This window comes from Pseudomonas sp. 2FG (assembly GCF_005502935.1).
Lineage (GTDB): Bacteria > Pseudomonadota > Gammaproteobacteria > Pseudomonadales > Pseudomonadaceae > Aquipseudomonas.
The window spans coordinates 115,343-160,993 of record NZ_SCMP01000012.1; the positions used below are offsets into that span (position 1 = coordinate 115,343).

Annotated in this window: 39 protein-coding genes and 3 pseudogenes (1 of these 42 running past the window's edge); 32 read left to right on the top strand and 10 right to left on the bottom strand. The window is 62.7% G+C overall.

The genetic code is table 11. The features are described 5' to 3' along the window. The 23 genes and pseudogenes from FFS13_RS13860 to FFS13_RS13970 all read left to right on the top strand — a co-directional run. On the top strand, positions 1-613 hold the 3' portion of the coding sequence (locus FFS13_RS13860; RefSeq protein ID WP_137819666.1) for an AraC family transcriptional regulator. The gene continues 344 nt to the left of window position 1, outside the view; the window shows 613 of its 957 coding nt (coding positions 345-957); its start codon lies beyond the left edge, outside the window; its stop codon occupies positions 611-613. Positions 614-852: 239 nt separating this feature from the next. Beyond that, the gene (benA, locus tag FFS13_RS13865; protein WP_137819667.1) at positions 853-2,214 is read left to right on the top strand and encodes a benzoate 1,2-dioxygenase large subunit; all 1,362 of its coding nucleotides are present in this window, start codon (positions 853-855) and stop codon (positions 2,212-2,214) included. Beyond that, a complete protein-coding gene (gene benB / locus FFS13_RS13870) occupies positions 2,215-2,703 on the top strand; it encodes a benzoate 1,2-dioxygenase small subunit (protein WP_137819668.1) in 489 nt (162 codons plus the stop codon). A 157-nt stretch (positions 2,704-2,860) separates the two neighbouring features. Continuing rightward, on the top strand, positions 2,861-3,871 hold the full coding sequence (benC, locus tag FFS13_RS13875) for a benzoate 1,2-dioxygenase electron transfer component BenC (RefSeq protein ID WP_137819669.1): 1,011 nt from the start codon (positions 2,861-2,863) through the stop codon (positions 3,869-3,871). A 57-nt stretch (positions 3,872-3,928) separates the two neighbouring features. After that, complete coding sequence (locus tag FFS13_RS13880) at positions 3,929-4,705, top strand: 1,6-dihydroxycyclohexa-2,4-diene-1-carboxylate dehydrogenase (RefSeq protein ID WP_137819670.1); 777 nt, start codon at positions 3,929-3,931, stop codon at positions 4,703-4,705. A gap of 74 nt (positions 4,706-4,779) precedes the next feature. After that, complete coding sequence (locus FFS13_RS13885; RefSeq protein ID WP_137819671.1) at positions 4,780-6,120, top strand: aromatic acid/H+ symport family MFS transporter; 1,341 nt, start codon at positions 4,780-4,782, stop codon at positions 6,118-6,120. Between the two features lie 21 nt (positions 6,121-6,141). Then, positions 6,142-7,263 carry a muconate cycloisomerase family protein gene (locus FFS13_RS13890; protein WP_137819672.1) on the top strand — a complete coding sequence of 374 codons (1,122 nt, stop codon included), beginning with the start codon at positions 6,142-6,144 and terminating at the stop codon, positions 7,261-7,263. A gap of 39 nt (positions 7,264-7,302) precedes the next feature. Continuing rightward, positions 7,303-7,593: a muconolactone Delta-isomerase gene (gene catC / locus FFS13_RS13895; protein ID WP_137819673.1), complete on the top strand. Its 291-nt coding sequence runs from the start codon at positions 7,303-7,305 to the stop codon at positions 7,591-7,593. A 35-nt stretch (positions 7,594-7,628) separates the two neighbouring features. Next, positions 7,629-8,561 carry a catechol 1,2-dioxygenase gene (gene catA / locus FFS13_RS13900; protein WP_137819674.1) on the top strand — a complete coding sequence of 311 codons (933 nt, stop codon included), beginning with the start codon at positions 7,629-7,631 and terminating at the stop codon, positions 8,559-8,561. 121 nt (positions 8,562-8,682) lie between these two features. Continuing rightward, positions 8,683-9,909, top strand: coding sequence for a benzoate/H(+) symporter BenE family transporter (locus tag FFS13_RS13905; protein WP_137819675.1), 1,227 nt, complete (start codon positions 8,683-8,685; stop codon positions 9,907-9,909). A gap of 144 nt (positions 9,910-10,053) precedes the next feature. Next, entirely contained in the window at positions 10,054-11,340 is a 1,287-nt protein-coding gene (locus tag FFS13_RS13910; protein ID WP_137819676.1) for an OprD family porin, read from the top strand. 117 nt (positions 11,341-11,457) lie between these two features. Next, complete coding sequence (locus FFS13_RS13915; protein ID WP_137819677.1) at positions 11,458-12,654, top strand: ABC transporter substrate-binding protein; 1,197 nt, start codon at positions 11,458-11,460, stop codon at positions 12,652-12,654. A gap of 79 nt (positions 12,655-12,733) precedes the next feature. Then, complete coding sequence (locus FFS13_RS13920) at positions 12,734-13,594, top strand: branched-chain amino acid ABC transporter permease (RefSeq protein WP_137819678.1); 861 nt, start codon at positions 12,734-12,736, stop codon at positions 13,592-13,594. Between the two features lie 38 nt (positions 13,595-13,632). Then, entirely contained in the window at positions 13,633-14,664 is a 1,032-nt protein-coding gene (locus tag FFS13_RS13925; protein ID WP_137819679.1) for a branched-chain amino acid ABC transporter permease, read from the top strand. Then, positions 14,661-15,419 carry an ABC transporter ATP-binding protein gene (locus FFS13_RS13930; RefSeq protein WP_137819680.1) on the top strand — a complete coding sequence of 253 codons (759 nt, stop codon included), beginning with the start codon at positions 14,661-14,663 and terminating at the stop codon, positions 15,417-15,419. The genes FFS13_RS13925 and FFS13_RS13930 overlap by 4 nt, the downstream gene beginning before the upstream one ends. Further along, positions 15,419-16,150, top strand: a complete 732-nt coding sequence (locus FFS13_RS13935) for an ABC transporter ATP-binding protein (RefSeq protein WP_137819681.1) — start codon at positions 15,419-15,421, stop codon at positions 16,148-16,150. Before FFS13_RS13930 ends, FFS13_RS13935 begins: the two co-directional genes overlap by 1 nt. A gap of 444 nt (positions 16,151-16,594) precedes the next feature. Continuing rightward, positions 16,595-17,452 carry a CoA transferase subunit A gene (locus tag FFS13_RS13940; RefSeq protein ID WP_137819682.1) on the top strand — a complete coding sequence of 286 codons (858 nt, stop codon included), beginning with the start codon at positions 16,595-16,597 and terminating at the stop codon, positions 17,450-17,452. Further along, positions 17,452-18,234 (top strand): CoA-transferase subunit beta, encoded by a 783-nt coding sequence (locus FFS13_RS13945; protein WP_137819683.1) that lies wholly within the window; start codon positions 17,452-17,454, stop codon positions 18,232-18,234. The genes FFS13_RS13940 and FFS13_RS13945 overlap by 1 nt, the downstream gene beginning before the upstream one ends. Then, entirely contained in the window at positions 18,231-19,436 is a 1,206-nt protein-coding gene (pcaF, locus tag FFS13_RS13950; protein ID WP_137819684.1) for a 3-oxoadipyl-CoA thiolase, read from the top strand. The genes FFS13_RS13945 and pcaF overlap by 4 nt, the downstream gene beginning before the upstream one ends. Positions 19,437-19,703: 267 nt before the next feature. Then, on the top strand, positions 19,704-21,065 hold the full coding sequence (locus FFS13_RS13955) for a 3-carboxy-cis,cis-muconate cycloisomerase (RefSeq protein WP_137819685.1): 1,362 nt from the start codon (positions 19,704-19,706) through the stop codon (positions 21,063-21,065). A 9-nt stretch (positions 21,066-21,074) separates the two neighbouring features. Then, positions 21,075-21,863 (top strand): 3-oxoadipate enol-lactonase, encoded by a 789-nt coding sequence (gene pcaD / locus FFS13_RS13960; RefSeq protein ID WP_137819686.1) that lies wholly within the window; start codon positions 21,075-21,077, stop codon positions 21,861-21,863. Between the two features lie 93 nt (positions 21,864-21,956). Beyond that, the gene (gene pcaC, locus FFS13_RS13965) at positions 21,957-22,361 is read left to right on the top strand and encodes a 4-carboxymuconolactone decarboxylase (protein ID WP_137819687.1); all 405 of its coding nucleotides are present in this window, start codon (positions 21,957-21,959) and stop codon (positions 22,359-22,361) included. A gap of 115 nt (positions 22,362-22,476) precedes the next feature. Next, positions 22,477-22,659: pseudogene (locus FFS13_RS13970) on the top strand (LysR family transcriptional regulator); the annotation flags it as partial. A gap of 286 nt (positions 22,660-22,945) precedes the next feature. Here the strand turns inward: FFS13_RS13970 and FFS13_RS13975 are convergent. The 3 genes and pseudogenes from FFS13_RS13975 to FFS13_RS13985 form a co-directional block, all read right to left on the bottom strand. Continuing rightward, a complete protein-coding gene (locus FFS13_RS13975; protein WP_256657900.1) occupies positions 22,946-24,073 on the bottom strand; it encodes a hypothetical protein in 1,128 nt (375 codons plus the stop codon). Between the two features lie 223 nt (positions 24,074-24,296). After that, positions 24,297-24,494: pseudogene (locus FFS13_RS13980) on the bottom strand (transposase); the annotation flags it as partial. Between the two features lie 26 nt (positions 24,495-24,520). Next, the gene (locus tag FFS13_RS13985; protein ID WP_137819688.1) at positions 24,521-26,875 is read right to left on the bottom strand and encodes a tetratricopeptide repeat protein; all 2,355 of its coding nucleotides are present in this window, start codon (positions 26,873-26,875) and stop codon (positions 24,521-24,523) included. Between the two features lie 418 nt (positions 26,876-27,293). Between FFS13_RS13985 and FFS13_RS13990 the strand changes: the two genes are divergently transcribed. From FFS13_RS13990 to FFS13_RS14000, 3 genes are all read left to right on the top strand, one after another. After that, the gene (locus FFS13_RS13990; protein ID WP_137819689.1) at positions 27,294-28,889 is read left to right on the top strand and encodes an arylsulfatase; all 1,596 of its coding nucleotides are present in this window, start codon (positions 27,294-27,296) and stop codon (positions 28,887-28,889) included. 234 nt (positions 28,890-29,123) lie between these two features. Next, positions 29,124-30,401, top strand: coding sequence for an OmpP1/FadL family transporter (locus FFS13_RS13995; protein ID WP_137819690.1), 1,278 nt, complete (start codon positions 29,124-29,126; stop codon positions 30,399-30,401). A gap of 48 nt (positions 30,402-30,449) precedes the next feature. Continuing rightward, positions 30,450-31,124 (top strand): DUF3313 domain-containing protein, encoded by a 675-nt coding sequence (locus FFS13_RS14000; RefSeq protein WP_137819691.1) that lies wholly within the window; start codon positions 30,450-30,452, stop codon positions 31,122-31,124. Between the two features lie 106 nt (positions 31,125-31,230). Here FFS13_RS14000 and FFS13_RS14005 read toward each other — a convergent pair whose 3' ends face one another. The 3 genes from FFS13_RS14005 to FFS13_RS14015 form a co-directional block, all read right to left on the bottom strand. Next, a complete protein-coding gene (locus FFS13_RS14005; RefSeq protein WP_171006488.1) occupies positions 31,231-32,448 on the bottom strand; it encodes a patatin-like phospholipase family protein in 1,218 nt (405 codons plus the stop codon). A gap of 134 nt (positions 32,449-32,582) precedes the next feature. Continuing rightward, on the bottom strand, positions 32,583-33,800 hold the full coding sequence (locus FFS13_RS14010) for a hypothetical protein (protein ID WP_137819692.1): 1,218 nt from the start codon (positions 33,798-33,800) through the stop codon (positions 32,583-32,585). A 173-nt stretch (positions 33,801-33,973) separates the two neighbouring features. Beyond that, positions 33,974-34,279, bottom strand: a complete 306-nt coding sequence (locus tag FFS13_RS14015) for a panthothenate synthetase (RefSeq protein WP_137819693.1) — start codon at positions 34,277-34,279, stop codon at positions 33,974-33,976. Positions 34,280-34,474: 195 nt separating this feature from the next. Here FFS13_RS14015 and FFS13_RS14020 point away from each other — a divergent pair. The 4 genes and pseudogenes from FFS13_RS14020 (at position 34,475) to FFS13_RS14035 (ending at position 39,571) form a co-directional block, all read left to right on the top strand. Then, positions 34,475-35,325 (top strand): annotated as a pseudogene (locus FFS13_RS14020) (pirin family protein). A gap of 227 nt (positions 35,326-35,552) precedes the next feature. Next, on the top strand, positions 35,553-36,179 hold the full coding sequence (gene ycaC, locus FFS13_RS14025; RefSeq protein ID WP_137819694.1) for an isochorismate family cysteine hydrolase YcaC: 627 nt from the start codon (positions 35,553-35,555) through the stop codon (positions 36,177-36,179). A 530-nt stretch (positions 36,180-36,709) separates the two neighbouring features. Continuing rightward, on the top strand, positions 36,710-38,077 hold the full coding sequence (locus FFS13_RS14030; RefSeq protein ID WP_137819695.1) for a glutamine synthetase family protein: 1,368 nt from the start codon (positions 36,710-36,712) through the stop codon (positions 38,075-38,077). A 201-nt stretch (positions 38,078-38,278) separates the two neighbouring features. Further along, positions 38,279-39,571, top strand: a complete 1,293-nt coding sequence (locus FFS13_RS14035; RefSeq protein ID WP_137819696.1) for an FAD-binding oxidoreductase — start codon at positions 38,279-38,281, stop codon at positions 39,569-39,571. Positions 39,572-39,637: 66 nt separating this feature from the next. Here FFS13_RS14035 and phnE read toward each other — a convergent pair whose 3' ends face one another. The 4 genes from phnE to FFS13_RS14055 are packed head-to-tail and all read right to left on the bottom strand — an operon-like array spanning position 39,638 to position 42,874. Beyond that, positions 39,638-40,405 carry a phosphonate ABC transporter, permease protein PhnE gene (gene phnE, locus FFS13_RS14040; protein WP_137819697.1) on the bottom strand — a complete coding sequence of 256 codons (768 nt, stop codon included), beginning with the start codon at positions 40,403-40,405 and terminating at the stop codon, positions 39,638-39,640. Continuing rightward, the gene (locus tag FFS13_RS14045; RefSeq protein WP_137819698.1) at positions 40,402-41,229 is read right to left on the bottom strand and encodes an ABC transporter permease; all 828 of its coding nucleotides are present in this window, start codon (positions 41,227-41,229) and stop codon (positions 40,402-40,404) included. Before FFS13_RS14045 ends, phnE begins: the two co-directional genes overlap by 4 nt. Further along, positions 41,223-42,026, bottom strand: coding sequence for a phosphonate ABC transporter ATP-binding protein (locus FFS13_RS14050; RefSeq protein ID WP_137819699.1), 804 nt, complete (start codon positions 42,024-42,026; stop codon positions 41,223-41,225). Before FFS13_RS14050 ends, FFS13_RS14045 begins: the two co-directional genes overlap by 7 nt. Then, entirely contained in the window at positions 42,023-42,874 is an 852-nt protein-coding gene (locus tag FFS13_RS14055) for a putative selenate ABC transporter substrate-binding protein (RefSeq protein ID WP_137819700.1), read from the bottom strand. The genes FFS13_RS14050 and FFS13_RS14055 overlap by 4 nt, the downstream gene beginning before the upstream one ends. Before the next feature lie 143 nt (positions 42,875-43,017). On the opposite strand from FFS13_RS14055, the gene selD reads away from it, so the two are divergent. Next, entirely contained in the window at positions 43,018-44,052 is a 1,035-nt protein-coding gene (selD, locus tag FFS13_RS14060) for a selenide, water dikinase SelD (protein WP_137819701.1), read from the top strand. After that, positions 44,052-45,155: a tRNA 2-selenouridine(34) synthase MnmH gene (mnmH, locus tag FFS13_RS14065; RefSeq protein WP_137819702.1), complete on the top strand. Its 1,104-nt coding sequence runs from the start codon at positions 44,052-44,054 to the stop codon at positions 45,153-45,155. The genes selD and mnmH overlap by 1 nt, the downstream gene beginning before the upstream one ends. Positions 45,156-45,651: the final 496 nt, after the last annotated feature.

The following is a 45,651-nucleotide window of genomic DNA, read 5'->3' on the forward strand; positions in this document are numbered from 1 at the left end:
CTCGGACGATTGCGAAAAATTCATCCTCAAGCTGCCGGTGTCGCTGCTCGAAACCACCTGCAACGAGCAACGCTGGCTGAAGCCCAGCGAAGGCGTGCGTTTCACCCAGAACCGCTACCGCCTGCAGGAGCTCGAAGGCTTTGTCGGCTTGCTCGGCCTGGTTTGTCAGGAGGCCGAGTCCGACCTGATCCTGCCGAGGATCAGTGAGCACTACTCGCAGATCATCGCCAGCAAGTTGCTGACCCTGCTCAAGACCAACGTCAGCCGCGAGGAGCTGTGTGCGCAGGCGGCTTCGTTCGAGCGGATTGCCCATTACATCGACAGCAATCTCAAGCAGGACATCTGCGTCGAGCAATTGGCCAGCCAGGCGCATATCAGCCTGCGCTCGCTGTATGCCTTGTTCGAGCGGTATGCCGGCAGCACGCCGAAGAGCTACATCCGCGGCAAGAAGCTGGAACAGATCAAGGCCTGCCTGAGCGATCCCAGTTGTAGCGTGCGCAATGTCACCGAGATCGCGCTGGATTACGGCTTCCTGCACCTCGGACGCTTTTCCGAGAGCTACAAGCTCGCCTTCGGCGAGCTGCCTTCGGACACCCTCAAGCGTCGCGGCTGAAAAGCTGCGGCTTAGCACCGCATTGTCGTTTCCCGGTTAAACGCATCTGCGCAACTGCCAGTAAGCCCTGGTGATAGCAGGGGCGAGCTATTCCTCTCTCGGCCTGTCCTGGGCTTCTTGTCTATTCGCTTTCTGCGCCTTGCATAAAACGGATAAAGGTCTGCGCAAAGCGGATATTGCACTCCCTCCCGCGTCCCTAATCTTGGCCTGTCAGTACAAAAACAATGGAGGCCCTGGCCATGTCCCTGGGATTCGACTTTATTAATTCCCTGCTTGAAGAAGATAAGGAGAAGGGCATCTACCGCTGTAAGCGTGAGATGTTCACCGATCCCCGGCTGTTCGAGCTGGAGATGACCCACATCTTCGAGGGTAACTGGTTGTATCTCGCCCATGAGAGCCAGATCCCCGAGAAGAACGACTACTACACCACCACCATGGGGCGTCAGCCGATTTTTATCGCGCGCAACAAGGACGGTGTGCTCAACGCCTTCATCAACGCCTGCAGCCACCGTGGTGCCATGCTTTGCCGTTTCAAGAGCGGCAACAAGGCCACCTACACCTGTCCGTTCCATGGCTGGACCTTCAACAACTCGGGCAAGCTGCTCAAGGTCAAGGATCCAGCTGAAGCCGGCTACCCGGACAGCTTCAACTGCGATGGCTCCCACGACCTGAAGAAGGTCGCGCGCTTCGAGTCCTACCGTGGCTTCCTGTTCGGCAGCCTGAAAGAGGACGTGGCGCCGCTGGAAGACTTCCTCGGCGAGTCGAAGAAGATCATCGACATGATCGTCGACCAGTCCGCCGATGGCCTGGAAGTGCTGCGCGGTGCCTCCACCTATGTCTACGAAGGCAACTGGAAGCTGCAGGCCGAGAATGGTGCCGACGGCTACCACGTCACCGCCGTGCACTGGAACTACGCCGCCACCCAGCAGCAGCGCAAGCTGAAAGAAGCCGGTGACGATATCCGCGCCATGAGCGCCGGCGGCTGGGGCAAGAAGGGCGGTGGTTTTTACTCCTTCGAGAACGGCCACCTGCTGCTGTGGACCCGCTGGGACAACCCGGAAGACCGTCCGCTGTTCGCCCTGCGCGACAAGCTCGCCGGCGAGTTCGGCGAGGCGCGTGCCGACTGGATGATTGGCAACTCGCGCAACCTCTGCCTGTACCCGAACCTGTACCTGATGGATCAGTTCGGCTCGCAGCTGCGCATCGCCCGGCCGCTGTCGGTGGACAAGACCGAAGTCACCATCTATTGCATCGCGCCCAAGGGTGAGAGCGCCGAGGCGCGTACCCGGCGCATTCGTCAGTACGAGGACTTCTTCAACGTCAGCGGCATGGCCACTCCTGACGATCTGGAAGAGTTCCGTGCCTGCCAGCAGGGCTTCGCCGGTCGCGCCATGGAGTGGAACGATATGTCCCGCGGTGCCGAGCACTGGGTGGAAGGTGCTGATGAAGCCGCGCAAGAAATTGATCTCAAACCCAAGCTCAGCGGCGTGCGCACCGAAGACGAAGGCCTGTTCGTGTTGCAGCACCATTACTGGCAGCAGCAGATGATCGAGGCGCTGAAAAAACAGCAGGAACAGCTGATCCATGTGGAGGGCGCGTAAATGAGCATGACTTACGACGCCGTGCGCGACTTCCTCTACCGTGAAGCGCGCTACCTGGACGACAAGCAGTGGGACGAGTGGCTGGAGTTGTATGCCGGCGACGCGACCTTCTGGATGCCGGCCTGGGATGACCGCGACCAGTTGGTGGAAAACCCGCAGACCGAAATCTCGCTGATCTGGTACGGCAACCGCAGCGGTCTGGAAGACCGCGTATTCCGCATCCGTACCGAGCGTTCGAGTGCCACCATCCCGGATACGCGTACTTCGCACAACATCAACAACATCGAGATCCTCGAGCAGGCCGATGGTGTGTGCAAGCTGCGTTTCAACTGGCACACCATGAGCTTTCGCTACAAGGTCGTCGATCACTTCTATGGCACCAGCTTCTACACCCTCGATACCAGCGGCCCGAACCCGCTGATCAAGGCCAAGAAGGTGGTGTTGAAGAACGACTACGTGCGCCAAGTCATCGACGTTTATCACCTCTGAACACGGCCTGAAGCCCCGCGTCGGCTCGGGCCCTATTTGCACCGCCGCCAGCAGCACGCACTCCTTGCGCGTGAGCGCTGCACGGCTGGCTGCAAGGGTCAGAGCGGCGCATGGGCCACCTGCCAGGGTGTAACCACTGCTTAAAGCGAGGTGTGCCATGAGCCACAAGATCGCACTGAATTTCGAAGACGGGGTCACCCGTTTCATTGACGCCAATGTCGGCGAAACCGTCGCCGATGCCGCCTATCGTCAGGGCATCAACATTCCCTTGGATTGCCGTGACGGTGCTTGCGGTACCTGTAAGTGCTTCGCCGAAGCCGGCCAGTACGATCAGGGCCAGGACTACATCGAAGATGCCCTGAGCGAAGACGAAGCCGAGCAGGGCTTCGTGCTGACCTGCCAGATGCGTGCCGAGAGCGATTGCGTGATCCGCGTGCCGGCCTCTTCGGATGTCTGCAAGACCCAGCAGCACAGCTTCGAGGCGGCGATCAGCGCGGTGCGCCAACTGTCCGACAGCACCATTGCCTTGTCGATCAAGGGCGAGTCGCTGAGCAAACTGGCGTTCCTCCCTGGCCAGTACGTCAACCTCAAGGTCCCGGGCAGCGAGCAAACCCGCGCTTACTCGTTCAGCACCCTGCAGAAAGACGGCGAAGTCAGCTTCCTGATTCGCAACGTGCCGGGCGGGCTGATGAGCAGCTTCCTCACCGGGCGGGCCTTGGCCGGCGACAGCATGACCCTGGCCGGGCCTCTGGGCAGCTTCTACCTGCGCGAGATCAAGCGGCCGCTGTTGCTGCTGGCCGGCGGTACTGGCCTGGCACCCTTCACCGCGATGTTGGAAAAGATCGCCGAGCAGGGTAGCGCGCATCCGCTGCACCTGATCTATGGGGTGACCAACGATTTCGACCTGGTCGAGATGGACAAGCTCGAGGCCCTGGCGGCGCGGATTCCCAACTTCACCTTTAGTGCCTGCGTGGCCAGCCCGGACAGCAGCTACCCGCAGAAGGGTTACGTGACCCAGCACATCGCGCCCAGGCACCTCAATGACGGTGATGTCGATGTCTATCTGTGTGGCCCGCCACCCATGGTCGAGGCCGTCAGCCACTACATCCGCGAGCAGGGCATCCAGCCAGCGAACTTCTATTACGAGAAGTTCGCCGCCAGCGCCTAAATGCTCCTTTGGTTCGCTTACTGCGTAAGCGGGCCGGTTTTATTCGGGTAGATGAGTATGAACAAGCGTTTTCAAGACAAGGTTGCAGTGATCACCGGTGCCGCACAGGGCATTGGTCGCCGCGTGGCCGAGCGCATGGCTGCCGAAGGTGCTCGCCTGGTGCTGGTCGACCGCTCCGAGCTGGTGCATGAGCTGGCCGAACAACTGGCTGGTGTTAGCGAGGTGCTGACCCTGACCGCCGACCTTGAGCAGGCTGTCGAGTGTCAGCGGGTGATGGCTGCAGCAGTCGAGCGTTTTGCGCGCCTGGACATCCTGATCAATAACGTCGGCGGCACCCTCTGGGCCAAGCCGTTCGAGCACTACCAGGCGAACGAGATCGAGGCCGAAGTGCGTCGCTCGCTGTTCCCCACCCTGTGGTGCTGCCACGCCGCGCTGCCGCAGATGCTCGAGCAGGGCCGTGGTGCCATCGTCAACGTTTCCTCGATCGCCACCCGCGGCGTCAACCGTGTGCCCTACGGCGCGGCCAAGGGCGGTGTTAACGCCCTGACCGCCTGCCTGGCGTTCGAGACCGCCGAGCGTGGCATTCGCGTCAACGCCACTGCGCCGGGCGGCACCGAAGCGCCGCCGCGGCGTATCCCGCGCAACAGTGCCGAGCCGAGCGCGCAGGAGAAGGTCTGGTACCAGCAGATCGTCGACCAGACCCTCGACAGCAGCCTGATGAAACGCTACGGCAGCATCGACGAGCAGGCCGGCGCGATTCTCTTTCTGGCCTCCGACGACGCGGCCTACATCACCGGTGTCACCTTGCCAGTGGGCGGGGGTGACCTGGGTTGAGTCCGTTCGCTCAGCCGCCTCAGGGATAGCCACGCCAGGACGCATCAGCACTACAACAACAAGAGTCCTATGCCATGCGCAAGACCGACGTACACCACATCATCGACAACGCACGCTTCAACCGCTTCCACTGGATGGTGCTGTTCTGGTGTGCCCTGATCATCATCTTCGACGGCTATGACCTGGTCATCTACGGCGTGGTATTGCCGCTGATCATGAAAGAGTGGGGCCTGACCCCGCTGGAAGCCGGTGCCCTGGGCAGCTATGCGCTGTTCGGCATGATGTTCGGCGCGCTGTTCTTCGGCCCGCTGGCCGACAAGATCGGCCGCAAGAAGGCCATCACCCTCTGCGTGGTGCTGTTCAGCGGCTTCACCGTGCTCAACGGCTTCGCCGACAGCCCCACGGAGTTCGGTATCTGCCGCTTTATCGCCGGCCTCGGCATCGGCGGGGTGATGCCCAACGTGGTGGCGCTGATGAACGAATACGCGCCGAAGAAGATTCGCAGCACCCTGGTGGCCATCATGTTCAGCGGCTACTCGGTGGGCGGCATGCTCTCCGCCGGCCTGGGTATGGTGCTGATTCCGCAGTTCGGCTGGCAGGCGGTGTTCTTCGTCGCCGGTATTCCGTTGTTGCTGCTGCCGCTGGTGGTTTATCTGCTGCCGGAATCGGTCGGTTTCATGCTGCGCAAGGGCCGCACCGAAGAGGCCCGTCAGGTACTCAAGCGGGTCGATCCGGCCTATGACCTGCGCGCCGACGACCAACTGCAAATGGCCGCGGTGAAATCGACCGGCACGCCGGTACTGCAACTGTTCAGTGATGGTCGCGCACTGCGCACCCTGATGCTCTGGCTGGCGTTCTTCTGCTGCCTACTGATGGTTTATGCGTTGAGCTCCTGGTTGCCGAAACTGATGGCCAACGCCGGCTACAGTCTGGGTTCCAGCCTGTCGTTCCTGCTGGTACTGAACTTCGGCGCGATCTTCGGCGCCATCGGCGGCGGGGTGATGGGCGACAAGCTCAACCTGCCGCGGGTGCTCGCGGTGTTCTTCGTCATCGCCGCGGTGTCGATCACTCTGCTCGGGATCAAGAGCCCGACCCCGGTGCTGTACCTGCTAATCGCCATCGCCGGCGCCACCACCATCGGCTCGCAGATCTTACTGTACGCCTGCGCCGCGCAGTTCTACTCGATGAATATCCGCTCCACCGGCCTCGGCTGGGCTTCGGGCATCGGCCGTAACGGCGCCATCGTCGGCCCGTTGCTCGGCGGCGCACTGCTGGGGATCAGTCTGCCACTGCAATACAACTTCATGGCCTTCGCCCTGCCGGGTGCGGTTGCCGCCATCGCCATGTCCGTGTTCGCCATCAGCAGCCAGCGCAGCAGCCGTGCCGCGCAGGCGTCTGTGGCCGCGGCTTCCTGACCACAACCTGCGGAATCTGAAATGAGCCACTCCCTGATCGAAAGCATCGAGGCGATCATCGTCGATCTGCCGACCATCCGCCCGCACAAGCTGGCGATGCACACCATGCAGCAGCAGACCCTGGTGGTGATCCGCCTGCGTTGCTCCGACGGCAGCGAAGGCCTGGGCGAGTCGACCACCATCGGTGGCCTGGCCTACGGCAACGAAAGCCCGGAGAGCATCAAGCAGAACATCGACAGCCACCTGGCGCCGCTGCTGCTCGGTCAGGACGCGGCCAATATCAACGCGGCCATGCTGCGCCTGGACAAGGCGGCCAAGGGCAACACCTTCGCCAAGTCCGGCCTGGAAAGCGCGCTGCTCGATGCCCAGGGCAAGCGCCTCGGCCTGCCGGTCAGCGAGTTGCTCGGCGGCCGCGTGCGCGACAGCCTGGAAGTGGCCTGGACCCTGGCCAGCGGCGACACCGCCAAGGACATCGCCGAAGCCGAGCACATGCTCGACATCCGCCGCCACCGCATCTTCAAGCTGAAGATCGGCGCCAACGAGGTCAACCAGGACCTCAAGCACGTCATCGCGATCAAGCGGGCCCTGGGTGACCAGGCCAGCGTGCGCGTCGACGTCAACCAGTACTGGGATGAGTCACAGGCCCTGCGCGCCTGCCAGGTGCTCGGCGAAAACGGCATCGACCTGATCGAGCAACCGATCTCGCGGATCAACCGCAGCGGTCAGGTGCGCCTGAACCAGCGCAGCCCGGCGCCGATCATGGCCGACGAGTCGATCGAGAGCGTCGAGGACGCCTTCAGCCTGGCCGCCGACGGCGCCGCCAGCATCTTCGCCCTGAAGATCGCCAAGAACGGCGGCCCGCGCGCCGTGCTGCGCACTGCGGCAATCGCCGAGGCCGCCGGCATCGCCCTGTATGGCGGGACCATGCTGGAAGGCGCCATCGGCACACTGGCCTCGGCCCACGCCTTCGTCACCCTCAGGCAACTGACCTGGGGCACCGAACTGTTCGGCCCGCTGCTGCTGACCGAGGAAATTGTCACCGAGGCCCCGGTGTACCGCGACTTTCAGCTGCATGTACCGCGGACCCCAGGCCTCGGCCTGACGCTCGACGAAGAGCGCCTGGCGTTCTTCCGCCGTCCATGAGGTTACAAGCAATGGCCTGCCAGCCGAGGAGATGAACCCATGCTGTTCCACGTAAAGATGACCGTAAAGCTGCCGGTGGATATGGACCCGGCCAAGGCCGCCCGGATCAAGGCAGACGAGAAAGAACTGGCCCAGCGCCTGATGCGCGAGGGCAAGTGGCGCCACCTGTGGCGCATCGCCGGGCAGTACGCCAACTACAGCGTATTCGACCTGGACAGCGTGCAGGAACTGCACGACACCCTGATGCAGCTGCCGCTGTTTCCCTACATGGATATCGAGATCAACGCCCTGTGCCGCCACCCCTCGTCCATCCGTGAAGACGACCGTTGATTTCCAGCCATAACAACAATGCGAGGTAACCCCCAATGACCCTGAACATTTCCCAAACTGCCGAGGTACAGCAATTCTTCGAAGAAGCCAGCGGCTTCCTCAACGACCAGGGCAGCCCGCGGCTCAAGGCTGTGGTACGGCGCATCCTGCAAGACACCGCGAAAATCATCGAAGACCTCGAAGTGACGCCCGACGAGTTCTGGAAGGCCGTGGACTACCTCAACCGCCTGGGTGGCCGCAATGAAGCCGGCTTGCTGGTCGCAGGCCTGGGCCTGGAGCACTACCTCGACCTGTTGCAGGATGCCCAGGACGAGCAGGCCGGCCTGACCGGTGGCACCCCGCGCACCATCGAAGGCCCGCTGTACGTGGCCGGCGCACCGATCGCCCAAGGCGAAACGCGGATGGATGACGGCAGCGAAGCGGGCACGGTGATGTTCCTTCAGGGCGTGGTGCGCGACACCGAAGGCAAGCCAGTTGCCAATGCCGTCGTCGACCTGTGGCATGCCAACACCCAGGGCAACTACTCCTACTTCGACAAGAGCCAGTCCGAGTACAACCTGCGCCGGCGCATCATCACCGATGCCGAAGGCCGCTACCGCGCGCGCAGCATCGTACCGTCCGGCTACGGCTGCGCGCCGGATGGCCCGACCCAGGAAGTGCTCGACCAGCTCGGCCGCCACGGTCAGCGTCCGGCGCATATCCACTTCTTCATCTCCGCCCCGGGCTACCGCCACCTGACCACCCAGATCAACCTGGCCGGTGACAAGTACCTGTGGGACGACTTCGCCTACGCCACCCGCGAAGGTCTGGTCGGCGATATCCGCTTCGTCGAGGACGCCGAAGCCGCGCGTGCCCGTGGCGTGGACGGGCGCTTCGCCGAGGTCGACTTCGACTTCCAACTGCAGAACGCACCGGCTCCGGCCGCCGAGCAGCGCAGCAACCGTCCGCGCGCGTTGCAGCAAGCCTGAGTTACCCAGCTCGACGGGAACCCGAGGGTTCCTGTCGCGCTGCATCGCCTGCGTCAGCCACAACAAGAGCGATCCGGACCCTGCGTCACGGATGGCCAGATGCGTCTTGCGACGAGGTCTTATGAAAGCCTTGGTCAACGATTTTTCCCTGTCCGCCGTGGTGGCCGGGTTCATTGCCACCGTGATTTCCTACGCCGGTCCCCTGGTGATCATCTTCCAGGCGGCCGAAAGCGCCGGCATGTCCCACGCCGTGCTGTCGTCCTGGGTCTGGGCCATCTCCATCGGCAGCGCCGTGCTCGGCATAGTCCTCAGCCTGCGCTATCGCGTGCCCATCGTCATCGCCTGGTCGGCTCCGGGCTCGGCGTTGCTGGTTTCGCTATTGCCGCAGATCAGCCTGGGCGAGGCGGTCGGCGCCTACATCGTGGCCAGCCTGATCATCTTCCTGGTCGGCATCTCCGGCGCCTTCGACCGCATCATCGGCAAACTGCCGGCGGCGATCTCCGCCGGCATGCTGGCCGGCATCCTGTTCGGCTTCGGCACCGGCCTGTTTGTCTCGCTGCAAGCAAAACCCTTCCTGGTGCTGGCGATGTTCGCCACCTACCTGCTGGTCAAGCGCCTGTCGCCGCGTTATGCGGTGATGGCGGTGCTGATTGTTGGCTGCTTGATTGCGCTAGTTAACGGTGAGCTGCGCCAGGAAGTGCTGGTGATCGGCTTGGCCACGCCGGTGTGGATCGGCCCCGAGTTTACCCTGTCGGCCAGCCTGAATATCGCCTTGCCGCTGGTGATGGTGGCGCTCACCGGACAGTTCGTGCCGGGCATGGCGGTGTTGCGCAATGCCGGCTACCAGACGCCAGCCCGCCCGATCATCAGCAGCAGTGCGCTGGGCTCGCTGCTGCTGGCCCCCTTCGGTTGCCATGGTCTCAATTTGGCGGCGATCACCGCGGCCATCTGTACCGGTCGCGAAGCCCACGAAGACCCGTCCAAGCGCTATGTCGCCGGCGTGGTCGGTGGCCTGGCTTACCTGTTGCTGGGCCTGTTTGGCGCCACCCTGGTGTCGCTGTTCGGCGCCTTCCCCAAAGAGTTGATTGCCGCCCTGGCTGGCCTGGCGTTGTTCGCCGCCATCGCCGGTTCGCTGGCCGCTGCCATGGCCGTGCCAGATGACCGTGAGGCGGCACTGATCACCTTTCTGGTGACCGCTTCGGGCATGTCCTTTATGGGGCTGTCGGCGGCCTTTTGGGGGCTGGTGTTCGGCATCGCCGCCCATCTGCTGCTGAGTGCGCGGCGCACACCGGCAATAGCGCAGCCGCCGCTGCAGGCGACGGCCTTGGCCAAGGAGGCGGCGCGCTAAGCGTACCCAGCCCCCCGAGTATTGCCGCCGCGTCTGCTGCGTGCCGGACGAGGCGGTAGTCACACCACCCACTTGTGTTGCCCGGCGTGTGCCCGGCAAGGGTGAAGCAACAGCACTATTTCAATAACAACAAAGAGCTAAACGATGAATCACTATCCGAATGTAAAGCCTGTCCTGCTCTCCGTCGCCGTTGCCCTCAGCTTGCCAGCCCTGGTGCAGGCGGCCGAAAGCGGCTTTATCGAAGACACCAGCGCCACCCTGCAAGCGCGCAATTACTATTTCAGCCGCGACTTTTCCGACATCGTCGGGCCCAACCGGCAGTCCAAGGCGGAGGAGTGGGCCCAGGGCTTTATCCTCAACCTCAAGTCCGGCTACACCCCCGGCACCGTCGGCTTCGGCGTGGATGCCATCGGCCTGCTCGGCCTCAAGCTCGACAGCAGCCGCGACCGGGTCAACACCGGTTTGCTACCGACCCTGGAAAGCGGCGAGGCCGCCGATGACTACAGCCGCCTGGGTGCGGCGCTGAAGGTAAAAGTCTCGAAGACTGAGCTGAAGGTCGGCGAGTTGCAGCCCAACCTGCCGGTGTTGACCTTCTCCGATATCCGCCTGCTGCCGCCCAGCTACCAGGGCGCCAGCATCGTCTCCAATGAGATCGCCGGGCTGACCCTGCAGGGCGGGCAACTGCACTCCACCAGCCTGCGTAACGAGGCGGGCGACGACAAGATGATGGCCATGCTCGGCCACTTGCCGCAACGCGCTGGCAGCAGCGACCGCTTCAACTATGCCGGCGCCGATTACGCCTTCAATACCAACCGCACCTCGGTCGGGACCTGGTATGCGCAGCTGGAGGACCTCTACAACCAGCGCTTTGTCAGCCTCAAGCACAGTGAGCCGCTGGGCAACTGGGTGCTGGGTGCCAACCTCGGCTTTTATGACTCCAACGAGGACGGCAAGCAGCTGATCGGCAAGATCGACAACCAGGCGTTCTTCTCCCTGCTGTCGGCCAAGCATGGCGGCCATACCTTCTATCTTGGCTACCAGGCGATATTCGGCGACCAGGCCTTCCCGCGGGTATTCGCCAACGTCAGCCCGCTGGGCAACGAGGTACCGACCTTCGAGTTCGCCTCGGCCGACGAGCGTTCCTGGCAGGTGCGCTACGACTACGACTTCAGCGCCATGGGCGTACCGGGTCTGATCGCCGGCGTGCGTTACCTCAAGGGCGATAACGTCGATGCACAGGCCACCAATCGCGGTGGTCCGCGCTACGAGGGCAAGGACTTCGAGCGCGATCTGGATATCGGCTACACGGTGCAGAGCGGCCCGCTGAAGAACCTCGGCGTGCGCGTGCGTAACGTCACCGCCCGTTCCAACTACCGCACCGACATCGACGAGAACCGCCTGATCTTCAACTACACCTGGAACCTGCTCTGACCCATAGCTAAGCGTGCAACGACCTACTGGCCGTGACGCCGGTAGGCCGCAGAAAAAACGGCCATTAAAGATGGTTTTCCCTGAATGCTTCGCCGCAGAGCGGAGCTGGAGACAACAATGAACAAGAATAACAAGATGCCTTGCACAACCCGTTTCAGCTTTACCGCCGGCGCCCTGGCGCTGGCGCTCGGTGCGTCCCTGGCCACCGCGGTACAGGCGGCCGAGCCGCTGAAGATCGGCCTGTTGCTGCCCTATACCGGCACCTTCGCCGCCCTCGGCGAAGCCACCACCAATGGCTTGAAACTGGCCATCGAGCAGCACGACAACAGCCTCGGCGGACGCCCGGTCGAGTATGTGGTGGTCGACAGCGAGGCCAATCCGGCCAAGGCCGTGCCGAACATGCAGAAGCTGATCGCCGGCGCCAACGTCGATGTGGTGGTCGGTCCGGTGCATTCTGGGGTCGGCATGGGCGCGGTCAAGGTCGCCCGCGAGACCGGCGTGCCGCTGATCATCCCCAACGCCGGCTTCAACGCGGCCACCGGGGCCCTGTGCGCGCCGAACATCTTCCGGACCTCCTTCACCTCTTGGCAGACCGCCTACCCGATGGGCCAGGTGGCGGCAGACAAGGGTTACAAGAACATCGTCACCCTGGCCTGGCGCTACGGCTTCGGCACCGAGTCGGTGGAGGGCTTCAAGGAGGGTTTCGAGAAGGCCGGTGGCAAGGTCAGCAAGGAAATCTACGTGCCGTTCCCGGACGTGGAGTTCCAGTCGCAGCTGACCGAGATCGCCGCGCTTAAGCCGGACGCGGTGTTCGTCTTCTTCGCCGGCGGCGGCGCGGCCAAGTTCGTGCAGGATTACGCCGCTGCCGGCCTGCAGGGCAAGATCCCGCTGCTCGGCTCGGGCTTCCTCACCGAGGGCACCCTGGCCGCCCAAGGGCAGGCCGCCACCGGCCTGCTGACCACCCTGCATTACGCCGACTTCCTGGGTACGCCGGAGAACCTGCGCTTTCGCGAGGACTACCGGCAGAAGTTCGGCAAGGAGGCCGACGTCTACGCGGTGCAGGGCTACGACACCGGTCTGCTGCTGGCCCAGTCGCTTAAGACGGTAGCCGGCAATACCCGGGACCGTGCGGCCTGGATCGCCGCCATGGCCCAGGCGCGGATCCCCAGTCCGCGTGGCGAGTGGACCTTCTCCAAGGCCCATAACCCGGTGCAGAACATCTACCTGCGCGAAGTCCGCGACGGCGTCAATGTGGTGGTCAGCACGGCCGCCACCGCCCTGGCCGACCCCGCGCCAGGCTGCAAGATGCAGTAAGCACCGCCGCCCCCGCACCCCGGTTGCCGTCTAGCGGCCGGGGTGCGGGCCCGTGCCATTCTTTGCCTTGGTATGCACGATGGAACTTTCCACTCTTCTCATCCAGACCATGAACGGTCTGCAGTACGGGCTGTTGCTGTTTCTTATCGCCAGCGGCCTGACCCTGATCTTCGGCATCATGCACATCATCAACCTGGCCCATGGCGCGCTCTATATGGTCGGCGCCTACCTGGTGTACTGGTTGACCGGCCTGGTCGGCGATCTGTTTCTCGCCATCCTCCTGGCGCTGCCCTTGGCGGCCGCCATCGGCGTGCTCATCGAGCGCTTCCTGATCCAGGCGCTGTACCAGCGCGACCACCTGGACCAGGTGCTGATGACGTTCGGCCTGATCATGGTGATCGATTCGCTGCGCAGCATCATCTGGGGCAACGACGTGCACAGCGTGGCCATCCCGGCACTGCTCAGCGGCTCGATCCAGCTGACCGAAACCCTCGACTACCCGGTGTATCGCCTGTTCATTTCCGCGGTCTGCGCCCTGATCGCGCTGGCCATGTACCTGATCCTGCAACGCACCCGGCTGGGCATGATCATCCGCGGCGGCTCCAGCAACCGCGAAATGGTGCAGGGCTTGGGCATCAATATCCGCGTCATCTACACCCTGGTGTTCGCCGCCGGCGCGGCGCTCACGGCGTTCGCCGGGATGATCGCGGCGCCGGTGTCTTCGGTCTATCCCGGCATGGGCAACCAGATCCTGATCATCGCCTTCGTGGTGGTGGTCATCGGCGGTCTGGGCTCGATCCGCGGAGCTTTTCTCGGTGCCTTGCTGGTGGGCCTGACTGCCACCTGGGGCGCCGTTCTGGTGCCGCAATACGCCGGCATGGCCGTGTATGTGCTGATGGCCGTGGTGCTCTTATTCAAGCCACGTGGCCTGTTCGCCTAGCAGACTGTTGAAAACTGATAATTTTCGGGGACTTTCTTATGCACGCATTACCTCGCCCGATCCAGCTTCTGCTTGTTGTGTTACTGCTGCTGATGGCTGCCTACCCGTTTTTCGGGGCAAGCCTGGCCGGTGAAAAACATGACTTCTTCCTGCAGCAACTGACCAGCATCATGATCCTGGCCATAGTCGCCCTGAGCCTCGACCTGCTGGTCGGTGTCAGCGGCATGGTCAGCCTGGCCCAGGCGGCGTTCTTCGGCCTGGCCGGTTACTTCCTGGTGCTGTTCGCCCCTGAGTACGAAGCTGTGAGTATCTGGATCGCCCTGCCGGTCTGCCTTGGCCTGACCGCCCTGGCTGCGCTGCTGATGGGCGCTCTGATCATTCGTACCTCCGGCATCTTCTTCATCATGGTGACCATCGCCTTTTCGCAGATGCTGTTCTATCTGCTCCACGATGCCGCCTTCGCCGGCGGCTCGGACGGGGCCTACCTGTTTATGAAGCCCGAGGTCGCCATCGGTGGCCTGCAACTGCTCGATCTGGAAAACCGCACCACGCTGTTCTATGTGGTGCTGGCCTCGTTGGGGCTGCTGTTCATCCTGTTGCGTACCTTTATGCGCGCGCCTTTTGGCCGGGTATTGCTGGGCCTCAAGGAGAACGAGCAGCGGGTGCGCGCCATGGGCTACAACCCGCTGTTCTACAAACTGGTGGCGTTCGTCATCGCCGGCACCATCGCCGGTTATGCCGGCATGTTGTCGGCCACCCAGTATGGTTTCGTCAGCCCCAGCCAGCTGGGCTGGCAGATGTCGGCCCATGTGCTGGTGATGGTGATCCTCGGCGGCATGGGCACCCTGTTCGGGCCGATTCTCGGCGCCTTCGCCTTCGAGGGCTTGCATCACTGGTTCGCCAGCCTGACCCCGCATTGGGAGCTGCCGATGGGCATCGTGGTGATCTGCATGGTGCTGTTGCTGCCGCGCGGTATCGCCGGCCTGCTGTTGCAGCTGACGCAGCGCAAACGTGGCAAGGCAACGCAGACGCCAGCGGCCGGCGCGGTCAACAAGGAGGCCGAACAATGAGCGCGATCATTCTGGAAACCCGTGGCCTGACCAAGACCTTCGGGGGCCTGACAGCGGTCAACGACATCAGCCTGCAGGTGGCCGCGCGTGAGATTCACGCCATCATCGGCCCCAATGGCGCGGGCAAGAGCACCATGGTCAACCTGTTGTCCGGTCACCTGCGCCCCAGCAGCGGGCAGGTCATCTTCAATGGCCAGGACATCACCGGGCTGGCGCCCAACCGGGTCTCGCACCTGGGCGTGGGGCGCAGCTTCCAGCGGACCAACATCTTCCCCAGTTTCAGCTGCCTGGAGAACTGCATGCTGGCGGCGCAGTCGCGAATGAAGAACTCGTTCCGCTTCTTCCGCCGCAGCGAGAGCTACCGCGCGGTGTGCGAGCGCGCCGAGAAGGCCCTGGAGCTGTGCGGCCTGAGCCACAGGCGCGAGCGCATCGCCGGTTCCATGAGCTATGGCGAGCAGCGCCAGTTGGAGATCGGCATGGTGCTGGCCACCGAGCCGAGCTTTCTGCTGCTGGACGAGCCGATGGCCGGCATGGGCAAGGAGGAGTCGAGCCGGGTGGTCGAGCTGCTCGCCGAGCTGTCGCGGGAGTACTCCATGGTGCTGGTCGAGCACGACATGGACGCGGTGTTCAGCATCGCCAAGACCCTGACCGTGATGGTCAACGGACAAATGCTGGCAAGCGGCCCGCTGGATCGGGTGCGTAACGATCCGGCGGTACAGGAGGCCTATCTGGGCGACGGCGAGGAGCAATTCTGATGAACACTGCAACCACAGAGCAAACCCCGCTGGTCGAGGTGCGTGGCCTGCACACCTATTACGGCAACAGCCACATCCTGCATGGCGTCGATCTGCACATCGCGCCGGGGGAAACCCTGGCGCTGATGGGGCGCAATGGCATGGGCAAGAGCACCACCATTCGCTCGTTGCTCGGCCTCACTCCGCCGCGCCGTGGCGAGGTGTGGATCAAGGGGGAAAACCTCACCGGCAGCCCGACGCATAAGGTGATCCGCCGTGGCATCGGCTATGTGCCGGAAGGCCGCGGCATGTTCCCCAACCTGAGCGTGCGCGAAAGCCTGGTGATGGCTGCTCGTCCCGGTGTCGACGGCCGCCGCGACTGGACCCTGGAGCGGGTGCTGGAAACCTTCCCGCGTCTGGCCGAACGCTACAGCCACCTCACCGGCAACCTGTCGGGCGGTGAGCAGCAGATGGTGGCCATCGGTCGGGCGCTGATGACCAACCCCGACCTGATGATTCTCGACGAGGCCACCGAAGGCCTGGCGCCGTTGATTCGGCGGGAAATCTGGCAGGTGATCCGCCTGGTCAAGGCCTCCGGTATCGCCACCCTGGTGGTGGACAAGAACGTCAATGTGCTGCTCGACCTCACCGACCGCAGCATGATCATGGTCAAGGGCCGCGTGGTGTATGACGGTCCCAGCCAGGCGTTGAAGGGCCAGCCGGAAATCCTGCAGACACATATCGGTCTGTGAACGGTCGCGACAACGCCAATAACAGAGATGCCGGCTGGCGCCCTCCGTCTGCACGGAGGAGGGCGCCGCAGTCCCGGCCTTGCACTGCGCCGGATCATCGAAGAGCGCATTGATGAACCTGGATCAACCGGCGGTGCACCCCGCGCGCGGCAGCGAAATCTGGCCGCACACCTGCTGCTCGGCAACCTGCTGGCCGATATCGCCCGGCGCAGCAGTCGGGCGAGAAGGTGCTGTCGAGCGCCGACAGCATCCAGGCGAGCAGCCAATCGATCCTCGAACTGGTCGAGGAACTGGGCTGTCTGCTCGAGCAGATTGAATAAGGCTGTGTTCGATTATCGAACGATAAGTCGATAATCGGATTGTTTGCCGGCGCCGCCCGGCCTACTGTTGACTCACCCGCCACCTTCACCCGGTGGCATCGTCAACCGAGCGAGAGCAGCACCGATGGCCGAACTCATTTCCCTTGGCGAAGCCGTACAGCGCTTCGTCAACGACGGCGACACCGTCGCCCTCGAAGGTTTCACCCACTTGATCCCGACCGCGGCATCCCACGAGATCATCCGTCAGGGCAAGCAAGACCTGACTCTGGTGCGCATGACCCCCGATCTGGTCTATGACCTGCTGATCGGCGCCGGTTGCGCCAAGAAGCTGATCTTCTCCTGGGGCGGCAACCCCGGTGTCGGCTCGCTGCACCGCCTGCGCGACGCCGTCGAGAAGGACTGGCCGCATGCGCTGGAGATCGAGGAGCACAGCCACGCCGACCTGGCCAACTCCTACATCGCCGGTGCCTCCGGCCTGCCGTTCGCGGTGCTGCGCGCCTATGCCGGTTCCGACCTGCCGAAGGTCAACCCGCTGATCAAGTCCGTGACCTGCCCGTTCACCGGCGAAGTGCTGGCCGCCGTGCCGGCGGTACGCCCGGACGTCACCGTGATCCACGCGCAGAAGGCCGACCGCAAGGGCAACGTGCTGCTCTGGGGCATCCTCGGCGTGCAGAAGGAAGCGGCCTTGGCGGCCAAGCGCTGCATCGTCACAGTCGAAGAAATCGTCGACGACCTGAATGCGCCGATGAACGCCTGCGTGCTGCCGACCTGGGCGCTGACGGCGGTTTGCCACGTACCGGGCGGTGCTCACCCGTCCTACGCCCACGGCTACTACGAACGCGATAACCGCTTCTACCAGGCCTGGGACCCGATCGCCCGCGACCGCGAAAGCTTCAGCGCCTGGATCGACGAATATATCCGTGGCACTGCCGACTTCAACGAGTTCAAGGCCAAGCTGGCCGCACAGCAGGAGGCCAAGTGATGAGCGCCTACACCACCAATGAAATGATGACCGTGGCCGCCGCCCGCCGCCTGCAGAACGGCGCGGTCTGCTTCGTCGGCATCGGCCTGCCATCCAAGGCCGCCAACCTGGCGCGCCTGACCTCGTCGCCGGACGTGGTGCTGATCTACGAATCCGGCCCGATTGGTGCCAAACCGAGCGTGCTGCCGCTGTCCATCGGTGACGGCGAACTGGCCGAAACCGCCGACACCGTGGTGCCCACCGGCGAAATCTTCCGCTACTGGCTGCAAGGCGGGCGTATCGACATGGGTTTCCTCGGCGCCGCCCAGGTCGACAAGTACGGCAATATCAACACCACCGTGATCGGCGATTACCACCGGCCGAAAGTGCGCCTGCCGGGCGCCGGTGGCGCCCCGGAGATCGCCGGTTCGGCCAAGCAGGTGCTGATCATCCTCAAGCAGTCGCACCGTACCTTCGTCGACAAGCTGGCGTTCATCACCTCGGTCGGCCATGGCGAGGGCGGCGATTCGCGCAAACGCCTCGGCCTGCCGGGCGCCGGGCCGGTGGGGATTATCACCGACCTGTGCATCATGGAGCCGGAGGAGGGTAGCAACGAGTTCATCGTCACTGCGCTGCACCCGGGCGTGAGCCGCGAGCAGGTGATCGAAGCCACCGGCTGGCAGATCCGCTTCGCCGATGTAGTGGCGGTCAGCGAAGCACCCAGCGAGCTCGAACTGGCTGCGCTGCGTGCGCTGGAAGCCCGTACTGCTGCCGCCCACGGACAACTGGGTGGTGAAGAATGAGCCGCGAGGTCTTTATCTGCGACGCCATCCGCACGCCCATCGGCCGCTTCGGCGGTGGCCTGGCGCCGGTACGCGCCGACGATCTGGCCGCCGTGCCGATCAAGGCGCTGATCGAGCGCAACCCGCAGCTCGATCCGGCGGCCATCGAGGAAGTCTTCATGGGCTGCGCCAACCAGGCCGGCGAGGACAACCGCAACGTGGCGCGCATGGCGCTGCTGCTGGCCGGCCTGCCGGAGAGCATTCCGGGCGTGACCCTCAACCGCCTGTGCGCCTCGGGCATGGATGCGGTCGGTACCGCCTTCCGCGCCATCGCCAGTGGCGAGATGGAGCTGGCCATCGCCGGTGGCGTCGAGTCCATGTCCCGCGCGCCCTATGTGCTGGGCAAGGCCGACAGCGCCTTCGGCCGCAACCAGAAGATCGAGGACACCACCATCGGCTGGCGCTTCATCAACCCGTTGATGAAGGCCGAGTACGGCGTCGATGCCATGCCGCAGACCGCCGACAACGTTGCCGACGACTACAACGTCAGCCGCGAGGACCAGGACGCCTTCGCCCTGCGCAGCCAACAACGCGCCGGTCGTGCCCAGGCGCAAGGCTTCTTCGCCGAAGAGATAGTGCCGGTAGTGATCAAGGGCAAGAAGGGCGACACCGTCATCGAGCAGGACGAACACCTGCGCCCGGACACCACGCTAGAAACCCTGACCAAGCTCAAGCCGGTCAATGGTGCGGACAAGACCGTCACCGCCGGCAACGCCTCGGGCGTCAATGACGGCGCAGTCGCGCTGATCCTGGCCTCGGCCGAAGCGCTGAAGAAACACGGCCTGACCCCGCGCGCCAAGGTGCTGGGCATGGCCAGCGCCGGCGTGGCGCCACGGGTGATGGGCATAGGCCCGGTGCCGGCGGTGCGCAAGCTGCTGGAACGCTTGAACCTGACGATCAGCGACTTCGACACCATCGAACTGAACGAAGCCTTCGCCGCCCAGGGCCTGGCCGTGATGCGGGAACTCGGCCTGGCCGACGACAGCGACAAGGTCAACCCCAACGGCGGCGCCATCGCCCTCGGCCACCCGCTGGGCGCCAGTGGCGCGCGGCTGATCCAGACCGCTCTGCATCAGTTGGAGAAGACTGGCGGCCGCAAAGGTCTGGCGACCATGTGCGTGGGCGTCGGTCAGGGCTTGGCGCTGGCCATCGAGCGAGTCTGACCGGCGTTTATATTCGTAGGGTGGGTTAGCCGCGAAGCGACGTAACCCACCGTTGGCGCAGTTGGCGGGTTACGCCATCGGCTAACCCGCCCTACGAGACTAAGGTTTTTTGCATGGCAGGCTCGTCTGCGATCATCAGGGTCTCGGAAACCCGATCGGCAGGCGCGCTTGCTCCTGCAAACCTGTTCCTGCAAAAAGCAGGGCTGGCCGCACGTGCCATGTTGCATCTATAACAGAACCCACCTTCTTGATTTCTGGAGCACTGGCTTGAACAGGCCAAGCAACCAACTCTTCGATGCTTATTTCACCCAGCCTGCCATGCGCGCGATCTTTTCCGACCATGGCCGGGTGCAGGGCATGCTCGATTTCGAAGCTGCTCTGGCTCGCGCCGAAGCGCGTGTGGGGCTGATTCCGCAGAACGCCGTGCCGGCCATCGAAGCCGCCTGCAAGGCCGAACTGTATGACTTCGCGGCGCTGGCCGGGGCGATCACCAGTGCCGGTAACTCCGCCATTCCGCTGGTCAAGGCGCTGGGCCGGCAGGTCGCCGCTCGCAGTGCCGAGGCCGAGCGCTTCGTGCATCTCGGCGCTACCAGTCAGGACGCCATGGACAGTGGCCTGGTGCTCCAGCTGCGGGCGGCCATCGTGCTGTTGGAAAGCGATCTTGCCAGCCTCGCCGATGCCCTGGCCGCACAGGCTCAGCGCCACGCCGACACGCCCCTGGCCGGGCGCACCTGGCTGCAACACGCCACGCCTGTGACCCTCGGCATGAAGATCGCAGGCGTGCTGGGCGCCGTCACCCGTCACCGCCAGCGCCTCATGGAACTCAAGCCGCGCCTGCTGTGTCTGCAGTTCGGCGGTGCGTCCGGCAGCCTTGCTGCGCTCGGCGACCAGGCTTTTCCGGTGGCCGAAGCCCTGGCGCAAGAACTGCAACTGACCCTGCCCGAGCAGCCCTGGCATACCCAGCGCGACCGCCTGGTGGAGTTCGCCAGCCTGCTGGGCATGATCGCCGGCAGCCTGGGCAAGTTGGGTCGCGATCTCAGCCTGCTGATGCAGACCGAGGCCGGCGAAGTGTTCGAACCCGGCGCGCCGGGCAAGGGTGGTTCCTCGACCATGCCGCACAAGCGCAACCCGGTGAGCGCCGCCGTACTGATCGGCGCCGCCACCCGTGCGCCGGGGCTGGTGTCGACCATGTTCAGCGCCATGCCGCAGGAACACGAGCGCAGCCTCGGCCTCTGGCATGCCGAATGGGAAACCCTACCCGCGCTGTGCTGCCTGGTATCCGGTGCCTTGCAGCAGGCGCTGCTGGTGGTGCCAGGGCTGGAGGTGGATGCCGAGCGCATGCGCGCCAACCTCGACCTGACCCAGGGGCTGGTGCTGGCCGAGGCGGTGAGCATCGTGCTGGCCCAGCGTATCGGCCGCGATGCCGCTCACCATCTGCTCGAACAATGCTGCCGCCGGGCGGTGCAGGAGGGCGTCCATTTGCGCCTGGTGCTCGGTGAGGAGCCGCAAGTCAGCGCCGAACTTTCAGCCGCCGAGCTGGATCGTCTGCTCGATCCGGCCCAATACCTTGGCCAGGCCCGTCGCTGGGTCGAACGCGCTCTGGCCGATCATCAAGCTTTCTCGCGTTAGGAGATTCCCGTGCCCGTCGTACAACTCGCCGATGGCGAACTGAACTACCTGCTCGAAGGCCCGGACGATGCGCCGGTGCTGCTGTTGTCCAACTCCCTGGGCACCGACCTCTATATGTGGGATGAACAGATCCCGACTTTTACCCGGCATTTCCGCGTGCTGCGCTACGACACCCGTGGCCATGGAAAATCGCTGGTGACCGAGGGGCCTTACAGCATCGAACAGTTGGGCCGTGATGTGCTGGCCCTACTGGATGCGCTGGATATCCCGCGTGCCAGCTACTGTGGCCTGTCCATGGGCGGGTTGATCGGCCAGTGGCTGGCGATCAATGCCCCCGAGCGCCTGCAGCGTGTGGTGCTGTGCAACACGGCAGCGAAGATCGCCGGCCCCGAGGTGTGGAACCCGCGGATCGAAACCGTGCTGCGCGACGGCCAGGCGGCCATGCTGGCGCTGCGCGATGCCTCCATTGCGCGCTGGTTCACTGCGGAATTCGCCGTGGCCGAACCGGCCAAGGTCAAGGCGGTCACCGACATGCTGGCGGCCACCTCGCCGCAGGGCTATGCGGCGAACTGCGCGGCGGTGCGTGATGCGGATTTCCGTGAACAACTCGCCGCCATCCAGGTGCCGACCCTGATCGTCTGCGGCACCCAGGATGCGGTGACCACGCCGGTGGATGGCCGTTTCATGCTCGAACGCATTCGTGGCGCCGAACTGGTCGAGTTCCACGCGGCGCACCTGTCCAACGTCGAAGCCGGCGCGGCCTTTACCAGGGCGGTGCTGGCGTTCTTGCAGCAGTGATTGCCTCGGTGCGCACGGCGCACCCTACGAAGCGTCGCGCTTCGCCCGTAGGGTGCGCCGTGCGCACCACCTCTTAATTACCCGGAGCTCGAAATGGACGAGAAACAACGCTACGAAGCCGGCATGCAGGTGCGCCGCGCGGTGCTCGGCGATGCTCATGTGGAGCGCAGCCTGGAGCACCTGACGCCGTTCAATAGCGAGTTCCAGGAAATGATCACCCGCCATGCCTGGGGCGATATCTGGACCCGTGCAGGCCTGCCGCGGCACACCCGCAGCCTGATCACCATCGCCATGCTGATCGGCATGAACCGCGAAGGCGAGCTGAAGCTGCACCTCAAGGCGGCCAAGAACAACGGCGTGACCCGCGACGAGATCAAGGAAGTGCTGATGCAGAGCGCGATCTATTGCGGCATCCCGGCGGCCAACGCCACCTTCCACCTGGCCGAGGAGGTCTGGGATGAGCTGGGCGTAGAGTCGATCAGCGCAGACAGAGGCTAGCTTCTGGAGTTCCGGGGCGACGTCAAAGCTCAAGTTCACGGACTCGAGAGAGTCGAGGAAACAGGAGAAATACAACCTCATGAAATTTGGTAATTCGTAGGCATTCTGTCGAGAAATGAGCGGTCCGATACGCATCAGGCTGATCAGCAAGAAAGACAGATCCCCGGTGCTGGTGGTGCTGGCCGATGCCGGGAACATCAGCCGGGCCGCCGAACGGGTTGGCATCACCCAATCTGGGGCCAGCCAGGCCATCGCGCAGTTGGAAGCGCTGCCGGGCGTCCAGGTGTTCGCGCGCGATGCCGCTGATTCCGTCGATTCATCGTGAGTTCGGGTTGGTCTGCTCACCAGCAAGTTCATCTTCTCTTGCTGTTCGTGTCCTTGTGGATCAGCTATGAGCACAGCGGTGCTGCGAGTGGTGGAGATGTGGCGAGGTAGCGGCCCCGATTGCTTCGCAGACGTCGGGCGAGTGGCACATCCCGTTCCTGGTGCAGATAAACATGCCTGCCAGGGGCCGTGTCGGGTCATTCATCCGCGCTCCCATCGTCGGTAGGGGCTTCATAGTCACTTTTTCCGTCCTGAAGCGGTTACTCGCCTGGCAGGGGAACTACTCGCGGTACCGGTTCGAATTCGAGCGGCAGCGCAGCGGTTTTGGCGAGACTTCCTTCGATTTGTCCAGATATGGAATAGACCCCTGCCAGCACCCCGGTGGCGGGGTTGTGCATCAGATCAAGCCACTCTTCGTCAAAGTCGGCGTTCAGGTTTTGTCGAAGCTGCGCTTCCATTTCCGGCCGTGCGTTCTCGCGCGCGATGGCGGTGAAACCCGCCACTCCCAGGGAAATCATCGTGCCGGCCACCCGGGGGAGCACCGCTGAGGCAGCGCTTGCGGCACCGCTGGTGACGAGCTCGGCCGCCAGTTTTTCGCTGGTCCGTTTCGCCACTGACGAGATACCTGTGTCCGATAACCCGGCTCCCGCGCCCCCAGAGGCAATGCGGATCCGATCGACCAGGGCCACATAGGCCGGCAGCCTGTCGAGCGGATCGGTGTGGACAATCTGGTAGAGCGAAGCGCTGTGGGCTGCTGGAGGCGCCAGCGCGATCGCTGGAATGTCTTTGAGTCGCCGGTCGAATTGATCTAGAGGTACAGCGTAGCGCGGCGGGATGCCCTGGAGTTGCTCGCCGAGGCGCTGGACATAGAGTTTCGTCGTCTGCTGCATGACCAGGTCGGGATCGATCTCCTTGGCGACTGGATCCAGCACGCGATCCTGGTATTGCTCCTGCAGATAGCTAGCCAGTCGATTTGCGGTCGGGTCTGTCTCTCCCCCTGTGCTCAGCTTGTACCAGGCCACCTTCATGGTCAGCCATTGCTGGGTCCAGTAGCTGGTAAACCACGGAATAAAGTCTGCATCGGTGCGCTGGTAGACGAGGTCCATCCAGCTCTCCATGGAGCCGCGTGCGTAGTTTTTGGCCTGTCCTGTTGCGGCGAGCGACGCGGCGACTATGTCCCTATCGACCTGCCGCCAGGTACTCTCCGCGATCACAATCGGCGGAGTCAGGTCGGGGGCGCGATCTGGAGTGGCGCACCCCGCCAGCGCCACCATCAAGGCGACGATCAGGGAGCGCAGATTCAACATCGCCGTCCCCTGAAACAGATTCGACAGCGGTAACCCACCCGCCATCGGATAGGTTGCAACCGAGCACTTCACACGGCTCATACGGGTTTAATTGCTCCGCAGACCTCAATGGCCTGCTCTCTTCCTCCTAACAAGCTGCATGTGGTGCTTTTGCAGTTTTGCCAGCCCCCTCTCCAACGGAACGTCCAGCACGTCCGACCACGGTGTTTTGAGTATAGGTGGCGAAAACGGGATCAAGAAAATCCGGCGAGAAGGTAGGGTTTCGGGGTAATCCCCCCATTTTAATGCTCGCCAGACGTAGAGGTCAGGCCACGAGGGCCAACTTCTGTTTGGGGGTGATGCCTCCCAGGGTCATGTTTGGCCGTTCGTGATTGTATGTCCACAGCCAGCGTGCTGCGTACTCTTGCACCTCTGCGATCGACTCGAACAAGTAATGCCCCAGCCAGTCATAGCGTACCGTGCGGTTGTAGCGCTCGACGTAAGCATCCTGCTGTGGATGTCCCGTAGGGCCAGGCGGCTTCCACCGCCTCACGGCGCATAAACGGGGTCATCCGGGTTTTGCTGCTCCAGTTCAGCCTGCAACACCTGAACCTTCTGCATCTGTCCGGCCTCATGCCAGTAGCTGATCAGCGCCAGGCGCGCGTTGCGGTTGGTCGGCTGGCGTTTGAGCAGCGCCTCCAACTCTTTGCGGGCGGCCTCCTGTTGGCCGCTGTCGTGCAGTGCAATGGCTAACACATAGCTGAACTGTGCATTCTCGGGGGCCAGTTGGGCGGCTTTGTGCAGCGCGTTCAGTGCCTTGTCACGCTCGCCTCGGCGAACCAGGGCGAGGCCTTGGGCGTGTTGCAGCAAGGCGGCGTCTGGATGCCGGGCAAGGTTTTCTTCCAGCAGTTGACGCGCCTCGTTCGCACGGCCCTGAGCGTCCAGCAATTGGACCAGGGTAATGACCGCGGGCAAGAAGTCCGGGTTACGCTGCAGAGCCTCACGCAGCGCAGGCTCGACCAACGCAGCACGACCGCTGTTTTGATACAGCATGGCCAGATTGAGGTTGGCCTCTGCACGTTCTTTCAGGCTGTTTTGCACCTCTTCATATTCGCGGATAGCCGGCTGCCAGAGCTTGGCAATCGGCGCACGGGCCGGCTCCGGAAGTTGCGCGAGTTGCCAGGCGGCGGCGATGCGGACTGCGCGGACCGGGTCGCTAAGCCGCGGCGTGAGCAGCCCTATTTGCTGCTGTGCAGGGCTAAGGGCGCCAACCACATCAATCGCGGCCTCACGAACCTGCGGTGCCGCGTTGTTCAGCGCGATCGCCGCCAGCGCAAGGGCGCGCTGGCTGGGATAGTTAGGTAACTCGGCTAGCAAAGTGGCACGCCGAATAGCCGGTAGATCACTGCGCTCCAACTGCTGCTTAAGCACGCGCGCCGCACCGGGCAAGCCATTACGGGCTTGGTGCAAGGCGTCGGCATAGCCGCCATCCTTAACCGCTGTCTCGCCGTACCAGAGCTTGAACTGTTGTGCGACCGTGCTGCTGGAGGTTTCACGATGGCAACCGAGACAGGCATCGGTGCTGCCGAGCTGCAACGCGTGAGCCGGGTTAGGAATGCTGAAACTGTGGTCGTGGCGATAGTCATTGACCATGTACAGCTTGCCCGGCATGTGGCAATCGATGCATTGCGAGCCGGCCTGGCCGGCCTTGTGTTGGTGGTGCTCGGGCGAGTCATAGTTCTTGGCGTGCAAACCAGGGCCATCGATCCCCTCGCGCGAAGGCTTGCCAGAAGGGTTGTGGCATTGCAGGCAAACGCCGTTGCCTGGCGTTTTCAGCTGGTTGCTGTGGGGATTGTGACAGTCGTTGCAAGCCACCCCCTTGGCGAACATCTTGCTCTGGGTGAAGGAGCCGTACTCGAACACTTCTTCCTTGATCTTGCCGTCGACCTCATAGAGTTCAGGGGTGAGAGCGCTGGGCAGGTAGTCGTCCATCAGCCGGTTTTTGTGCTGGAAACCATCGCCCAGCGGCGCGCGGCGCGCATGGCAGCGGGCGCAGGTTTCCACTTGGGTGGTGGCATCGGTCTTAAGCAGTGACAGGTCGAAGCCTTTAGCGGCTTCCTGGTTTTTTGCCGGCTTGGCCGCAGCACTCCATTGCAGGTGTTTGGACGCCGGGCCGTGGCAGCTCTGGCAGCCCACGCCAAGACTCTGCCAGTGGCTGGCGAAGCTGTTGTTCTTGGCCTCGAAGTTACGTTTGAAGTCGGTGGTATGGCATTCAACGCACATGAAGTTGGCGTTCTGGGTCGGTTTGCTCCAGTGCAAGTCGTCTTTGAAGTCGATCTTCTGCCCTGGATAGAGCTCGAACCACTGCCCCTTTTGCGTATCCCAGGCAACGCCCGAAGCCTGTAAACGCCCGCCTGGCATCTCGATCAGGTATTGCTGCAGGGGCTCGATGCCGAAGGTGTAGGCGACTTTGAAGTCGGCCGCTTGGCCATCTGGGCCCGGGGTGTTGATCCAGTACGCGCCATCGTGCTGAGTGAAGCGAGTCGTTTCTGCTTCGCCTTTGAAGGTCACGGCGTTGAAGTTGCCGAGCACGTTAGGGCTGCTGGCCGGGAGCATGGCCATCTGGTGGTGTGAGCCCTGCCAATCCTTGACTTGCTCGCGGTGGCAGGCTTGGCACTGGGCCTCATCGACAAAACTTGCCGGCGTCGCGATGGGCGTTACCGTCTGCTCTGTGGCCACGCTGGCGGAGGGGATCACAGCCTGCGGCGTGCAGCGCTGGAGGAACAACCAAATTGCCAGCGTCAGCAGCAACAGGCCGGCAAGAATCGGGTAGAGGTGACTGAAAGAGCGTTTAGTGGATGTTGTCAGAGGTACGCTTAGAGCGTTTTTCTTATGCTTCGACATGCAGACATCCGATGTTCTGACGAGCGAATTTCACGGTTAGGTGCAGCTTCAGCGAGGTGCGCCGAGCTGTCAAATAGCGCATATAAGGGCGGCCTCATCCGCGCCTTGGCTAGTAGAGCCGTGTCGGTCGAGCGCCTTCGCCTTTCCAGCCTGAGCGAACCCGAGGGCAGAGCATCTATCGCTATGCAGCGCTGCTGGCGCAAGTCGATGTGGACGGCATGTCGCTGATTGCGGGTATCACTCTGCGCCATCGGCAAACCGGGCATAACCACGCCGTCACCCTGCATGCCGGCAAGGCAATCCTTACTGGAAAGTTCTGTATACAGGCCTAGTCTTCGTGGGGGAGTCTGTATTTCTTCGGGTGGACAGGTAGTGAGCGCTCCTCGAGATATTCACGAAAGTGTGGAGGAGCGGAAACATGAAACAGAGAATTCTGGCCACTGTGTTTGCCGCGACAGCCATGCTGTCCGCGGTTGTTGCGCCGGGGCTGGTGCAGGCTGCCGATAAGCCGAACATTGTCGTGATCATGGGGGACGATATTGGCTGGTTCAATATCGGTGCCTACCACCAGGGCATGATGGCCGGCAAGACGCCGAACCTCGACTCCCTCGCCGCCGAGGGCATGCGTTTCACCGACTACTACGCCGAGGCCAGCTGTACCGCCGGCCGCGCCAACTTCATCACCGGCGAGTTGCCGATCCGCACCGGCATGACTACGGTCGGCCAGGCCGGCTCGCCGGTCGGTATTCCCGCGCAGGCTGTGACCATCGCCACCACGTTGAAATCGATGGGCTACGCCACCGGCCAGTTCGGCAAGAACCACCTGGGTGACCTGAACGAATTCCTGCCCACCGTGCATGGCTTCGACGAGTTCTTCGGCTACCTCTATCACCTCGACGCGATGGAAGACCCGGCCCACCCCAACTATCCGCAGGATCTGTTAGACAAGGTCGGCCCGCGCAACATGGTGCACAGCTGGGCGACCGACAAGGATGACCCAACGGTGATGCCGCGCTGGGGCAAGGTCGGCAAGCAGAAGATCGAAGACGCCGGCACGCTCTATCCGGAGCGGATGAAAACCGTGGATGACGAGATTCGCGATAAGGCCTTCAGCTTCATCGACCAGGCGAAGAAGGACGACAAACCGTTCTTCCTCTGGCTCAACCCGACACGCATGCACATCGTCACCCACCTCTCGGACAAGTATGAAGGGCTGCGCAACTCGGAGAACGGCTGGTCCATCCATGAAGCAGGGATGGCGCAGCTCGACGACATCGTTGGCGAGCTGATGAAGAAGCTCAAGGACATGGGTGTTGACGACAACACCATAGTTGTATTCACCACCGATAACGGCACCGAGAACTTCACCTGGCCGGATGGCGGTCAGACCCCGTTCGCCGGTGGCAAGGGCACCGCGCTGGAGGGCGGCTTCCGCGTGCCGGCGATCCTGCGCTGGCCTGGCAAGGTGCCGGCCGGCAAGGTCGAGAACGGCATCATGTCGGGTATGGACTGGTTCCCGACCTTCGTCGCAGCAGCCGGCAACCCGAACATCGCCGCCGAGTTGCTCAAGGGCAAGCAGTTGGGCGCGCAGAACTACAAGGTCCATCTGGATGGTTACGACCAGACCGCGATGATCACCGGCAAGGGCCCGTCGGCTCGTCATGAGATTCTCTACTTCACCGAGGGGACGCTCTCGGCAGTGCGCGTCGATGACTATAAGTACCGCTTCACCGATCAGCCTAGCGGCTGGTTCGGCGGCACGGTCAAGGTCGACGTCCCGATCCTGGTGAACCTGCGTCTCGATCCGTTCGAACGCACCGGCTTGAATGGATCGCTTCAAGCCTTCGACTGGTTCAAGTTCGAGTTCTGGCGCTTCCAGTTCGTGCAGAAGGAAGTCGCCAAGGTCGCCATGACCGCGATCGAGTACCCGCCGATGCAAAAAGGCGCGAGCTTCAACCTCGATGCGGTCAAGGAGCAGATCCAGAAAGCCATTGCAGGCCACGCCGGCAAGTAACTGATGTAACAGGTAAAGGGGCGGCCCAGATGGACCGCCCGCACAAGGGCAATTATCGCGCTTCCCCCGAAGTGGGAGGCCGATCCGCAGTGGATTGGGGCTGGCAAATGCGACAGTGGAGTAGACACATGGAAAATATGGGTTCGTGGGCAAAACTCCGGTGGTGCCGCGAAGTTGCCCACTTCTCTGTTGTCTGACCGGTAGTGATGATCCGCCCCAGCCAAGGAGCACCCTATGCAGTCGAAACTACATGCGCTGCCGATCTCCGCTCTGACCCTGCTGACGCTCTGCTGTAGCCAGCAGAGTCAGGCAGGCGGGATCATGCTCTACGAGTACGCTACCGACAACGTCGGCCTGGCCAATGCCGGCGCCGCAGCGCGGGCGCAGGGGCCGTCGACCATCGCCAGTAACCCGGCGGGCTTGAGCTATCTGGACGGCACTCAGATCAGCGCCGGTGCCCAGGTGCTCTACGGCAACCTGAGCTTCGACCGGGACTCTGCAACCACCGGCACGGGCAGCGGCAGCGGCAAGGTGCTGGAGCCGACGCCGGGCGCCAGCTTCTTCATCAGCCATCAACTGGATGAGCAGTGGAGCGTCGGTTTTGGCTCTTATGGCGACTTCGGCCTGGCGGCTAACTACGACAATGGCTGGTCCGGGCGTTACTTCGTGCAAGACGACAGTCTGCTGGGTTTGTCGCTGGTGCCGAGTCTGGCCTATCGCGTCAACGATGAGTGGTCGCTGGGTGTCGGGCTGAAGGTCATGTACGCCATGCTGCAAGAGCAGACGGCGATCAACCGAGCGCCATTCGGTTTGACCGATCGTGCCGACGGCCAATTCAAATATGAGGACAACACCTGGGGTTATGGCGCCAACCTGGGGGTGATCTATGCGCCGCAGCCCGGTACGCGGATTGGCCTGACCTACACCAGCAAGGTCGATCTGGACTTCGAGGATCGCCTGGACGTCAAAGGAGACGGCCCGTTGCTGGATCGACTGAACGGCCTGAACACCAAGCTCGACATGCAGGTGCCACAAACCGCCACCCTCAGTCTGTATCAGCAACTCGACCGGCAATGGGCGCTGCTGGCCACGCTCAACTGGCAAGACTGGTCGCAGTTCGGTGAGATCTCTGTCGATGTGGACACCTCTAGCACCGATGCGCAGTCGACCACCGTCGATGCGCAGTACAAGGATACCTATCAGTTGGCCCTAGGCGCGCAATACCAGGCCACGCCGCAGCTGCTCTGGAATCTCGGGGTTGCCTATGACAGCACGGCGGTATCTGACGCTAACCGGACCTTTACTGTTCCGATGGGCGCTTCTTGGCGTCTGGCGACCGGGGCCACCTATGCGCTGGATCGAGACACCGACCTGAACCTCAGCTGGGTCATGGTCTGGCTGGGTGACATGCCGATCGATCAGAGCAAATCCTTATCCGGCGATCGCACCTCTGGGCAGTTCGACAATGCCTGGATTCAAGCCCTGACGGGCAATATGACCTGGCGTTTCTAACGCCCGGCAATCGCGTAGAAAGTTCCAACCCAAGGAGTACAAAGTCTCATGAGCATGTCGCGTAAATGGCTGGTTGGCGTTGCATTGGGCAGCCTGCTGCTCGGTGGTTGTGTCTCGAAAGTGACGGAGAAGGAGCAGTATTCGGGTTTTCTGCCCAGTTACGATGGGCTGCAGGAAGTCACGACACCGAGCGGTCAGAAGGCCATGCGCTGGGTGGCCCCGGGCTTCACGCCTGGCGCTTATTCCACTGTGGTGTTCAACCAGTTGGAGCTGTATCCCGCACCTAAGCCGAACGAGCGGGTCAACCTGCAGACTTTGCAGGAGTTGCAGGCGTTCACCAGCACTAGCGCGAAGAGCGTACTGGCGCAGAAGTACCAGGTAGTCCCAACTCTTCAGGCGGCGCCAGCCGGCTCTCGCACCCTGATTCTGCGCGCAGCGATCACCGGCGTCAGTGCCTCCAACGAAGGCATGAAATGGTATGAGGTGGTACCGGTGGCCGCGGTGGTGGGGGCGGCTTCCGCAGCCTCCGGCCATCGCGATCAGACTACCGAGCTGTACATCGAGGCCGACTTTGTCGATGCGGCCTCCGGTTTGCCGGTGGCGAAAGTCATGCGCAAGGTGTTCGGCAAAACTCTGGAAAATGAAAGCCAGGAGATCACCGCCGATGACTTCAAGGCGGCGATCGAGGGCATGACCGGCGATATGCAGGCGCTCCTCAAGTAACTGGGAGATGTGGTCCGTTCAGCCTGCCGGGTTGTGCCGGGGACAGGGATGTCCCCGGCAACCTGTAGTTAGCGGGTCAGACCATCACCCACGCCCAGGGCGCTCGCTATTTCCCAGCGGCCGCAGCGCCCGGCGGAGCGAATCCGGGCGGCACCTTGAGCCACGGGAAGCCCTGCAACGCCAAGTCATAACCGGTGGCGTAGAGCTTGCGCATGTATTGGTTGTCGAACTCTTCCTTGTGGGGCGCGTTGAAGCTCGACGGTATGAACCCGAGGTTGAAGTCCACGCCGTCGCGTTGGGCGATGGCATAGATCCGGTAGAGGTCGCCGATGCCTTGGCTGTGGATCAACGAGGCGACCGAGCGCCCCGCGATGCTCATAGTGCTGCGCTCGACCTGCGCCCAGTCCGGATCGAGCCGCGCGTTGCGTATCACGTAGAGCCTGCGTTCGCGGCTGACTCCGGCGGCTGCCGCCACCTCTTTGATGCGGATCCCAGCCGGATAAGCGAATACCTGCGCCATGATGCCGCCGTCCACGTGCATTTCCTGGTAGGCCTTGCCGTCGACTTCCACATCGAACATCGTCGGCGGAAAGCCTCCCGGAATCGCGGCGGATGCGATCATGATTCTCACGAACAGGTCCAATGCCTTGGGACCGCCGTAGCTCGCGATTTTTCCCATGTCCCAGATGATGGGGCGGCGCGCATCGAGGTCGGCGGTGGCGATCAACAGAAAGCGGCCCTTCGCGTACTCGGCGGCGATCGCCTTGAGCATGTCCTCGTCCACCGATTTGCGCGTCAGCTTCAACAACGGTGCGTTGTCCGCCATTGCATCACCCAAAACACCCGCGAGGAAGCTGCGCGGCTCGAGGACGTCTTTCGGGGATATGGTGGTATAGACCTTCTTCAGCGTTGCGTCGTACTTCGGCCCGAGAAAGACGAAAGGCGCAATCAGCGCGCCGGTGCTGATGCCGGTAACGAGTTTGAATTCAGGCCGCGTTCCTGTGGCCGTCCAGCCATTCATCAAGCCCGAGGTGAAGGCGCCATTGTCACCGCCGCCCGAAATCGCCAGATAAACCGCCGGCGGGAGCGCCCCCTGGTGTCCCTGCTTCGCGAGGTAAGCCTGCTCCCGCCGCAGCGCTTCAGACCCGACTCGAATCAACTCTGTCATGTCGCCACCCGCGACATAACGCACCCCGGCCATGCCCGGAATTTCCGCTCTCGCCGTCAACTCGGGCGGCACCGCCGGCAGGCGCGGCGGCGCCATTGCACAGCCCTGCATCAGCACTAACACGGCCACAATCAGGCTGGTGGTTTTCATCATCATTTATCTCTCTTTCTATGCCGTGTTGAACTCGATGAGTGGGTGGCCGGCTAACGTCGGGCTTCAGGACTTGCCGAATCACGGCCGGCACCAGAGGCACAAGGTAATGTCATCGTGCATTTGCTCTTGGAGGTTTCCTAAAACACCACCCCCACCAGCATTTTCAGCAGTTCTTCCAGCGGCATCATGGTCAGTACCAGCGGCACGATCGGCGCCAGTGTGGCGACCACGATTTGGAGGATGGCGTCCTTGGTAACAGGCGCGAGGCGCATGCTCCGTACCACCTCGTAACTATTGCCCAGATCGGCGAGGGACTGGATGTCGGCGCTCCCCACGAACGGCTCATCGGCAGGCGCGCCGCCACGCAGCCACTTGGTATCGAACTCGCGCACGTAACGCTCCGCCAGCGTGCCAAATTCGCTCCGGCCCGTGCGCTTCGCCTGAGCAAGCTGAGACGTAAACACCAGGAGTGGGCCGAAGACCAGGCACAGCAGAACAATGACCACCACGGCGATTTCGACCTTGAACTCGGTCAGTGCTGCGCCCGCATAGAAAATGCGGCTGGCGAGCTGCCCGGCAAGCAGCGCGCCGTGCGCTACCGCGAGCAGGGCGAAGGCGTGGGCTGTATTGGAGAGAAATCCCAGGCCGCCGAGGCGATCAGGATGCGAGGGAACCAGGCTCAACTCGATGCGTGACACCTGCCAGAGGAAGCGCGCCCAGATGAAGAGTCGGAAATACCAGCGGCACAGCAGGAACTGGAAGATCGGCAAGCTCACGTAGCCATACCACATCCCGGCGAACGAGAGCTTCGAGCCGTCAACGGACGGAGTCGCGTACCACGTGGCTGCGTCGAGCGCCACGTATTGGCGCCAGATGATCAGGACACCGACGAGATACACGAAGGCGATCAGCAGTACCTCGGCGGACACCGAGTTGCGCAGCCGAAATGCCGACGCAATGGCGGCATCGAACCGCGGCATGGCGCTTTCGGGAATCAAATGGCGCTCCAGGAATACCTTCACCACGGAACGCATGCGCCGGTGCACCACAAGCTCGGCAGCGATCAACAGCGGCATCGCCACCAGGAAGCGGACGTGGGCTTCCACGTCCAACAGGAAGGGCACGGCCACACTCCCGCCGAGCAGCTGCCCTTCCAGAGTTGAGAGCACCAAGAGCGGCAGCCATACAAGCAGCGAGATCAGGATGATGCGTTGGCGCACCAGCATCAGCGTATCGTCGGACAGGTGCGCCCGAATCAGCAGCTGGAAGAGCGGCCCGCCGAGGACGAGCGAGAAGTCTTGCGCCGCCGGGAACGAACCCAAACCGTCGCTGGGTTCCGATGTTCGGGATTTCATTTCAGTCCCTCCGCATCGAGGCAAAGCGCATGGCGCTCAGCAGGATGGACGAGCGCGCTGGGCAGAAAAAGCCAGATGAGTACTCATCCAGAGTTCCTCCAGAACGGCAAACGCCTGAGTTAAGGGCATGCGGGCGGCACGCCCGTGCCCTTGAGCGCTTAGTGAGGAGTCACTCACGCCCATTTCTTTCCGAGCTCTTCCAAGCCAGCCTTTTGTAAGTCTTCCGGGCTCATCAAGATGCGGAACTTGCAGTTGGCCTGGAAGTTAAGAAAGAAGGGCTCAGCAAAGGCAGGTAAATCAGACGGATCTTGTACGTTAATCACAAAGATACCGCCGCGTTTTCCGTCTTGCTCCGTGAAGTAGGCAGTCTCCGGCTTGATTGATTCAAGAATGCGCCCAATGATCTCGCCCACCTTTCCGCTTCTGACTAACGAGTTGAATGGTTCAAGTGGAAACTCGGCCGTGAGTAGCATTTTCATTTGTGAGCTCCCCTTTGTTGCGGCAATCAAAGGCGGTGCCGCTGGCGCCAAACTACAGATTAGGCGACATTTTTGTCGCACACCTCGTGGGGTGCCGGATGAGGGTTCTTGTCGCCCCGTAGATCCTGGTTTTGCATGAAGCGGGTCACTGTGAACGCGGATCTATCGTTGTCTCTATTGGTTAAGGAGAGCGCTATGAAAAAGATCCTCGGTATCTACAGCAGCCCCAAACAGCATTGGGTCGGCGATGGCTTCCCGGTGCGCACGCTGTTTTCCTACGACAGTTTGGGTAAACACACCAGCCCATTCCTGATGCTGGACTACGCCGGCCCGGCCGACTTCACCCCGACACAACGCCCGCGCGGCGTCGGGCAGCACCCGCATCGCGGTTTCGAAACTGTGACCATCGTCTACCAGGGCGAGTTGGAGCACCGTGACTCCACCGGCAGCGGTGGGCGCATCGGCCCCGGCGATGTGCAGTGGATGACCGCGGCCTCGGGCATCCTGCATGAAGAGTTCCACTCCGATGAATTCACCCGCAGCGGCGGCACCCTGGAAATGGTGCAGCTGTGGGTGAACCTGCCGGCCAAGGACAAGCTGGCCGAGCCGGGCTACCAGACCCTTCTCGATCGGGACATTCCGCTCGTGCGGCTGCCGGACGCCGCCGGCAGTCTGCGCCTGATCGCCGGGGAGTACGCCGGCCACAAGGGCCCGGCGCGCACCTTCACGCCGATGGATGTCTGGGATATTCGCCTGAATGCCGGCAAGAGCGTCGCGCTCAATCTGCCGCACTGATCGTGCTGCGTGGCAGCGTGCTGGTCAACGGTACTCAGGTGGCGCGGGAGGCGCAGATGGTCTTGCTCGATCGTACCGGCGACGAACTGGCGTTGGAGGCCAACAACGAGGCCATGGTGCTGCTGCTGGATGGCGAACCCATAGACGAACCTATAGTCGGTTACGGGCCCTTCGTGATGAACAGCCGGGAGGAAATCGAGCAGGCGATACAGGACTTCAATAACGGCAGTTTCGGACGAATGCACAACTGATGGCCGCATCCGCGACCTGGCAGCTGACTAGTCTGGATAGACCCGCTTGCACCGGGAGGGCGCCCCATCGATAGCCCCGTCCTGCCCGGCTGGGCGGCCCCAACAACATCAACTTCCGCAGCAGTCGATGGGCTCCGTCTCATCCGTAGCACGACCCCGCACAGCCTGGTTGCCATAACGCAATCCGGCTGGCGGATTTCCCTGAAAAAGATGCAAGGGGACTGATCATGACCACTCCCTACAAACGCCTCGACAAAACCCAGGCTGCGGTACTGCTGGTGGATCACCAGGCGGGCCTGCTGTCGCTGGTGCGCGACTTGGATCCGGACAGGTTCAAGAACAACGTGCTGGCTTTGGCCGACCTGGCCAAGTACTTCAAGTTGCCGACCATTCTTACCACCAGTTTCGAGGATGGCCCCAACGGCCCGCTGGTTCCCGAGCTGAAGGCACTGTTTCCGGAGGCGCCCTACATTGCCCGTCCCGGCCAGATCAACGCCTGGGACAACGAAGACTTCGTCAAGGCCGTGAAGGCCACCGGCAAGAAGCAACTGATTATTGCCGGCGTGGTCACCGAAGTCTGCGTGGCTTTCCCGGCGCTCTCGGCGATTGAGGCAGGTTACGACGTGTTCGTGGTTACCGATGCCTCGGGCACCTTCAACGAAGTTACCCGTCACTCGGCCTGGAACCGCATGTCTTCAGCCGGCGCACAGCTGATGACCTGGTTCGGTCTGGCCTGCGAGCTGCATCGGGATTGGCGCAACGATGTCGAAGGGCTGGGCACGCTGTTCTCCAACCATATCCCCGACTACCGCAACCTGATCACCAGCTACACCACCCTCAAGGCCGGCAAGTAACGACTTTGGGCGAGCTAGCTAGCCTGGATGCCCATGGTGGAAAACCGTTTTGCCAATCAATGTTTAGCGTTGCAATAACCAAGCATAGATAAAATTAGATTTAACGCCGCTTAACTCTTGTGTGATTCTGCCCGCCACACGCTTGCCTTGGCACCTTCGCCTCAAGCAGCTTGGCTACAGGGATATCGCCTCAAGCGTTCCTTTGTTGCCCGCTGCTTTCAGCAACCATAAGCCACCGCAAACTGTTGAGCAGAGCGATTCCAATTGAGTACCTCCCTTCCTCTTGAATTAGCGTTTTGGGCATTGTGGCACTGCCGCCATGCGCGGCCGCCTGACGCTCCGGCCCTCTGACAGGCAACTCGCCCTGTCCGCTACCTGAACCTGCGCCTGCACAACAGCAGCGCCGTTTCCCGCGTGCATTCTCCGGCAGCCCGGTAACCCGATCTCCTTGCATGGGCAGATCCGGCCTGCGCGTACCCGCAGGTTATGCACCGTGAACGTCAAGACGACGCGATAACAAGAGAGTCCCCATGAGCTTTGCCACACCGCAAGAAGCCCTGAACTTCCTCGAACAGAACCCCGATATCGAGGCTTTTGAGCTGTTTATCCTCGACAACAACGGTGTGCCACGCGGCAAGTTGCTGCATCGCGATGAGTTGTTGGCGGTTTATGAAACGGGGCGGCCGTTGCCAAGCACCATTCTTGGGCTGACGGTCAATGGCGAGGATGTCGAGAACTCCGGTTTGGTCTGGGATGTCGGTGATATCGACTGCCGCGCCTATCCGCTGTCCGGTAGCCTGACCCGCCTGCCTTGGCGGCTGATGCCGACCGCGGCGGTGCAGGTCAGCATGCACCCGCAACAGGGCATGCCGGCTGCGGTGGCTGACCCGCGGCGGCTACTGGCCAAGGTCATCGACGAACTCAAGGCCGATGGTTATTACCCGATCATGGCGGCCGAGCTGGAGTTCTACTTGCTCGACCAGAAACGCGACAGCAATGGCCGACCACAGCCGGCGCTGGATGCCGATGGCGGCCGCCCCCACAGCACGCAAGTCTATGGTTTGCGCGAACTCGAGCAGATCGAACCGTTCCTCGCGGACCTGTATGCCGCGTGCAAGGCGCAAGGTATACCCGCACGTACTGCGATCTCCGAATATGCCCCCGGTCAGGTGGAAATCACCCTGGAGCATCGTGCCGATGCCCTGCAGGCGATGGACGAAGCCGTACGCTACAAGCGCCTGGTCAAAGGCGTGGCGCACAAGCACGGGATGATTGCCTGTTTCATGGCCAAACCCTTCGATCATATCGCCGGCACGGGCATGCACATGCACGTCAGCCTGGCGGATGAGCTGGGTAACAATCTGTTCGCCAGCGAGGCGCCGGAGGGTACGCCGCTGCTCAAGCAGGCGATTGGCGGCATGCTTGCCACGCTACTCGATTCGCTGCTGTTCTTTTGCCCCAACGCCAACTCCTACCGCCGCTTCCAGGCCAACAGCTACGCGCCGCTGGCGCCGACCTGGGGCGTGGACAATCGCACCGTGAGCCTGCGTGTGCCGGGTGGCCCGGCGAACAGCCGGCACATCGAGCACCGCATTTGCGGCGCCGATGCCAACCCTTATCTGGCCGCCGCCGCGATCCTTGCCGGTATCCACCGCGGCATCCGCGAACAGCTCGACCCCGGCGCGCCTATCGAGGGCAACGGTTACGCCCAGGCCAAGGAGGTTTTACCGACGGACTGGCTGACCACCTTGCGCGCGCTGGAAAACTCCGCCTGGGCCCGCGATGCCCTGGGTGACGAGTTTCTGCGGGTCTACCTCGCGGTCAAACGTGCCGAGTACCGGCAGTTTATGGGCGAGGTAGGCGAGCAAGACTGGCGCTGGTATCTGCAGCAGGCGTGATAGGCGCTGGTTGGTTGTCGAGTGCTGAGCGGGGCAGGTGACTATGCCCCGGTCTGCTCCCAGGCGATGGCCTACGAGCCGGCTCTTTGAGCCGAGAAGCTAAATCAATCAGGAGCCTGAATTCGGCTGGCCTTTGCAGCACTGCTCTGGCGCCGTTTCAGGCTTTGTATCAGCGACAATAGAAGTGGGAACCTGAGTGCTATGACTACTACACAGCGCTGCAACTCTTACTACACGGCCACCCTCAATGAGGAAACCAGCTACCCGCGCCTGGAAGGCGAGCAGCGGGTCGATGTGGCGATCATCGGCGGTGGTTTTACCGGTGTTTCGACGGCGGTCGAGCTGGCCGAGCGCGGCCTGAAAGTGGCGATCATCGAAGCCAAGAAGATTGGCTGGGGCGCCACCGGTCGCAATGGCGGCCAAGTCACGGGCAGCCTGTCCGGTGACGAGGCGATGCGCAAACAGATGCGCGCCAAGCTGGGTGGCGAGGTCGACGACTTCATCTGGAACCTGCGCTGGCGTGGGCACGAAATCATCAAGAAGCGCGTGGCCAAGTACGGCATCCAGTGCGACCTCAAGCACGGTCACCTGCACGCCGCCTACAAACCGAGCCACATGGAAGGCCTGCAGGCCAACTATGACGAGGCGGTACGCCGCGGCATGGGCGACGAAGTGCGCATGATCAGTGCCAGTGAGATGCCGAATTACCTGGAAACCGATGTCTACCATGGTGCCCTGCATAACAAGCGCAACATGCATCTGCACTCGCTGAACCTGTGTATCGGTGAAGCCAAGGCCGCCGCCAGCTTGGGCACACTGATTTTCGAAAATTCGCCGGTCGTGGAGATTATCCACAACGATCTGCCGGTGGTGGTGACCGAGCATGGGCGGATCACCGCCAACTCGGTGATCCTCGCCGGCAACGCCTACCATAAGCTCGAACAGCGGAAGATGGGTGGGATGATCTTTCCGGCCTCGGGTGGCATCGTCACCACCAAGCCGCTGGGCGAAGAGGTCGCGGCCATCCTAAATCCTCACGACCTGGCCGTTTACGACTGTCGTTTCGTACTCGATTATTACCGCATGACGGCCGACAAGCGCCTGCTGTTCGGCGGCGGTGCCAACTATTCCGGCCGTGATTCGCGCGACATCGAAGCCGAACTGCGCCCGGCGATCGAACATACGTTCCCCAGGCTCAAGGGGGTCGAGATCGAGTTCCAGTGGAGCGGCATGATGGGCATCGTGATCAACCGGATTCCGCAGCTAGGCAAACTTTCAAAGAATGTCTGGTACGCCCAGGGCTACTCGGGGCACGGGGTGGCCACCACCCATATCGTCGGCGAAATCATGGCCAATGCCGTTACCGGATCGATGGAGAAGTTCGATACCTTTGCCGGTGTCAGCCATATCCGCCTGCCGGTTGGCGCCTGGCTGGGCAATCAGATGATGGCCGTGGGCATGTGGTACTACCAGATGCTTGAGCGGTTGCGCTGAGTCCGCGGCTTCCTGGCTTGATCTGCTCTGTGGGGGTTGCTTGGCCACCATCGAGGCTCGTTCAGGTCAGGCATTCACCCAGCGTTGCCGTCCCCAGCTACTCAAGGCATCCACGCCCAGCACCAGGAGCAACATGGCCAGGATCACCGTGCTGGCCTGTGCTTCCTGGAACAGGCTGAGGCTCATATAGAGCATCTGCCCGAGGCCGCCAGCGCCGACGAAACCGAGCACGCTGGCCATGCGGATATTGTTTTCCCAGCGATACAGGCTGTAGGCCAATAGTTGTGGCCAGACGCCCGGCAGGGTGCCGTAACAGAAGGCTGCAACCTGACTGCCGCCGTTCAGGCGAATGGCTTCGGCAGGCCCGGGCGGGGCGTTTTCCAGTGCCTCGGCAAACAGCCGGCCGAGTACGCCCGAGGTGTGCAGCGCCAGCGCCAGGGTGCCGGCATTCGGCCCCAGCCCTGCGGCCAGTACCATCAAGGTGGCCCAGACCAATTCGGGTATGGCGCGCAAGGCATTGAGCAGCAGCCGCGCGGCGCTCTGGGCCAGCCAGCCGAAGCGCTTGGCGGCGGGTAGTGCCAGGAGCAAGCCGAGCAGCGCCGCCAGCAGTGTGCCGAGTGCCGACATGGCCAGGGTTTCCAGGGCGCCGCGAGCGATAGCGCTGAGATGCGCGCGGCTAAGGTCCGGCTCAAGGAAGCGCCGGGCATAGCCGGCCATTTGCTGCAGGCTGTCGCCACCAAACAGGGCGCTGAGATCGATGTCGAGATAGCGGAAGGCTGCCAGCATGGCGCTGCCGATCGCCAACAGCAGCAGAAGATTGAGCGCGCGGTTCATGTCAGCCTTACCCGCAACAGCCGGCTGAGTTGATCGGCCAGCAAGACCAGGCCGAGAAAGGTCAGCAGCAGGCTGGCCACTTCGCCGCCGGCAAACATGCGCAGGGATAAATCGATCTGCTGGCCAAGCCCGCCGGCCCCGACGAAGCCCATCACCACCGACGCGCGGATCGCGCACTCCCAGCGATAGATGGTGTAGGACAGCATTTCCGCTGCGGCGTTGGGCAGGATGCCGTAGAGGAAGGCGTCCAGACGGCTGCTGCCGGCGATCATCAGCGCTCGCGCCGGGCGTTGGTCGACCGACTCGAAAATCTCGGCGTAGACCTTGCCGAGCATGCCGCCGTAGGTGATGGCAATGGCCAGTACCCCGGCGGTTGGGCCGAGGCCTACGGCCCGCACGAAGAGCAGGGCCCAGACGATTTCCGGCACGCTGCGCAGGAAGATCAGCACGCCGCGTGGCGGCCAGCGCAGGAGTCGGGCCGGCCAACTGGGATTGCCGCCCCGAGGCACGGCCGAGAGTGACAGGGCGCGACTGGCCAATAGGGCTGCCGGCAAAGCGATCAACAAGGCCAGGCACATACCGGCGGTGGCGATAGCCAGGGTTTGCAGGGTGGCCGGCCAGAGCAGTTGCAGAAACTCGGTGTCATGCGCCGGTGGCCAGAAGGCCGCGACGAACTGGCCCATGTTGTGGGCGTTAGCGCTGTCGAACAGCACCAGGGGGTTCAATTCGCTGAGCCGAATCCCGGGCCACAGCAGCGCGACGGCCAACAGCGTCAGCAGTAGCCGTGGCAGGCCGGCCGGGTCGCGAGTAGCCGAACTCAGCATCGCGGAATAGGCAGGGTAATGGGGGGCGGTGCTGGCGAGGCCGGCAAGGGGTTCAGTTGCTCGTTGGCATACAACGCATCGAGCTGGGCCGGGGTGACCTCCTTGGCCGCGCGGTCGAAGACAATCCGCCCGTCGCGTATGCCGATGATCCGCGGGAAGTGGGCCAGTGCCAGGTCGACCGCATGCAAGCTGGCGAGCAAGGTGACCTTGTCTGCGGCGGCATGCTGGCAGAGCACGCCGAGGGTATGTTCGGCCAGCACCGGGTCCATGGCCGAGACGGGTTCGTCGGCGAGCATCAATTGCGGAGCCTGGTAGAGCACACGGGCAACCCCGACGCGTTGCAACTGGCCACCGGAAAGCTCGGCGCAGCGCTGGAACAGCTTATCCGCCAGATCCAGTCGGCCGAGCGTGGCCCGCGCACCGCCGATGTCCAGCGGGTGGAGCAGGTTGAGCAGGCCTTTGAGCAGCCCCCACTGACCGAGTTTGCCGGCCAGTACCGCCGTCACCACCCGTTGCCGGGGGGGCAGGGGTGGTGCTTGATGAATCAGGCCTATGTGCCTGCGCAGTCTTTGCCGCGCCGCGCCGGACAACGCCCAGGGCGACTCGCCGAACAGTTCGAGTTGCCCGGTGGAGGGCCGCGCGGCCGTGGCCAGCAGGTGCAGCAAACTGGTTTTGCCGGCACCGGATGGCCCGATAACGGCAACTCGTTCGCCATGCTCGACGTTCAGGTCTATCCCGTTCAGGGCCACCTGGCCGTTGGTGTGGCGCAGGGTTGCCGCGCTCAGGCGAATGATCACTTCAACAGGCCGGCGGCGCGGGCTGCTTCCTCGATGCCTTGGTAGTTTTCCGGCTTGGTGGCGATGAAGCGGCTGGCGGCCTGCAGATCGAGAATCGCCTTTTGCTCTGGATTAGCTGGGTCCAAGGCGAGGAAGGCGGTTTTGATCTTCTCGGCCAGTGCCGGGTCGAGGCTGCCGCGTACCGTCCAGTTGTAATCGTAGTAAGGCGGGGTGGTGGCGAAGACTTTGACTTTTTGCGTGTCGACCTTGCCGCTGGCGACCAATTTGTCCCAGACCGAGGCGTTGAGCACGCCGCCATCGACCTTGTCTGCTTGCACCCAGGCTACGGTGGCATCATGGGCGCCGGAATAGGCCACGCGGCTGAAGAACTCTTCCGGGTTGATCCCATCTTTAAGCATGAAATAGCGCGGCATCAGGCTGCCGGAGGTGGAGGAGACCGAACCGAAGGCGAAGGTTTTGCCCTTCAGGTCTTGCAGGCTTTTGATCTGCGGATCTGCGCTGATGAACTTGCTGGTGAATTTCTCGTCCTGTTCACGCTGCACCAGCGGAACGGCATTGCCAGTCTTCAGCCGCGTCTGGACGAAGGTGAAACCGCCCAGCCAGGCCATGTCGATGCGGTCGGCGGCCAGCGCTTCGACCACGGCGGCATAGTCGGATACCGGGACAAACTCGACCTGCATGCCGAGCTGCTGTTCCAGGTAGGCACCCAGAGGTTTGAACTTGCGCAGCAGTTCGGTCGGCGCTTCGTCGGGTATGGCCGAGACTTTCAGGGTCTCAGCGGCAAAACTGGATACGGCGGACAGGGTCAGGGCAAAGCCGGCGGCGAGCGCCAAGGTACGTTTGAACATGGGGGTTCTCCGGTTAAATAGCGGAAAAAGCCGGCGATTATAGGGGGCAGTGGGCCTGCGCGGGCAATCTTCCGTACGCTAAGGCTTAGCCCTTGTACTTTGCTAGAATCCGCCCCCTGTTGCCTGTAGCGAGAAAATCCCCGATGAGCGAACCGATCCGCTTGACCCAGTACAGCCACGGCGCCGGCTGTGGCTGCAAGATATCGCCCAAGGTGCTGGACGTGATACTGGCCGGCAGCGGTGCGCAGAATCTCGACCCGAAGCTCTGGGTCGGCAACGCATCGCGTGACGATGCGGCGGTTTATGCCCTGGATGACGAGCGCGGGGTGGTATCCACCACTGACTTCTTTATGCCGATAGTCGATGATCCCTTTGATTTCGGCCGTATCGCGGCCACCAATGCGATCAGCGATATCTACGCCATGGGCGGCGAGCCGTTGATGGCGATTGCCATCCTCGGCTGGCCGGTCAACGTGCTGGCGCCCGAGGTGGCGCGTGAGGTTATCGCCGGTGGCCGCGCCGCCTGTGAGGCCGCAGGCATTCCGCTGGCCGGCGGGCACTCGATCGACGCGCCCGAGCCGATCTTCGGCCTGGCGGTCACCGGGGTGGTGGAAAAGCGCCATATGAAGCGCAATAACACCGCGACGGTGGGCTGCAAACTCTACCTGAGCAAACCTCTGGGCATCGGCATCCTCACCACGGCCGAGAAAAAGGCCAAACTGCGGGCCGAGGATGTGGGGCTGGCCCGTGACTGGATGTGCACCCTGAACAAGCCCGGCAGCCGTTTCGGCAAGCTCGCCGGCGTGCAGGCCATGACCGACGTCACCGGCTTTGGCCTGCTCGGCCATCTACTCGAAATGGCCGACGGCAGTGCGCTGACCGCTCGACTTGAATTCGCCGCGGTGCCACGCATACCTGGTGTCGAGTATTACTTGGGCGAAGGTTGCGTACCGGGTGGTACTCATCGCAACTTCGAAAGCTATGGCGAGAAGATCGCTCCGCTGCCCGAGGCGCAGAAACTCTTGCTGTGCGATCCGCAAACCAGCGGCGGGCTGCTGGTCGCGGTCACGCCGGAAGGCGAAGCCGAGTTCTTGGCGGTAGCCGCTGAGCTGGGGCTGACGCTTGCGCCGATTGGCCAGATGCTTGAGCGACAGCGCTACGCGGTCGAGGTGTGCTGATGCGCGAGAACACGTCGAATTACCGCGAACTCTTCCTCAATGACACGCCGATGATGGACGCCCGTGCCCCGGTGGAGTTCCACAAGGGCGCGTTCCCTGGGGTGCTCAACCTGCCGTTGATGAATGACATGGAACGGCAAAAGGTCGGCACCTGCTACAAGCAGCACGGCCAGCAAGCCGCCATCGAACTGGGGCACCAACTGGTCGCCGGCCAGCTCAAGGCCGAGCGGGTCGAAGCCTGGGTCGCGTTCGCCCGCGCCAATCCCGAGGGTTACCTGTACTGCTTTCGCGGCGGCCTGCGCTCGCAAATCGTCCAGCAATGGTTGAAGAGCGAGGCGGGCATCGACTACCCACGGGTGATCGGCGGTTACAAAGCCATGCGGACCTTCCTGCTGGAGATCACTGAGCAGGCCGTGGCGCAGTGCGATTTCGTCCTGATCGGTGGCCTCACCGGCACCGGCAAGACCGAGGCGCTGAGCCAACTGGCCAATGGCCTGGATCTGGAAGGCCACGCCAATCATCGTGGTTCCAGCTTCGGCAAACGGGTAACTGGGCAGCCGGCGCAGATCGACTTCGAGAACCGCCTGGCGGTGGATATTCTGAAAAAGCGGGCGGCCGGGATAGAGCGGTTCGTGTTGGAGGACGAAGGCCGTACGGTGGGCAGCTGCTCGCAACCGCTGGAACTGTATCAGGGCATGCAGCACTACCCGATGGTGTGGCTGGAGGACAGCCTCGAAGGCCGCGTCGAACGCATTCTGCGCGACTATGTGATCGACCTGTGCGCCGAATTCATCGCTGAGCATGGTGACGAACAGGGTTTCGTGCGCTTTGCCGAGCGTCTGCAGCAGAGTCTGGCAAACATCCTCAAGCGCTTGGGCGGCGAGCGCTACCAACGGCTGGCGACGATCATGCAGGAAGCCCTGCTTGAACAGCAACGCAGTGGTGCGGTCGAGCTGCATCGCGGCTGGATCGAGGTGCTGTTGAAGGAGTACTACGACCCCATGTACGCCTTCCAGCGCGAAAGCAAGAGCGGCCGAATCGAGTTTTCCGGTGAGCAAGCTGAGGTAGTGGCCTACCTGCAAGAGCGGGCAAAGCGTCAGTAAATGGCGCTCCGGCCGATCTGGGCAGAAGCAGGGCGCTCAGTGCGCTCAGCTACAGCGTCGCCACGGCTAGTGCAAAGCCTGTTTTGAATGCATGGCTCTTCTCTATATATAGAGGAGCTTGGAGTTGCTTAGCAGTAGCTTCTCCCGAGGGAGTGCCGAGTCACGCTAATATTCGGTTTTGGATGGAAAGGCTTTCAATAAGTGCTTGACGGTTAATTTGCTGGGCCTATAATGCGCACCACTTCCGGCGCAGACCTCTCAGAAAACTTCTTAGATAACAAGAAGTTAGCTTTAAAAGAGGGGTTGCAAAGCAGCGAAAGCTGTGTAGAATGCGCCGGGCTGACAAGGCGGTGTTTGGGTCTTGTTGGTCGGTCTGCTGGAGCGATCGAAAGCGGTTGAATGAGGTGGTTGACAGCGGTTTGAAACGCTGTAGAATTCGCCTCCCGCTGACGAGAAGCCCAAGGGTGATCGGAAGCGCAAGCGGTTGAAGTAGAAA

Bases quoted from the DNA above. Each gene is read 5' to 3' on its own strand.
- benA (WP_137819667.1), top strand. From the start codon at position 853: ATGTCCCTGGGATTCGACTTTATTAATTCCCTGCTTGAAGAAGATAAG.
- benB (WP_137819668.1), top strand. From the start codon at position 2,215: ATGAGCATGACTTACGACGCCGTGCGCGACTTCCTCTACCGTGAAGCG.
- benC (WP_137819669.1), top strand. From the start codon at position 2,861: ATGAGCCACAAGATCGCACTGAATTTCGAAGACGGGGTCACCCGTTTC.
- FFS13_RS13880 (WP_137819670.1), top strand. From the start codon at position 3,929: ATGAACAAGCGTTTTCAAGACAAGGTTGCAGTGATCACCGGTGCCGCA.
- FFS13_RS13885 (WP_137819671.1), top strand. From the start codon at position 4,780: ATGCGCAAGACCGACGTACACCACATCATCGACAACGCACGCTTCAAC.
- FFS13_RS13890 (WP_137819672.1), top strand. From the start codon at position 6,142: ATGAGCCACTCCCTGATCGAAAGCATCGAGGCGATCATCGTCGATCTG.
- catC (WP_137819673.1), top strand. From the start codon at position 7,303: ATGCTGTTCCACGTAAAGATGACCGTAAAGCTGCCGGTGGATATGGAC.
- catA (WP_137819674.1), top strand. From the start codon at position 7,629: ATGACCCTGAACATTTCCCAAACTGCCGAGGTACAGCAATTCTTCGAA.
- FFS13_RS13905 (WP_137819675.1), top strand. From the start codon at position 8,683: ATGAAAGCCTTGGTCAACGATTTTTCCCTGTCCGCCGTGGTGGCCGGG.
- FFS13_RS13910 (WP_137819676.1), top strand. From the start codon at position 10,054: ATGAATCACTATCCGAATGTAAAGCCTGTCCTGCTCTCCGTCGCCGTT.
- FFS13_RS13915 (WP_137819677.1), top strand. From the start codon at position 11,458: ATGAACAAGAATAACAAGATGCCTTGCACAACCCGTTTCAGCTTTACC.
- FFS13_RS13920 (WP_137819678.1), top strand. From the start codon at position 12,734: ATGGAACTTTCCACTCTTCTCATCCAGACCATGAACGGTCTGCAGTAC.
- FFS13_RS13925 (WP_137819679.1), top strand. From the start codon at position 13,633: ATGCACGCATTACCTCGCCCGATCCAGCTTCTGCTTGTTGTGTTACTG.
- FFS13_RS13930 (WP_137819680.1), top strand. From the start codon at position 14,661: ATGAGCGCGATCATTCTGGAAACCCGTGGCCTGACCAAGACCTTCGGG.
- FFS13_RS13935 (WP_137819681.1), top strand. From the start codon at position 15,419: ATGAACACTGCAACCACAGAGCAAACCCCGCTGGTCGAGGTGCGTGGC.
- FFS13_RS13940 (WP_137819682.1), top strand. From the start codon at position 16,595: ATGGCCGAACTCATTTCCCTTGGCGAAGCCGTACAGCGCTTCGTCAAC.
- FFS13_RS13945 (WP_137819683.1), top strand. From the start codon at position 17,452: ATGAGCGCCTACACCACCAATGAAATGATGACCGTGGCCGCCGCCCGC.
- pcaF (WP_137819684.1), top strand. From the start codon at position 18,231: ATGAGCCGCGAGGTCTTTATCTGCGACGCCATCCGCACGCCCATCGGC.
- pcaC (WP_137819687.1), top strand. From the start codon at position 21,957: ATGGACGAGAAACAACGCTACGAAGCCGGCATGCAGGTGCGCCGCGCG.
- FFS13_RS13975 (WP_256657900.1), bottom strand. From the start codon at position 24,073: ATGAGCCGTGTGAAGTGCTCGGTTGCAACCTATCCGATGGCGGGTGGG.
- FFS13_RS13985 (WP_137819688.1), bottom strand. From the start codon at position 26,875: ATGTCGAAGCATAAGAAAAACGCTCTAAGCGTACCTCTGACAACATCC.
- FFS13_RS13990 (WP_137819689.1), top strand. From the start codon at position 27,294: ATGAAACAGAGAATTCTGGCCACTGTGTTTGCCGCGACAGCCATGCTG.
- FFS13_RS13995 (WP_137819690.1), top strand. From the start codon at position 29,124: ATGCAGTCGAAACTACATGCGCTGCCGATCTCCGCTCTGACCCTGCTG.
- FFS13_RS14000 (WP_137819691.1), top strand. From the start codon at position 30,450: ATGAGCATGTCGCGTAAATGGCTGGTTGGCGTTGCATTGGGCAGCCTG.
- FFS13_RS14005 (WP_171006488.1), bottom strand. From the start codon at position 32,448: ATGATGATGAAAACCACCAGCCTGATTGTGGCCGTGTTAGTGCTGATG.
- FFS13_RS14010 (WP_137819692.1), bottom strand. From the start codon at position 33,800: ATGAAATCCCGAACATCGGAACCCAGCGACGGTTTGGGTTCGTTCCCG.
- FFS13_RS14015 (WP_137819693.1), bottom strand. From the start codon at position 34,279: ATGAAAATGCTACTCACGGCCGAGTTTCCACTTGAACCATTCAACTCG.
- ycaC (WP_137819694.1), top strand. From the start codon at position 35,553: ATGACCACTCCCTACAAACGCCTCGACAAAACCCAGGCTGCGGTACTG.
- FFS13_RS14030 (WP_137819695.1), top strand. From the start codon at position 36,710: ATGAGCTTTGCCACACCGCAAGAAGCCCTGAACTTCCTCGAACAGAAC.
- FFS13_RS14035 (WP_137819696.1), top strand. From the start codon at position 38,279: ATGACTACTACACAGCGCTGCAACTCTTACTACACGGCCACCCTCAAT.
- phnE (WP_137819697.1), bottom strand. From the start codon at position 40,405: ATGAACCGCGCGCTCAATCTTCTGCTGCTGTTGGCGATCGGCAGCGCC.
- FFS13_RS14045 (WP_137819698.1), bottom strand. From the start codon at position 41,229: ATGCTGAGTTCGGCTACTCGCGACCCGGCCGGCCTGCCACGGCTACTG.
- FFS13_RS14055 (WP_137819700.1), bottom strand. From the start codon at position 42,874: ATGTTCAAACGTACCTTGGCGCTCGCCGCCGGCTTTGCCCTGACCCTG.
- selD (WP_137819701.1), top strand. From the start codon at position 43,018: ATGAGCGAACCGATCCGCTTGACCCAGTACAGCCACGGCGCCGGCTGT.
- mnmH (WP_137819702.1), top strand. From the start codon at position 44,052: ATGCGCGAGAACACGTCGAATTACCGCGAACTCTTCCTCAATGACACG.